Annotated in this window: 49 protein-coding genes and 1 pseudogene; 22 read left to right on the top strand and 28 right to left on the bottom strand. The window is 62.3% G+C overall.

Annotated elements, in window-relative coordinates:
* Positions 1-32 precede the first annotated feature (32 nt).
* The 3 genes from G522_RS0105740 to amaB are packed head-to-tail and all read right to left on the bottom strand — an operon-like array spanning position 33 to position 4,079.
* Entirely contained in the window at positions 33-1,700 is a 1,668-nt protein-coding gene (locus tag G522_RS0105740) for a thiamine pyrophosphate-binding protein (RefSeq protein ID WP_026790221.1), read from the bottom strand.
* A 57-nt stretch (positions 1,701-1,757) separates the two neighbouring features.
* Positions 1,758-2,555: a 4-hydroxy-tetrahydrodipicolinate reductase gene (dapB, locus tag G522_RS0105735; RefSeq protein ID WP_026790220.1), complete on the bottom strand. Its 798-nt coding sequence runs from the start codon at positions 2,553-2,555 to the stop codon at positions 1,758-1,760.
* Between the two features lie 3 nt (positions 2,556-2,558).
* The gene (gene amaB, locus G522_RS0105730) at positions 2,559-4,079 is read right to left on the bottom strand and encodes an L-piperidine-6-carboxylate dehydrogenase (protein ID WP_026790219.1); all 1,521 of its coding nucleotides are present in this window, start codon (positions 4,077-4,079) and stop codon (positions 2,559-2,561) included.
* A 142-nt stretch (positions 4,080-4,221) separates the two neighbouring features.
* Between amaB and G522_RS0105725 the strand changes: the two genes are divergently transcribed.
* The 3 genes from G522_RS0105725 (at position 4,222) to G522_RS0105715 (ending at position 7,087) form a co-directional block, all read left to right on the top strand.
* Positions 4,222-5,124, top strand: a complete 903-nt coding sequence (locus G522_RS0105725) for a LysR family transcriptional regulator (RefSeq protein ID WP_026790218.1) — start codon at positions 4,222-4,224, stop codon at positions 5,122-5,124.
* A 241-nt stretch (positions 5,125-5,365) separates the two neighbouring features.
* The gene (locus G522_RS0105720; RefSeq protein WP_026790217.1) at positions 5,366-6,265 is read left to right on the top strand and encodes a hypothetical protein; all 900 of its coding nucleotides are present in this window, start codon (positions 5,366-5,368) and stop codon (positions 6,263-6,265) included.
* 120 nt (positions 6,266-6,385) lie between these two features.
* The gene (locus G522_RS0105715) at positions 6,386-7,087 is read left to right on the top strand and encodes a glutathione S-transferase (RefSeq protein ID WP_026790216.1); all 702 of its coding nucleotides are present in this window, start codon (positions 6,386-6,388) and stop codon (positions 7,085-7,087) included.
* 224 nt (positions 7,088-7,311) lie between these two features.
* Here G522_RS0105715 and G522_RS0105710 read toward each other — a convergent pair whose 3' ends face one another.
* Positions 7,312-7,629, bottom strand: coding sequence for an antibiotic biosynthesis monooxygenase family protein (locus tag G522_RS0105710; protein WP_026790215.1), 318 nt, complete (start codon positions 7,627-7,629; stop codon positions 7,312-7,314).
* Between the two features lie 341 nt (positions 7,630-7,970).
* On the bottom strand, positions 7,971-8,864 hold the full coding sequence (locus tag G522_RS0105705) for a LysR family transcriptional regulator (RefSeq protein ID WP_026790214.1): 894 nt from the start codon (positions 8,862-8,864) through the stop codon (positions 7,971-7,973).
* 92 nt (positions 8,865-8,956) lie between these two features.
* Between G522_RS0105705 and G522_RS0105700 the strand changes: the two genes are divergently transcribed.
* From G522_RS0105700 to G522_RS0105690, 3 genes are read left to right on the top strand one after another with little or no spacing between them, the layout of a single operon-like run.
* The gene (locus G522_RS0105700) at positions 8,957-9,697 is read left to right on the top strand and encodes an SDR family oxidoreductase (protein ID WP_026790213.1); all 741 of its coding nucleotides are present in this window, start codon (positions 8,957-8,959) and stop codon (positions 9,695-9,697) included.
* Between the two features lie 11 nt (positions 9,698-9,708).
* On the top strand, positions 9,709-10,602 hold the full coding sequence (locus tag G522_RS0105695) for an SDR family oxidoreductase (protein ID WP_026790212.1): 894 nt from the start codon (positions 9,709-9,711) through the stop codon (positions 10,600-10,602).
* 28 nt (positions 10,603-10,630) lie between these two features.
* Positions 10,631-10,843: a tautomerase family protein gene (locus G522_RS0105690; protein ID WP_026790211.1), complete on the top strand. Its 213-nt coding sequence runs from the start codon at positions 10,631-10,633 to the stop codon at positions 10,841-10,843.
* Between the two features lie 196 nt (positions 10,844-11,039).
* On the opposite strand, the gene G522_RS0105685 is transcribed toward G522_RS0105690, so the two are convergent.
* From G522_RS0105685 to G522_RS0105675, 3 genes are all read right to left on the bottom strand, one after another.
* A complete protein-coding gene (locus tag G522_RS0105685) occupies positions 11,040-11,951 on the bottom strand; it encodes a LysR family transcriptional regulator (protein ID WP_026790210.1) in 912 nt (303 codons plus the stop codon).
* A gap of 141 nt (positions 11,952-12,092) precedes the next feature.
* Positions 12,093-13,076: an MBL fold metallo-hydrolase gene (locus tag G522_RS0105680; protein WP_084632872.1), complete on the bottom strand. Its 984-nt coding sequence runs from the start codon at positions 13,074-13,076 to the stop codon at positions 12,093-12,095.
* Positions 13,077-13,265: 189 nt separating this feature from the next.
* Positions 13,266-14,165: a LysR substrate-binding domain-containing protein gene (locus G522_RS0105675; RefSeq protein WP_026790208.1), complete on the bottom strand. Its 900-nt coding sequence runs from the start codon at positions 14,163-14,165 to the stop codon at positions 13,266-13,268.
* A gap of 108 nt (positions 14,166-14,273) precedes the next feature.
* Here G522_RS0105675 and G522_RS0105670 point away from each other — a divergent pair, with 108 nt between their 5' ends.
* On the top strand, positions 14,274-15,143 hold the full coding sequence (locus G522_RS0105670) for an oxidoreductase (protein WP_026790207.1): 870 nt from the start codon (positions 14,274-14,276) through the stop codon (positions 15,141-15,143).
* A 66-nt stretch (positions 15,144-15,209) separates the two neighbouring features.
* Here the strand turns inward: G522_RS0105670 and G522_RS0105665 are convergent, their stop codons facing one another.
* Both G522_RS0105665 and G522_RS0105660 read right to left on the bottom strand, forming a co-directional pair.
* Positions 15,210-15,632: a hypothetical protein gene (locus G522_RS0105665; protein ID WP_026790206.1), complete on the bottom strand. Its 423-nt coding sequence runs from the start codon at positions 15,630-15,632 to the stop codon at positions 15,210-15,212.
* 15 nt (positions 15,633-15,647) lie between these two features.
* On the bottom strand, positions 15,648-16,664 hold the full coding sequence (locus G522_RS0105660; RefSeq protein WP_026790205.1) for an NADP-dependent oxidoreductase: 1,017 nt from the start codon (positions 16,662-16,664) through the stop codon (positions 15,648-15,650).
* An 85-nt stretch (positions 16,665-16,749) separates the two neighbouring features.
* Between G522_RS0105660 and G522_RS0105655 the strand changes: the two genes are divergently transcribed.
* On the top strand, positions 16,750-17,670 hold the full coding sequence (locus G522_RS0105655) for a LysR family transcriptional regulator (RefSeq protein ID WP_026790204.1): 921 nt from the start codon (positions 16,750-16,752) through the stop codon (positions 17,668-17,670).
* A gap of 88 nt (positions 17,671-17,758) precedes the next feature.
* Complete coding sequence (recQ, locus tag G522_RS0105650) at positions 17,759-19,561, top strand: DNA helicase RecQ (RefSeq protein ID WP_026790203.1); 1,803 nt, start codon at positions 17,759-17,761, stop codon at positions 19,559-19,561.
* Between the two features lie 40 nt (positions 19,562-19,601).
* Here the strand turns inward: recQ and G522_RS0105645 are convergent, their stop codons facing one another.
* Positions 19,602-19,901, bottom strand: coding sequence for a UBP-type zinc finger domain-containing protein (locus tag G522_RS0105645; protein WP_026790202.1), 300 nt, complete (start codon positions 19,899-19,901; stop codon positions 19,602-19,604).
* Entirely contained in the window at positions 19,901-21,559 is a 1,659-nt protein-coding gene (locus G522_RS0105640) for an FAD-dependent oxidoreductase (RefSeq protein ID WP_026790201.1), read from the bottom strand. Before G522_RS0105640 ends, G522_RS0105645 begins: the two co-directional genes overlap by 1 nt.
* A gap of 263 nt (positions 21,560-21,822) precedes the next feature.
* Between G522_RS0105640 and G522_RS0105635 the strand changes: the two genes are divergently transcribed.
* Complete coding sequence (locus tag G522_RS0105635) at positions 21,823-22,473, top strand: FABP family protein (protein ID WP_026790200.1); 651 nt, start codon at positions 21,823-21,825, stop codon at positions 22,471-22,473.
* Between the two features lie 60 nt (positions 22,474-22,533).
* On the opposite strand, the gene G522_RS0105630 is transcribed toward G522_RS0105635, so the two are convergent.
* The 6 genes and pseudogenes from G522_RS0105630 to G522_RS30680 form a co-directional block, all read right to left on the bottom strand.
* A complete protein-coding gene (locus tag G522_RS0105630; RefSeq protein ID WP_026790199.1) occupies positions 22,534-24,162 on the bottom strand; it encodes an ABC-F family ATP-binding cassette domain-containing protein in 1,629 nt (542 codons plus the stop codon).
* 416 nt (positions 24,163-24,578) lie between these two features.
* Positions 24,579-25,181: a hypothetical protein gene (locus G522_RS25750; RefSeq protein ID WP_051228365.1), complete on the bottom strand. Its 603-nt coding sequence runs from the start codon at positions 25,179-25,181 to the stop codon at positions 24,579-24,581.
* 3 nt (positions 25,182-25,184) lie between these two features.
* Positions 25,185-26,759 carry a glutamine-hydrolyzing GMP synthase gene (guaA, locus tag G522_RS0105620; RefSeq protein ID WP_026790198.1) on the bottom strand — a complete coding sequence of 525 codons (1,575 nt, stop codon included), beginning with the start codon at positions 26,757-26,759 and terminating at the stop codon, positions 25,185-25,187.
* 307 nt (positions 26,760-27,066) lie between these two features.
* The gene (locus tag G522_RS0105615; protein WP_036838295.1) at positions 27,067-28,326 is read right to left on the bottom strand and encodes a TIGR03808 family TAT-translocated repetitive protein; all 1,260 of its coding nucleotides are present in this window, start codon (positions 28,324-28,326) and stop codon (positions 27,067-27,069) included.
* A 67-nt stretch (positions 28,327-28,393) separates the two neighbouring features.
* Positions 28,394-30,220 (bottom strand): heavy metal translocating P-type ATPase, encoded by a 1,827-nt coding sequence (locus G522_RS0105610; RefSeq protein ID WP_342663878.1) that lies wholly within the window; start codon positions 30,218-30,220, stop codon positions 28,394-28,396.
* 339 nt (positions 30,221-30,559) lie between these two features.
* Positions 30,560-30,661 (bottom strand): annotated as a pseudogene (locus G522_RS30680) (cation transporter); the annotation flags it as partial.
* 123 nt (positions 30,662-30,784) lie between these two features.
* On the opposite strand from G522_RS30680, the gene G522_RS0105605 reads away from it, so the two are divergent.
* The 3 genes from G522_RS0105605 (at position 30,785) to fba (ending at position 33,543) form a co-directional block, all read left to right on the top strand.
* The gene (locus G522_RS0105605) at positions 30,785-31,207 is read left to right on the top strand and encodes a MerR family transcriptional regulator (RefSeq protein WP_026790195.1); all 423 of its coding nucleotides are present in this window, start codon (positions 30,785-30,787) and stop codon (positions 31,205-31,207) included.
* Between the two features lie 97 nt (positions 31,208-31,304).
* Entirely contained in the window at positions 31,305-32,261 is a 957-nt protein-coding gene (gene pfkB, locus G522_RS0105600) for a 1-phosphofructokinase (RefSeq protein WP_026790194.1), read from the top strand.
* A gap of 217 nt (positions 32,262-32,478) precedes the next feature.
* On the top strand, positions 32,479-33,543 hold the full coding sequence (gene fba / locus G522_RS0105595; protein WP_026790193.1) for a class II fructose-bisphosphate aldolase: 1,065 nt from the start codon (positions 32,479-32,481) through the stop codon (positions 33,541-33,543).
* Between the two features lie 94 nt (positions 33,544-33,637).
* On the opposite strand, the gene G522_RS0105590 is transcribed toward fba, so the two are convergent.
* Complete coding sequence (locus G522_RS0105590) at positions 33,638-33,931, bottom strand: hypothetical protein (protein ID WP_156886840.1); 294 nt, start codon at positions 33,929-33,931, stop codon at positions 33,638-33,640.
* A gap of 442 nt (positions 33,932-34,373) precedes the next feature.
* Here G522_RS0105590 and bcp point away from each other — a divergent pair, with 442 nt between their 5' ends.
* Complete coding sequence (gene bcp, locus G522_RS0105580; protein ID WP_026790190.1) at positions 34,374-34,838, top strand: thioredoxin-dependent thiol peroxidase; 465 nt, start codon at positions 34,374-34,376, stop codon at positions 34,836-34,838.
* Positions 34,839-34,962: 124 nt separating this feature from the next.
* Complete coding sequence (locus tag G522_RS25745) at positions 34,963-36,267, top strand: peptidoglycan DD-metalloendopeptidase family protein (protein WP_051228364.1); 1,305 nt, start codon at positions 34,963-34,965, stop codon at positions 36,265-36,267.
* A gap of 96 nt (positions 36,268-36,363) precedes the next feature.
* Here G522_RS25745 and prfB read toward each other — a convergent pair.
* The 3 genes from prfB to G522_RS0105560 all read right to left on the bottom strand — a co-directional run bounded on the left by prfB (position 36,364) and on the right by G522_RS0105560 (position 41,612).
* A protein-coding gene (gene prfB / locus G522_RS0105570; protein WP_156886839.1) for a peptide chain release factor 2 occupies positions 36,364-37,495 on the bottom strand; the annotation gives its coding sequence in 2 pieces (ribosomal slippage) (positions 36,364-37,425 and positions 37,427-37,495; 1,131 coding nt in all).
* Positions 37,496-37,672: 177 nt separating this feature from the next.
* Positions 37,673-40,150, bottom strand: a complete 2,478-nt coding sequence (locus G522_RS0105565) for a penicillin-binding protein 1A (protein WP_036838293.1) — start codon at positions 40,148-40,150, stop codon at positions 37,673-37,675.
* A gap of 226 nt (positions 40,151-40,376) precedes the next feature.
* The gene (locus tag G522_RS0105560) at positions 40,377-41,612 is read right to left on the bottom strand and encodes an N-acetylmuramoyl-L-alanine amidase (RefSeq protein WP_245586599.1); all 1,236 of its coding nucleotides are present in this window, start codon (positions 41,610-41,612) and stop codon (positions 40,377-40,379) included.
* An 829-nt stretch (positions 41,613-42,441) separates the two neighbouring features.
* Between G522_RS0105560 and G522_RS0105555 the strand changes: the two genes are divergently transcribed.
* Both G522_RS0105555 and G522_RS0105550 read left to right on the top strand, forming a co-directional pair.
* Positions 42,442-45,087 (top strand): Rne/Rng family ribonuclease, encoded by a 2,646-nt coding sequence (locus G522_RS0105555; protein WP_026790186.1) that lies wholly within the window; start codon positions 42,442-42,444, stop codon positions 45,085-45,087.
* 88 nt (positions 45,088-45,175) lie between these two features.
* Complete coding sequence (locus tag G522_RS0105550) at positions 45,176-45,517, top strand: gamma-glutamylcyclotransferase family protein (RefSeq protein ID WP_026790185.1); 342 nt, start codon at positions 45,176-45,178, stop codon at positions 45,515-45,517.
* 4 nt (positions 45,518-45,521) lie between these two features.
* Here G522_RS0105550 and G522_RS0105545 read toward each other — a convergent pair whose 3' ends face one another.
* Complete coding sequence (locus tag G522_RS0105545; protein WP_210162895.1) at positions 45,522-46,670, bottom strand: pyridoxal phosphate-dependent aminotransferase; 1,149 nt, start codon at positions 46,668-46,670, stop codon at positions 45,522-45,524.
* A gap of 132 nt (positions 46,671-46,802) precedes the next feature.
* Here G522_RS0105545 and G522_RS0105540 point away from each other — a divergent pair, with 132 nt between their 5' ends.
* From G522_RS0105540 to accC, 5 genes are all read left to right on the top strand, one after another.
* Complete coding sequence (locus G522_RS0105540) at positions 46,803-48,176, top strand: M48 family metalloprotease (RefSeq protein ID WP_084632866.1); 1,374 nt, start codon at positions 46,803-46,805, stop codon at positions 48,174-48,176.
* A 32-nt stretch (positions 48,177-48,208) separates the two neighbouring features.
* Positions 48,209-48,973: a DsbA family protein gene (locus G522_RS0105535; RefSeq protein WP_036838291.1), complete on the top strand. Its 765-nt coding sequence runs from the start codon at positions 48,209-48,211 to the stop codon at positions 48,971-48,973.
* Between the two features lie 158 nt (positions 48,974-49,131).
* Complete coding sequence (gene aroQ / locus G522_RS0105530; RefSeq protein ID WP_026790181.1) at positions 49,132-49,575, top strand: type II 3-dehydroquinate dehydratase; 444 nt, start codon at positions 49,132-49,134, stop codon at positions 49,573-49,575.
* A gap of 26 nt (positions 49,576-49,601) precedes the next feature.
* Complete coding sequence (gene accB, locus G522_RS0105525; protein ID WP_026790180.1) at positions 49,602-50,081, top strand: acetyl-CoA carboxylase biotin carboxyl carrier protein; 480 nt, start codon at positions 49,602-49,604, stop codon at positions 50,079-50,081.
* 8 nt (positions 50,082-50,089) lie between these two features.
* Positions 50,090-51,442, top strand: a complete 1,353-nt coding sequence (accC, locus tag G522_RS0105520) for an acetyl-CoA carboxylase biotin carboxylase subunit (protein WP_026790179.1) — start codon at positions 50,090-50,092, stop codon at positions 51,440-51,442.
* Positions 51,443-51,511: 69 nt separating this feature from the next.
* Here the strand turns inward: accC and pncB are convergent, their stop codons facing one another.
* The 5 genes from pncB to G522_RS30620 form a co-directional block, all read right to left on the bottom strand.
* Complete coding sequence (gene pncB / locus G522_RS0105515; RefSeq protein WP_026790178.1) at positions 51,512-52,816, bottom strand: nicotinate phosphoribosyltransferase; 1,305 nt, start codon at positions 52,814-52,816, stop codon at positions 51,512-51,514.
* A gap of 229 nt (positions 52,817-53,045) precedes the next feature.
* A complete protein-coding gene (locus G522_RS0105510) occupies positions 53,046-53,777 on the bottom strand; it encodes a TerC family protein (protein ID WP_026790177.1) in 732 nt (243 codons plus the stop codon).
* 74 nt (positions 53,778-53,851) lie between these two features.
* Complete coding sequence (locus G522_RS0105505) at positions 53,852-54,586, bottom strand: CDP-alcohol phosphatidyltransferase family protein (protein WP_084632863.1); 735 nt, start codon at positions 54,584-54,586, stop codon at positions 53,852-53,854.
* 140 nt (positions 54,587-54,726) lie between these two features.
* Positions 54,727-55,347: a DUF2182 domain-containing protein gene (locus G522_RS25740; RefSeq protein ID WP_169453487.1), complete on the bottom strand. Its 621-nt coding sequence runs from the start codon at positions 55,345-55,347 to the stop codon at positions 54,727-54,729.
* A gap of 224 nt (positions 55,348-55,571) precedes the next feature.
* Positions 55,572-57,545: an OmpA family protein gene (locus G522_RS30620; protein WP_084632860.1), complete on the bottom strand. Its 1,974-nt coding sequence runs from the start codon at positions 57,543-57,545 to the stop codon at positions 55,572-55,574.
* Positions 57,546-57,553 lie beyond the last annotated feature (8 nt).

Here is a 57,553-nt window from a genome sequence, read left to right as displayed (position 1 = left end):
CCAATATCAAGGCCGGGCCTTTTTTGCTGGGGTCAGACGCGGCCGGCGAATTGATCCAGCGTCTTCGCCGGGGTCACAGCCTGCGGATCAAGGAAACAATGGATGATAGCCGGCTTACCGGATGCCATTGCCCTCTCAAAGGCCGGCGCGAACTCCGCCGTGGTCCGCACGGTTTCACCATGGCCGCCATAGGCGCGGGCCAAGGCTGCGAAGTCTGGATTCTTCAGCGATGTCGCCGAGACGCGGCCGGGATACTCGCGCTCCTGATGCATGCGGATGGTGCCGTACATGGCATTGTCGATGACGATCACCACGACCGGAATATCGTACTGGACCGCGGTGGCAAACTCCTGGCCGTTCATCAGGAAACAGCCGTCCCCGGCAAAGACCACCACGGGCCGCTCAGGAAACTGTCGCTTGGCCATGACGCCGGCCGGCACCGAATAGCCGACCGACCCCGACGTCGGCGCCAGCTGGCCGGTAAAGCTGCGATACCGCCAATAGCGGTGCACCCAGATGGCATAATTGCCGGCGCCATTGGCAATGATCGTCTCGGGCGGCAGATGTTCGCGCAGCCAGACCACAGCATCGCCATATTGAAAATCACCCGGCAGCACCGTGGGCTTGTCGGTCCAGGCGAGAAAATCGGCACGGGCCGTCTTCGTCTCATTCGACCAGGGAATCTCGACCGGCGGATGCACTGTGGAGAGCGCCGAAGCGAAGGCATGCGGACTGGCAACAATGCCGAGCGTCGGCTGATAGACGCGTCCGATCTCCTCCGGATCGGGATAGACGTGGATCAGCGTCTGCTTGGGCTGCGGTATGTCGAGAAGCGTGTAGGACGACGACGGCGATTCCGACAGGCGGCCGCCGATGACAAGCAGTACGTCCGCGTCGCGAACGCGGGTCGCGAGCTTCGGATTGGCGCCGAGGCCGAGATCGCCGGCATAATTCGGGTGGTCGGCCGGAAACAACGAGGCGCGGCGGAAGCTTGTCGCCACTGGCAGGTCGAAGCGCTCGGCAAAGCGGATCACCTCGCGCCGAGCCCGCTCGCTCCAGCGCGATCCACCGACGATGACCAGCGGCCGCTTCGCCTCCCAGATGAGCTTCTGCAACCGTGCGAGATCGGCCAGTCCCGGCCAGATTTCTGCTGGTTCGACGAGCGGCGCATCGGCCACCTCCGCCGTTTCGGTCAACATATCTTCCGGCAACGACACGACCACCACGCCGGGCCGTCCCTGCATGGCGACGCGGAAGGCGCGGGCGACCAGTTCGGGGATTCGGGCGGGATCGTCGATTTCCACCACCCATTTGGCGATGGAGCCAAACACCGCCTTATAGTCCATTTCCTGGAAGCAGCCACGCTCCAGCATGCCCCGCTCGGCCTGACCGACGAACAGGATCAGCGGCGTCGAGTCATGCTCGGCAATGTGCAGGCCCGGCGCGGCATTGGTAGCGCCGGGTGCCCGCGTCACGAAGCAGATGCCCGGCTTACCGGTGAGCTTGCCATAGGCGTCGGCCATCATGGTGGCGCCGGCCTCGTTGCGGCACACCAGTACATCGATCGAGCTGTCGTGCAGTGCGTCGAGAACAGCAAGATAGGATTCACCGGGCACGCAGGTGAGCCGCTCGACCCCTTGCCGAATGAGCTGATCGATCAGGATCTGGCCGCCGGTGCGGGACGGAATGGACGAGGACAAGGTGGGCAACTCCCAGAACAATGAGGCCGGTCATCGACCGGAACGTAGAGAAATCGGTCAATCGATCAACAGGTCCAGCCCTCGCCTGAGGCCTGCCTGTTCCCGCACGTGCCGCACGGCAAGCAGCGTGCCTGCAACGTAGGGCGCGGCGTCGGAGCCGGCATCGTGACGGAGGAGAAGCCGCTCGCCCGGTGCGCCGAACTGCGCCTCGCAGGACAGGACATAACCCGGCATGCGCAGCGAGTGCACCTGCACGGCGCCAATGGCACCGCCGCGTGTCTCCCTGACGCCGCCGAGCTCGTTCAATGGCTTTGAAGTGGCCGGCTGGCGCACTTCGGAAAGACGTTCGGCCAACTCGCGCGCCGTGCCGGAGGGCGTATCGGGCTTGCTGGCCGAGGCGTAATCGATCACTTCGACGTCGGCGACGTATTTTGCCGCCATCAGCGCGAACTTGGTCATCAGCGTGGCGGTGATCGAGTAGTTACCGGCGGCGAATACGCCGACACTCTTCTCCCGTGCTACCTTGTCGATCTCCGCATAGTCGTCGGCCGACAGCCCCGACGTGCCGATCACCACGGCAACACCGGCGGAAATCGCCTTGAGGGCATTGGCCTTCACCGCCCCCGGCTTGGTGTAGTCGACAAGAACATCGGCACCGGCTTTCAGCGCTTCCTCGACCGTAGCAACGACCGTCACGCCGACAGCCGCGCTGCCGAGCGCCTCGCCGAGATCGCGACCAGCCGACGAGCGAGCAACGGCGCCGACCAGCATCAGATCGTTGGCGGCGAGCACCGCCTTGGCCACAGCGCTACCGGTCCAGCCGGTCGCTCCGGCGACAATTACGCGGATCGTCATGGCTTACTCCACGTCGAAGCTGACGCCCTGCGCCAACGGCAGATCGCGTCCATAATTGATGGTGTTGGTCGCCCTGCGCATGTAGGCCTTCCAGGCGTCCGAACCGGCCTCACGACCGCCGCCGGTTTCCTTCTCTCCACCGAAGGCCCCGCCGATCTCCGCGCCGGACGGGCCGATGTTGACGTTGACGATGCCGCAATCCGAGCCCTTGGCGGACAGGAAAGTCTCGGCTTCACGCAAATCGTTGGTGAAGATCGACGAGGATAGACCCTGCGGCACGGCATTATGCGCTTCGAGCGCTGCGTCGAAGTCGGTGTAGCGCATGACATAGAGGATCGGCGCAAAGGTCTCGGTCCTGACCACCTCGGTCTGGGCCGGCATCTCGACCAAAGCCGGCCGGACATAGAAGGCATTGCCGCCGAGTTCTTCGCGGGCGCGTTCGCCGCCATGGACGGTCGCGCCATCGGCCCGCGCCTTCTGAAGCGCCCCTTGCATGCGATCATAGGCGGCCTTGTCGATTAGCGGCCCGACTAACGTTCCGGCCTCTCGCGGATCGCCGATGGTCACCGAGGCATAGGCTTTCCTGAGACGCGGCAGCAGGCTGTCATAAGCGCTGTCATGAACGAAAAGACGCCGGAGCGTGGTACAGCGTTGGCCGGCCGTTCCCATCGCCGCGAAAGCAACGCCACGCACCACGAGATCGAGATCGGCGCTAGGGGCAATGATGGCACCGTTGTTACCACCGAGCTCCAAAATGGCGCGGGCGAAGCGGGCGGCAAGGCGCGGCGCGACAGAACGGCCCATGGCGGTCGAGCCGGTGGCCGACACGGCAGCAATCCTGACATCGTCCACCAATGCTTCGCCGATTGTCCTGCCGCCGATGATCACTGCGGAGAGGCCAGTCGGTGCTCCCGCCTTGGCCGCAGCCTTCTCGAACAAGGCCTGTGTAGCCAGCGCGGTGAGCGGCGTCTTCTCAGAAGGTTTCCAGACGACGGTGTCGCCGCAGACCAGAGCGATGGCCGCGTTCCAGGACCAGACAGCGACGGGAAAGTTGAAAGCGGAGATGACGCCGACGACACCTAGGGGATGCCAGGTCTCCATCATGCGATGGCTCGGCCGTTCGGTGGCGACGGTAAGACCATAGAGCTGCCGGGAGAGACCGACCGCGAAATCGCAGATATCGATCATTTCCTGCACCTCGCCGAGGCCCTCGGAGACGATCTTGCCGGCCTCGATGGTCACGAGGCGCCCGAGATCTGCCTTGGCGGCTCTCAGTTCGAGCCCGAACAGGCGGATCAGTTCGCCGCGCTTGGGTGCCGGCACGAGACGCCAGGTCCGAAACGCAGCGTCAGCGGCGGCGATGGCGATGTCGCACTCGGCCGTGTTGGTCTCCCGCACGTCCGCGATCCGCTCTCCGGTGATCGGCGATGTGACCACAAGGCTACCGCCCGTATAGGCGCTTTCGACCACGCCAAGACGAGCGAGAAGATCGGCGGTTTCGGTAACTAGGCTGGAAGCGGGCATCTGGCACTCTCGTCGGCGACGCCGGCCGGAGGCACAGCGGCGAATGGGGCTGAGGTCCATTACGTTATTGTCCCTAGCCCCCTACCCTGCAAACGATGATTTCTGGTAAGGTCATGAGAAAATCTCATAACCGGACGTTGCCATGGCCCGCGATCTTCTGCCGTCGATCGGCGCACTCGTCGCGTTCGAGAGTGCCGCGCGCCATCTGAGTTTTTCGCGAGCCGCCGCCGAGCTGCATCTGACGCAGGGCGCCATCAGTCGACAGGTGCGGGAACTGGAAATACGGCTCGGTCTGCCGCTGTTCGAGCGGATCAATCAACGCGTCTTTCTCACCGACGCCGGCGAAACCTACCGGCTGGAGGTGGCGCGGATTCTGGCCGGTCTTGCCACCGCAACCGAGCGCACCATGGCAAGCGCCAGCGGTGCCGAAGTGCTGAACCTTGCGGTTTTGCCAACATTCGCGGCGCGCTGGTTGGTGCCGCGCCTGCCGAAGTTTCTTGCCGATCATCCACAGGCGACGGTCAATTTTGTGGTTCGCAACGAACCCTTCTCCTTTGCCGATACACCGCTCGATGCCGCCATTCATTTCGGCGAACCAACCTGGCCGGGTGCGATGTGCGACTTTCTCTGCATCGAAGAGGTCTATCCCATAGCGGCCCCCAGCCTGCGGGATCGTTTCGGCCTTCAGAACGCTATGGCGATCTCGCAGGCGCCGCTCCTCCACCAATCGAGCCGCCCCACCGCCTGGGCCGACTGGTTGGCCGCCGAGGGATTGCCGACCGCCGGCGCCTATCGTGGCTCCCGCTTCGACCAGTTTTCGATGATCGCCGAGGCTGCAGTCGCCGGCCTGGGCGTGGCACTGATGCCCCGTTTCATGATCGAGGCGGAATTGGCGTCCGGCCGGCTTGCGTTGCTGACGGAGAGACCAATCGACGCCGGAAAGGCCTATTGGTTCGTCTATCCTGAAGCCAAGGTCCGCTCGCGGCTCGTCCGCTCGTTTGGCGACTGGCTGAAGGTGGAGACCGCCGCGCCCTCCTCCGTGTGAAACTCTCAGGTCTGTAGCGAACCGCCATCGTGCTCTCAGGCCAAGCCGGCAACGGAATCTAAGTTGCCGCGAAGTGGAACCTTTTTCGCTCCCGGACGCTTAATGCCGTAGTCCTCCGCTGCCGCAGAGTTCGCTCGATACGACGCGTGACACGCCGTAATCCAGATCGCAGCAACCGAACTTGCGGCAGGAGGCCTTTCTGGATCTGGGCATTCTGCCACTCGTGCGACAGGAGAACATCATGGCTTCCTCCCTTCCTGCTTTCGACGACGCGCCGTCCGTCGAATCCGTGTCATCGGCCGTCAGTTGGAGCGCCATCATTGCCGGCGCCGTTTCAGCGGCCGCCCTTACGGTCGTGCTGATGTTCCTGGGTTCGGGACTCGGGCTGACGATGGTGTCTCCGTGGGGCAATCAAGGCGCAGGCGTCACCACGTTTGCCGTCTCCGCCGCCATCTGGATGATCGTCATTCAGTGGCTTTCGTCCGCCCTCGGCGGCTATATGACCGGCCGGTTACGCACCAAGTGGGTCGGCGTCCATACCGACGAGACTTTCTTTCGCGATACGGCGCATGGTCTTCTCGCCTGGGCTCTGGCAACGCTTATTGTCGTCTGCATGGCGACCTCCAGTCTGACCTCAGTGGTCGGCACCGGCGTCAAGGCGGCGTCCACCGTTGCCTCCGGCGCCGCCATGGGGGCCTCGGCGGGAGCTGCTTCCAGCGCTTCCAGCACCGGTGAGACGACTGGCAACAACGGCATGTCTTGCTTCGTCGACAGCCTGTTTCGGCCGACCGACCCGACTCGCCTTGCCGCCCCCGGCGCAGAAGGTGATGCGGCCGCCGCCGCCCAGGCTTCGCGCATCCTGATTGCCAGCGCAGCCGCCGGCGAGATGTCGCCTGCCGACCGAACCTATCTCGGACAACTGGTAGCTGCGCGAACTGGCTTGTCGGAGGCCGACGCCACGGCTCGGGTCAATACGGTGCTGGCGCAGGTCAACGAGGCCAAAACGAAGGCCCAGGAGGCAGCAGACACGGCCCGCAAAGCCGGCATCGCCTTCGCTCTGATGGCCGCGCTGTCGCTGGTCATCGGCGCCTTCATCGCCAGCGCTGCCGCCGCGCTTGGCGGCCGACTGCGCGACGAATAAGCGTCGCTTTATAACCGAGACGAAAGCCTTGCGCTCGACGGCGATCCTTGGGTCGCCGTCGAGTTGTTTAGGGACTAGAGTAACTGCTGCATATCCCAAGTCTCCAAGGGGAGCTCTGCGATGTCGGACTACGATTTCTACTACTGGTCGGTCCCCTTCCGCGGGCAGTTTGTCCGGGCCGTTCTGGCTTATGCAGGGAAAACGTGGACCGAGGGCGGCGATGTCGCAATTTCCAATTTCATGGGTGGACCGGTGAAACGGATGCCGGTTCCCTTTATGGGACCGCCCTTGCTCGTTGACAAAAAGGACAACTTCGCCATCGCCGAAATGCCAGCCATTATTCTTTATCTCGGCGAAACACTTGATCTATTCCCCAAAACGGCAGCGCTCCGGGCCATGACCATGAAAGTGGTCAATGATGCCAACGATGTGCTGGATGAAATCACCCTGGACGGTGGTCGAGAAATGTGGACCGAAAGGCGCTGGGAAGCTTTCGTTCCGCGCCTCGGCAAATGGATGTCGCTTTGGGAGGAGACCGGCACGCGCCACAGCCTGAAAGCCGATTCAGGCTTCTTGCTTGGTGGTGAGCAGGCGGGCATCGCCGACGTTGTAACGGCCACACTCTGGTCGACGATGGTCGATCGTTTCCCGGTGATCGGTGCGATCTTCGAGGAAAGCGCGCCCAAGGTCGCCGCCCTGACGCGGCGTGTCGCCAGTTTGCCGTCGCTCGCCAAGTTGGCCGCCAAGGCTCGCGAGGATTACGGCGATGCCTATTGCGGCGGGCAGATTGAAGCTTCGCTTCGCAAGGTTCTGGGTGCCTAGAGCACCCGCCGATCAGGTTGGATCAACCTGATCGAAAAGCGGTTGCTCCAGCAAATGAATCTGGAGCATTCGCTCGCCGACCAGATGTTTCAATCTGGTCGGCGAATGCTCTAGGCGGATGGCAAGCAAGCCGGTCGAGCGCGAGATCGGATAGACACCGACCCGCGCTCGAGGCTGGATGAGCGTTCGCTTTGCGAAAAGCTCTGCTCCCTCACGCTTCAGGTCTATCGCTCAAGCGTGAAGACGACCTCGTAAAGTCCAGGATGCGCCTCGCCATAAGCCTTGTTTCCCTGAATCAGGCCACGATCCATCAGACGCTTGATGACGCGGCGCGCGGCATCTTCATCGGCGCTTTGCGCATAGTTGACGACGCGGGTCCCATCCAGACTGCGATGCAGGCTGGCCGATATCCACCCATCCACCTCACGAGCGGCTTCGGCAGCTTTGGACAGGTAATCGATCAGCGCCGCCTGCCCACCGTCGGGAACGGTGAACACATTGATCTGGGTTATCAGCGGAGAATTGGCACGAATAGTTGGCATGATGCACTCCATGATGAGCGCGAGCCGCCGTGCTTGTTGCGTACCGATAGACCTGCCAGCGCGCGCCAAGCCGCGGCGAAACTCGCCGTTGCTTGTCGCGGGTTCGCCTCTTGGCGACGCGGAGCCTCTCATTGCAAGAGGGAGCGGGCTTACCGATGCCGCTCAGGTCCTTTTCGACGATGCAAGTGTACGCGGGAATCCGGACCAGTCAATCGCGCCGGATAGATCATCGTGCCGGCAACTCAATCAGTGGCTCTTCGGTTGCCGAGTCAGTCGGTCCGGGGCGATTGGCCGCCCAGGTGAGAAGAGCGTCGAGAGCCGGGCAAAGCTCCTGCCCCTCCCTAGAGATTTGCGCTTCGGAACACCTCTGCCACGAAATCCAGAAATACCCGCAGGCGAGGCGCCGACTGGCGGCTATCGGGATAAAGGGCCGAGAGCAACATTGGCGACGGCGGATAATCGGCAAGCACTTCGACCAGGCGTCCCCCGGCGAGATCATCGGCAAAGCGATAGCGGGGGGCCTGCACCAATCCGAAGCCACGCCGAGCCAGATCGGCCGTCGTGTCCGAATGGTTGGCGCTCACCCGCATCGGCAATCGGATTTCACGCAGTCTGCCCTCGACATTGAACTCAAGAGGCAGAACCTCGCCGGTGCGTGATGAAAGAAACCCCACCATCTGATGGCCAGCGAGATCATCGATCGATGTCGGCATGCCATATCGCTTCAGATACTCGGGGCTTGCCACCGTCACCTCCTTGATCGTGCCGAGGCGCCGCAGCATCAGGCTGCTGTCAGCCGGTTCGCCAACCCGGATGGCACAGTCGACGCCTTCCCGCACCAGGTCGACAAGCCGGTCGCTTTGGCCGAACTGTACCTCGATGCGGGGATGGCGCTCGATGAAGGATGGTAGCGCGGGCAGAATGAACGTACGCGTCAGCAATCCCGGCGCATCGATCCGCAAAAGACCATGCGGCTCACTGTCGCGAAGCATCGCCTCCGCGTCGTCGAGATCGGCAAGGATCGCGAGGCAGCGCCGATAATACTGGTCGCCGTCGGGCGTTGCCGCCACGTGCCGCGTGGTGCGATCGAGCAGCCGCACGCCCAGCCGCCCTTCCAGCTGTCGGATTGCTTCTGTCGCCGTCGAGCGTGGAATGCTGTGATCCGCGGCCGCGGCGGTGAAGCTTCCGCGTTCCACGACACGAATGAACAGGCGAAGGCTATCGAGGTAGTCCATGGCCATTGTTCGCTCGTTCCGAATAGATTTGTCAATTCACGACGGATTATCCGGAAGCGGCGGCGGCCTATGTTTCAGCTCGGAGGTGCACTATGACACAGCACACAGAGCAAAGCGCCATCATCACAGGCGCATCCAAGGGTATCGGTGCGGCGATCGCCAAGCGGCTGGCGGCCAATGGTGTCGCGGTTATCGTCAACTACGCCCACTGCCGGGAAGCGGCCGAAAGCGTCGTCGAAGAAATCCAGCAAACCGGCGGCAGAGCTATCGCGGTTCAGGCCGACATTGGCGACCGCGCCGGAATGCCAAAACTGTTCGACGCGGCGGAAAAAGCGTTCGGCGGCGTCGACATCCTCGTCAATAACGCGGGCATCATGAAGCTCGCTCCGCTCGCAGAGTTCGACGACGCGACATTCGACAGCCAAGTCGCCATCAATTTGGGCGGCGTGTTCCGGGGTATGCGCGAAGCCGCCAAGCGGCTGCGTTCCGGTGGGCGGATCATCAACTTCTCGTCCAGTGTGGTCGGCCTCTACCAGCCGGGCTATGGAATTTATGCCGCAACCAAGGCGGCCGTCGAAGCGATGACCCACGTTCTTGCCAAGGAACTTGGACCGCGCGGCATCACCGTCAATGCGGTGGCGCCTGGGCCGGTGGCAACCGAACTCTTCCTCGACGGCAAGACCGATACGCAGGTGGCCGCCATCGAGAAGATGAATCCGTTCGGCCGGCTCGGCCAGCCGGAGGATATTGCCGGCGTGGTCGCCTTCCTCGCAAGCCCCGACTCCGGTTGGGTCAATGGCCAGGTGATCCGCGCCAATGGCGGCGTGATCTGAGGAGAAAATCCATGCGTAAAACCATACTGATCACCGGAGCCTCCAGCGGCTTCGGCGCCATGGCGGCGCGCGAATTGGCGCGCGCCGGCCACCAGGTGTTTGCTTCGATGCGCGATCTTGCCGCCCATGACGGCAAGCCGGCGGCGGAGATGGAACAGCTCGCCCGCGACGAGGGATTGGCGCTGATCCCCATTGCCCTCGACGTCACTTCGCAACCATCGGCGGATGATGCCATCGCGCGCATCCTCGCCGACGCGGGGCGGCTCGACGTGGTGATACACAACGCCGGCCACATGACCTTCGGACCGACCGAAGCCTTCACACCGGAACAACTGGCGCGGGTTTACGACGTGAACGTGCTTGGCACGCAACGCGTCAATCGCGCGGCCCTGCCCCACCTGCGCGCAAACGGCCAAGCGCTGATGCTGTGGGTCGGATCGAGCAGCACGCGCGGCGGCACACCGCCGTTCCTGGCGCCCTATTTCGCCGCCAAGGCGGGAATGGACGCGCTGGCCCAAAGCTACGCCCTTGAGCTGGCACGTTTCGGCATCGAGACGACAATCCTGGTGCCCGGCGCCTTCACCAAGGGCACCATGCATTTCGAGCACGCAACGCCGCCGGAAGACGAAGAACGGGCCAACGCCTATTGGTCCGGCCCCTATGCCGGCGTTGAAAAGCAGGCGCTCAAGGGGCTGGCGGCTCTGGAGCCGGCGGACGCCGACGTGCAGTCGGTGGCCCGCGCCATCCGCGAGATAGTCGACATGCCGCACGGCAAACGTCCGTTCCGGGTGCATGTCGACCCCTCCAGTGACGGCTCCGAAATCGTCAATGCGGTGGCCGATCGCATGCGGGCGCAACTGCTCGAGCGTATCGGCCTTGCCGACCTGCTTCACCCCGCACGCTGAACTCGTGCCGACACCAAGGAGACCCGATATGCCTTTCGCCAATTTCAAGGTGCCCGAAGCCGCTCTCACCACCACGCAAAAGGAAGAAATCGTCCACCGCACCACCGCCATGCTGGTGGAATATTTCTCCGAAGCGGCGCGTCCCCACACCATGGTGCTGATCGAAGAGATCAAGGACGGCGGTTATGCCCGCGCCGACGAGGTGTTCGTCATTCCCGAGGCTTATCGCGCCAAGGATTAGTGTCACTGTCCTTGGATCGAACCGTCTGCGGCGGCGTCACGCCGCAGACGGTTTGTCTCGTTCCAATATAGCCCTGCGCGTCAAGCGATTTGGTCGCGGTGCGATCGATATGTTCGCCAAGCAGGCTGGCTTCGCGCATGATATTTGTCGCGAACGCGGGCATGATTTTTACCGCGTAGCTAGGCCGGCCACGCCTTTATTCAACAGTGCCGGCAACGGCAAAGAGTTGCTTGCGAAGCCATTGATGCCCCGGATCCTCCTGTTGGCGTGGATGCCAATAGGCGCCAACGCCGATCGGTTTCAGCGAGACCGGCGGTTCGAAAAGATCCAGCGACGCATCGAAATGACGAAGCATCCGCGCCGGCAGGGTGCAGAGCAGATCGCTTCCCGCGATGATGGTCGGTGCCACCGCATAGCTCTGCACCGACATCGCGATCTGGCGAGTACGGTTGATCGCCCTGAGGGCCTTATCGATGAAGCCGGAGAACGGATCTCCTTCAGATGAAACAAGGAGATGTGGGAGGCTACAAAATGTTTCCAAATCGAGAGGCGCGATTCCTCGCGGGTGGCCCTTGCGCTGAGCCGTGGCAAAATCGTCGTGGAATAGCGTCCGTCCGATCCATGTGGCATCCGTGCCCGCTGCGACCCCGATGAAGACATCAATGTCCCCGCTTTCAAGCAGGGCGGGAATTTGCCTTCGATCGGGCAAGGCAAGTCGCAGTCGGAGGTTGGGGGCAACGGCTCGAACCCGCTGCACCAGACCAGGCCCAAGCATGATGGCCGGATTTTCCTGCAAGGCCAGCGTAAACACTCGGCCGCTGGTTTCCGGATCGAACGTCGCGGGCTCCATGATCGCAGCGATATGACGAAGCGCCCCAGCAACCAAAGGCGCCAGGGCTTCGGCACGTGGTGTTGGAATTATGCCGCGGCCATTAGGTGCAGGGACGAACAGCCGATCGTCGAGCAGTGCGCGTAGGCGGGTCAACCGAGCCGAAAGCGCCGGTTGGCCGACTCCCAACCGAACCGCCGCATGAGTGACGTTACGATCCTGCAGCAGCGCGTCGAGCGCGAGCAAAAGATCAATATCCATGCCTGCGATTGGGTTCATGCTTGCCCTGCTCGACGATCCGACCAACGCGCCATCCGATAGAGACCACGCACAGTAAAACAGTATAACGCTTCGTCGACGACGAGGTCACCGGAAGACAGCGCAGCCGGTAACCTCGTCTGCCAGATACTGGGTGATCAGTTAGTCCGCGGCGCGATTTGTGTAGGTCACCGGCACCCAGTCATACCCGCCCCTGCCATCGGCACGGATATGACCGATGCCGGGGAAAGGGAGGTGAGGAACCGCGATCAGGTCGCCTTGCGCGGCAAATTGCGCGAAAGCCTGCTTACGCACCTTCGCTGCGAGCTTGCTGTCCTCGTCATAGGCGATGGTCACATCCGGAGCGGGAAACTGTACAGCCGCAACGTGAATCGTATCGCCGATGAAGACGATGTGCTCGCCTTTGCTACTCAGCGTATAGAAGGCGGCTCCAGGAGTATGGCCGGGATGCACCGTGGCGCTAATGCCGGGCAGAATTTCCTCGGTTCCGGAGAAAGTCTTCAGCTTGCCGGCGTCGAGATAGGGCTTCAACGTCGTTTGCGCGATGTCGAAGTAGCTCTTGTCGTAACCAGTGCGGATCTGGTTTGCCCGATCGAAGAAGAAATCGACGTCGGGCTTGCCGACATAAACAGTCGCGTTCACGAACACGCGTTGCCCGCCTTTCACCAGACCACCCGCGTGATCCGAGTGGGCGTGGGTGATCAAGACATCGGTGATCTGCTCCGGATGAAACCCCCGGCTGGCCAGACTGTCGATTAGCTTGCCGCCGTTGCCCGGTCCGAACAACTCGCCTGAGCCTGTATCGACCAGAATGAGGTGGCCCGGCATCTCTATCAAGAAGGCGTTGATCGAGGCTTCGACGGGATTGGCCTGGAAGTTACGGGTAAGGAGCTTGTCGATATTCTGCCGCGTCGTCCCGCGAAGAAGCGCATGGAGATCTTGCGGAACGGTCCCATCCGTAAAGGAGGTAACGCGAATATCTCCGACACGGATGCTGTAGCCTTCCGGCTGTTGCAGAACGACATGCTGAGGACCGGGAATTTGGGCGATAGAAGGAATTGCGGTTAGCAGCGCCGTCACAAACAGAAGGCCGGCAGCCGCTCGGCGCAAAAAGATGTGTTTCATCGGACAGTCCTTTCTGTTGGAATGCCGACAATATGTGCGCCGTCATGCCATCATTGGAGAGCATGACGGTTGATAGCAGTCATTGATGCGGTTGATGACACAGCGATCTTCTGTAAGTACCCGTCGCCGGAAAAGCCTGCCTTCCTAGGCAGGCCACTAAAGCCCTGGCAGGCTTGGACATTTCCACGATCACCCGGCGTTCGTCTCGCGCACAACATCGAGAAAAGCCCGTATTTTTGCAGCTCTCGACGCGGCCTTGGGGAAATATAGAAACAGCCCCGGCTCCCAGATGGCGGCCTCGGCAAGTATTTCTGTGAGCTGCCCACTCATGAGATGAGAGCGAACCAAAGGCTCCATCACGTAGGCGATCCCCAGGCCGGTCACCGCCAATTCCCGCGCGTAGACAGGATCCGACACGCGAACGGTTCCCGAGACGTCAAGCTGCAACTCCTTGCCGGCTTCCTGCAGGTCCCATTGATAGATGGCGCCGCTGCCAAGGAGACGGAACCCGATGCAGTTGTGTTGCCCCAGCTCGCCAATGGAGCGCGGCACGCCGAAACGCGCCAAATAGGCGGGCGCAGCCACCATGATCGCCCGCATGGGCGGGGTCAGACGAACGGCGACCAGGTCCTGGTCGATCATATTGCCCAACCGCACGCCGATATCGAAGCCCTCGGCGATCACGTTGGACAGGGCATCGTCAGCTACGATTTCGATCGTCAGCTTTGGGTGGCGTCGTGTCATCTCGGCCAGGATCGGAGTGAAGCCAATGTGCAGGGCAACATGTGGCGCATTGATCCGCAGAAGCCCCGAGACGTCCGATTGCGCCGAGCGAACGCTTTCAGCCGCTCCTTCCAGTGCCTCGATCGCTCGTCGAGCGCCCTCCAGGAAGGTGGCTCCGGCTTCCGTCAAAGCCACGCTGCGCGTCGTTCGGGCAAAAAGCGGCACGCCGAGCCGTTCTTCGACCACTCGAATGGCATGACTCACTGCGGAGGCACTCAGGCTCAGCTCGGCCGCCGCGCGAACGAAACTACGGGTTCTGGCAACAGTCACCACGACGGGCAAGTGCGTGAGAAGGATCCGATCCATTGCTGAACCATATCGCATAACCCATCCAAAATCGTCTCGATTATAATCTCATTCAGCAAGGTCCATGTTCCGGTCATGGGCTGGTGCCCACAATCGGAGACGAGACAAATGGAAAAGCACAATCGCGTGTGGCTCATCACCGGTGCGTCTTCTGGCTTTGGACTGGCCCTTGCGAAAGCGGTGCTTGCCCGCGGGGAGCGCGTCGCTGCCGTGGCGCGCCGACATGAGGCGCTTATCGAGCTGACGAAGCTCGCACCAGACCGCAGCCTGGCCCTGACGGCAGACCTCAATGACCCTCAGGCGCGTTCGGTAGCGGTCGATCAGGCGCTATCGCATTTCGGCAGGATAGATGTTCTCGCCAACATCGCCGGCCGGGGATCGCTCGGCGCCGTCGAGGAGTTTTCTCCTGATCAACTGCGCTCCCAGATGGAGATCAACTTCTTTGCCGCCGCCGAACTGACCCGCCTGCTTCTGCCGCACATGCGCGCCAACAGGTCGGGACACGTGCTCAACCTCACGAGCATAGGCGGACTTATCTCGATCGGGGGTTTTGGCGCCTATTGCGCTTCGAAATTCGCGCTGGAGGCGTGGAGCGAAGCCTTCGCCGACGAAGTGGCGGGGTTCGGGATCAGGGTCACCCTCGTCGAACCGGGAAATTTCCGGACGGAATTTGCCGGCGGAGCCAACATGCGCCCTGCTCAGTCGATCGACGACTATCGACCATTGATCGCGCCGATCGAAGATTTTCTATACGGCCAGGATGGTCGGCAACCCGGCGATCCCGCCAAGGCGGCTGAGGCAATGATGATGGTGGTCGAGGACAAGGCTCCACCCCGCCGGCTGGTCCTGGGAAGCGACGCCTTCGCCGCGCTGGACCGCATCTACGATGCGCGGCTCGCCGACATTGCCCGCTACCGCTCAGTCGGAGAGGCGACCGCCTATCCCGACGCGGAGATTCGACCCATTGGTGGTGCATGATTGAGAGGGGCGAAGCCCGCGCCGGGAACGCGAGCTTCGCCAGCGTTCCAACTCCGAGACATCCGATCAGCCGGTCCGATCCACGATGGGGTCGTGCACCATTGCCAGCCAATCGCCCAGGCGCGAGATGTCGCCGTGCATCCGCATCTCACCGGTGCCGAGAAAGCGATCGAGTACCTTTCTATAGCGCGGATCGGTGCTGCGGAGCGCGTTGAGTTCTCGTGCTACAGCCGCGGTCACCTCGATCGTAACGTCCGCCTGCTCATCTGCTCTTGCGCCCACCCTGTAGGATGGCTTGCCTCCGACAAGGTCAAAGCGGATGCCCTGAACCAATCCATCGGCCAGGACAACCCCATCGGTATAGCGCTCGACAAGGGAAACGGTCAGATCAGCCGGAAGCTCAGCGCGCCGTGCGGCCTCCGCCATGACCGTCCCGACCATCTCGAACCAGGCCGTTGTGCCGTGGGGTATCTTCGTATGAACGGTCATTGGCCTACCCCCTCGTCAGTCGACCGTGAGCACGATCTTGCCCTGGACATGGCCCTTGGCCGCGCGCTGATGGGCTTGGCGTGCCTCGGCCAACGGGAAGCGGCTGTCGATGACCACGCGTACCGTGCCATCTTCGAGGAGCCGACCAACTTCTTCGAGCTGCGCGCCGTTCGAGCGGACCTGCGTTGCCGAGACCGTGACGCCAAGTCGCCTTGCGTCATCGGTCCCTTCGAAGCCGAGCGGAAAAATCGGGAACAAGGCGCCACCACGCTTCAGAACCTTCAGGAAACGGCCGGAGGTCGGACCGCCCACCGCGTCAACCACGAGATTTATGTCACGCGCGACATCCTCGGGATTGGTCTTGGTATAGTCGATGAACTCATCGACCCCGAGGTCGCGCAAGAGCGCCTCGTGCTCGCCGGATGCCACGGCAATGACGTGCGCGCCTTTCCATTTGGCGAGTTGCACCACGAAATGCCCCACGCCGCCGGCCGCCCCGTTTACGAGAACGGTTCTGCCTTCAAGCGGTACCGGTTCATGCCGGCGCGGCTGAAGCGGGTTGGGCTCGTCATGCCCTAGATCCACAAGGAACTGCCAAGCCGTGAGTAATGACATCGGCGCTCCGGCAGCATGGTGGTGATCGATACTAGCCGGCTTGCGCGCCAGTTCCGTCGCCGGCACGCTGACATATTCGGCGTAGGCCCTGCTGTCTCCGGCAAGACCGCTCGGAAAGCGAACCATTGCATAGACTTCGTCACCGACGGAGAAGTCCAGGACATCGTCGGCCACCGCCTCGATCACGCCCGAAATGTCGGTTCCCAGAATGACGGGAAACGACACCTGCGGCTGCCACTCGGGCGGAAGCATCTTGTAACCCTCACGCAGATACCAGTCGGGCGGGTTCAAACCCACGGCGCGTACCCGGACGAGCACTTCGCCATTTCCGATCTCTGGCTTCGGTGCGTCTTCATAAATAAGAACTTCGGGACCACCGAAGGCATGCAAGCGAACCGCTTTCATCAGATCGTTCATTTGGATCTCCATGGCTGTGTTCCATGAAGAACTAGTCAGCGGAATTCGAATTGAAAATGATGGCCTGTTTCGCTTTAATAATGCCATGCAGGAACAAATCGGCCTGGAATGGCTCTCCAACCTTGTGGCGTTTGCGCGTGCCGGATCGATGGGCAGCTACACGGCTGCAGCCCGTTCTCTTTCGGTCTCGCCATCGGCGGTGAGCAAAAGCGTTCAGCGGCTCGAACGGCATCTCGGCGTTTCGCTCTTCACCCGTACGACGCGGTCGCTGACATTCACGCCGGAAGGGCGCGAGCTGCACGAGCGCGCATTGCGCTTGCTGCGCGCGGCGGAAGACATCGAGCAGGTGGCGACGGCGGCGCGTTCCGAGCCGTCGGGCACCTTGCGGGTGGCCGCACCACTGCCGATCGGGCTCCATGTGATAGCACCGGCCCTGCCGGCATTTCGCGCTCGCTACCCAAAGGTGACGGTAGACCTTAGACTGAACGACCGGATCGTCGACATCGTCGAGGAAGGAATCGACGTTGCCATACGCATCGGCGAGCTCCCGGACTCGGGACTGTTGTCCCGCAAACTGGCGCCACACCGTCTCTGTTGTTTTGCGTCGCCAGCCTATTTGGCGGCGCATGGTACGCCGAAGCATCCGGACGAGATCGACGGGCATGACACGGTCAACCTCCGCTATCAGAGCAGCGGCCAACCGCTGCGATGGCCCTTCCGGATGGGCGACCGGGAAATAGAGATCGTACCGCCGTCCGGCATTGTCGTGGATGTCAGCGAGGCGGTGATGACAACTCTCGCCGCCGGCGGTGGCATCGGGATCGGCGCGACATTTATTGCCGCTCCCTATGTAGTTCGCGGCGAACTGCTGCCGGTCCTTTCGGAATTTGCCGTGGAGCGGCACAACATCACGGCCCTATGGCCGGAGAGTCGCCGGACCAATCCGGCCGTACGAGCCTTTCTCAACCTGTTGCAAACAGCCTTTCGCGAACGAATGATCTCCTAGAATACTGGCCGTGTCGCGTTTCCTCTGGGGCGGCGGGGCGATGAACCTGTTATGAGGTCCCATTCCCTTCGCGTTTCTCCGAGTCGCCGTGACCGCCCACGCCCTGCAAATTCTGAAAACGGTTTACGGTTACGAGGCCTTTCGCGGGCGTCAGGCGGAAATCGTCGACCACGTGATGGCCGGCAACAACGCCTTCGTGCTCATGCCGACAGGCGGCGGCAAATCGCTTTGTTACCAGATACCGGCGATGGCCCGACCTGGCATGGGGCTTATCGTCTCACCGTTGATCGCGCTGATGGCCGATCAGGTAACCGCGTTGCGGCAGGCGGGCGTCAAGGCCGCGGCGCTGAATTCCGATCTCCAGGGCGACGAGCGATACAGTCTGTGGCGGGACATATCGAACGGCGCGCTGGATCTCCTCTACGTGGCGCCCGAAACGCTGCTTCGGCCCGACGTCCTGGACCTGTTGCACCGTGCGCGGCTATCGCTGATCGCCATCGACGAGGCGCACTGCCTGTCGCAATGGGGGCACGATTTCCGTCCGTCCTATCGCCAACTCGACGCGCTCGTCACGCAATTCCCCGACACGCCGCGCATGGCGCTGACGGCGACAGCCGACGCACCGACGCGCGCCGAGATCCTGTCGCACCTTCAAATCGCCGAAAGCGACGCCTTCATTGCCGGCTTCGATCGTCCCAACATCCGCTACGCCATGGCGGAGAAGGACAATCCGCGCGCCCAATTGAAGCGCTTCCTGAGGGAGCATGAGGGCGAAAGCGGCATCGTCTACTGCCTGTCGAAGCGAAAGACGGAGGAGACGGCAGCTTGGCTCTGCGATCAGGGCTATACGGCCCTGGCCTACCACGGCGGCATGGACAAGGCCGAGCGCGAGACGAACCAGACGCGCTTTCAGCGCGAGGAAGCCGTCATCATGGTGGCGACCATCGCCTTCGGCATGGGCATCGACAAGCCCGACGTGCGCTTCGTTGCGCATCTCGACCTGCCCGGCAGCATCGAGGCCTATTACCAGGAGACCGGACGCGCCGGCCGTGACGGTCTGCCGGCAGATACATTGATGCTCTATGGCCACGAAGACATCGCGCTACGCAGCCGGTTTATCGAGGACTCCGACGCACCGGAACAACGCAAGCGCATGGAGAGGCAGAAGCTCGACGCGCTGCTGGGCCTGGCCGAGACGGCCGGTTGCCGCCGCCAAGTGCTGCTCTCCTATTTCGGCGACCATTCCGAACCCTGCGGCAACTGCGATACCTGCGCGGAGCCGCCAGAGCTGTTCGACGGGACGGTCGCGACGCTGAAGGCCCTCTCCTGCATCCATAGAACCGGCGAGCGCTTCGGCCAGGCCTATATCGTCGAGGTACTGCTGGGCGGATCGGACGAACGCATAGGCCGGGCCGGCCATGACCGCATCTCGACCTACGGCATCGGCAAGGAGCACGACAGCCGCACCTGGCGTGCCATCCTTCGCCAGTTGATCGCGCTTCGCCTTGTCGATGTCGACCTGACCGGCCATGGCGGGCTATCGATCTCGGAAGCGGGCCGGCAGTTCCTGCGCGAAAAGCCGGTGCTGATGCTGCGCGTACCGGCAAAACCGCAGGTTTCGAGAAGCAAGAAGGCAGGCAGGCAAGCGTCCACTGTCCTGCCGGAGGCCGATCAAGCGCTGTTCCAGGCGTTGCGCGAGAAACGCACTGAACTCGCCCGCGCGCAGAACGTGCCGCCCTATGTGATCTTCCATGACAAGACGCTGATCGAACTGGCTGCCGAGCGCCCCGGCTCACGGTCTGAGATGGCGAAGATTCCGGGCGTCGGCGAGGCCAAACTGGATCGCTACGGGGAAGCGTTTCTCGCTGTGATTGCCGAGCACTGTGAATAATCCGGCGCGAAGACGCTACTGCCGACCCGCTTGCCCAAACTCAATAGAAGCGCGGAATCGGCCCGTCCTGCGGCGTCTGATCCTCCAACTCCACTTCGACGTCGTCGACATAGCACCATCCCCACCCCTCGGGCGGATCGTAGCCCTCAATGATCGGATGAGCCGTTGCCCGGAAATGAGCGCGGGCATGGCGGTTGGGAGACTGATCGCAACAACCGACGTGGCCGCAGGTTCGACAGATCCGGAGATGCAGCCACTGGCCGCCGATCTTCAGGCACTCCTCACAGCCACGGGCGCTGGGCGTCACCTGGCGGATGGTGCTCGTATGACTGCAGGACATTACGCGTTCTCCTTCGCGGGCTGGCCGATCATGGCCTGTTCGGCGAACTTGGCGTGAATTTGCGAGACGACGGCGGCGCCCTCACCGACGGCCGCAGCAACGCGCTTGGTGGAACCGGCCCGAACGTCGCCGATCGCGAAAACCCCAGGCATGGTCGTCTCGAGCGGAAGCGATCCCTGGCCCGTGATGACGAAGCCACGGCCGTCGGTGTCGACACAGTCTCGCACCCAGTCGGAGTTGGGATCAGCGCCAATGAACAGGAACAAATGCCGCAGTGGCAGGCGACAATGAGCGCCGCCACGTGCCGCTTTGAAGGTCGCGGCCACAAGGCCGCTCGTTCGATCCCCTTCAAGGGCGACCAGTTCCTCTCCGACATGAATCTCGACGTTCGAAAGGGCGGCGATACGATCGATCAGATATTGCGACATCGTCTCCCGCAGGTCGCGGCGGACTATCAGATGCAGCTTCTTCACCTGCGGTGCCAGGAAGACGACCGCCTGCCCCGCCGAATTGCCGCCGCCGATCAAGGCAACCTCCTCGCCAGCGCACAAGCGGGCCTCAATGGCCGAAACCCAGTAGGAAACGCCCGCCCCCTCCAGCTCTTTCAGCTTCGGCACATCCGGCCGCCGGTACCGAGCGCCTGATGCGATCACAACGGAGCGCGCCGTCACGCTGCGTTCGCCGGCGCATACCAGAACCGGATGAGGGCCGTCGCACGTCAATCGCTCGACCTCCATGGGGATCGCGATCTCCGCGCCGAACTTCAGCGCCTGATTGAACGCTCGTCCGGCGAGCGCCTGACCGGAGATGCCAGTGGGAAAGCCTAGATAATTCTCGATCCGGGCCGAAGCCCCAGCCTGTCCGCCCATTGCGCGGGCGTCGACGACGATCACCGAGAGGCCCTCCGAAGCAGCATAAACAGCCGTTGCGAGGCCCGCAGGCCCAGCGCCAACCACCGCAACGTCGAACAGTTTGTCAGGATCAAGGTCGGGTATGACACCGAGGCAGGCCGCGAGTTCCTCATCGCTGGGGCGGCGCAATACCGGTCCTCCAGGACAAACGACCAGTGGCAGATCCTCGGCTGAAACACCGGTACGTTCAATAAGTTCGCGGCCCTCTTCATCGACATTGGCATCAAGCACGAGGTTCGGCAGGCCGCTTCGGCTGAGGAAGTTCTGCAGCCGCACGACGTCGGGGCTGCTCGGATTGCCAATCAGGATGGTGCCCCCACCCCCTTCTTCGATCAGGCTGACTCGGCGAAGGATAAGGGCACGCATGATAATCTCGCCCAGTTCGGCGGATCCGATCATGAGCGCCCTGAGATGGGCTGCGTCGAAGGGCAGTGCAAGGCAGCCATCGGAACCAGCCCGCCCAGCCGCGATCGAGGAGCGGCCGGAAAGTTGGTTCACTTCCCCAGAGAACTGCCCCGCGCCATGCGTGGTAATCGGCACCTCGCCACTGAGCCCGTCGCGTCGAACGATGTCGATAGCGCCCTCGAGCACGAACCACGCCGGCGCACCGTGGCTGCCAATTTCATAGATCGTTGCGCCTGGCTCGAAGCGCGTCGCCGGACCACTGGCAAACCTGCGCGCCGCATCCATTTGCGACACGCTCAGCACCGGGAACATCTGGCTCGCACGGGTCTCGATGATGCTCATCTGGTCCTCCTGTCCGCCGAGCCAATCGCCTGGATGGCGAGACGCGGGAGTCTGTCAGTTGATCTTGCGCGCACCGTGGTCGGCTGCCTAACATACGGAGGTGTCGGTCGCCCCGATAACCTTAGTATGAGGGTCATCTTATCCAGTGGTCAAGCACACGTCGATCCTGGCGCCACTCGGTATGAGTGTGATGCTCCCGGCCTGTTTGGGGCGAGCGAAGCGCGTGTGCTTATGGCGCTGTTTCAACCAAGGGAGTGTAGGTCATGATGCTAGCCGCCCGCGACATCTTCACCGAGCAGAGCGACGTCGATCCTGACACCCTCGCCAATCTTGGGCCGTTGCGGCGGCTGGCGGGCCGCTGGCGCGCGCGCAAGGGGGTGGACATCAACCCAAAAGCCGATGGGCCGGAACAGCGTGTGTTCATCGAGACCATCGATTTTCAGGCCATCGATCCGCAGGCCAACGGCCCGCAGCTCCTTTACGGCTTGCGCTACCACATTCACATCACAACCGAGGAAGAGGATATCACCTTCCACGATCAGGTCGGCTACTGGCTCTGGGAGCCGGCGACCGGGATGGTTCTCCAGACGGTCGCTATTCCACGCGGTCAGGTTGCCCTCGCATCGGGCCAGGCGGCGCCGGACGCGAACGAGATTGTGGTATCCGCCAAGCGAGGCGAAACCGAATACGGCATCTGTTCGACGGCGTTCCTCAATGAGGCCTTCCGCACCGACAGCTACCGCATCACGATCAGCTTCCACGCGGATGGCTCTTGGAGCTACCTCACGGACACCGAACTCATGGTCGAAGGACGCGACGTGCCGTTCGCCCATCAGGATAAGAACACCCTGCATCGGGTGGGGGAGGCGCGGCCTAACCCCTTGGCGGTCATCATGGCGAAGCGGAACGGCTGATACCCGCCGGCTGGGATAGAAATCCCGCCCCTATCGCCATCGCCCCTCTTCGCGAGCCCGCTAGCCGCCTGGGTGAAGACCTGGCGCTTCTTGGCCCGTGCTCACCACATATTCGGTGTAGCCGCCGCCGAACTGGTGGATGCCCTCGGGCGTCAGTTCCAGCACGCGGTTGGAAAGGGCCGCCAAGAAGTGGCGATCATGCGACACGAACAGCATGGTACCCTCGAATGCCGAGAGTGCCGCAACCAGCATTTCCTTCGTCGCCATGTCCAGATGGTTGGTCGGTTCGTCGAGCACCAGAAAGTTCGGCGGGTCGAAAAGCATCTTGGCCATGACCAGACGCGCCTTCTCGCCGCCGGAGAGCACGCGGCAAGGCTTCTCGACGTCGTCGCCGGAAAAGCCGAAGCAACCGGCGAGAGTGCGCAGGGCACCCTGCCCCGCCTGTGGGAAGGACCCGTCCAGCGAGGCGAAAACCGTCTCGTCACCGTCCAGCAGGTCCATGGAGTGCTGCGCAAAATAGCCCATCTTGACGCTGCTGCCGATGGTCACCGTGCCTTCGTCCGGCTCGGTCGCTCCGGCCACCAGTTTCAGCAGCGTGGATTTTCCGGCGCCGTTGGCACCCAACACGCACCAGCGCTCCTTGCGCCGCAGCTTGAAATCAAACCCCGCATAGATCGGCTTGCCACCATAGCCCTTATACACATTGCTGAAGCTCGCCACGTCCTCACCGGAGCGTGGCGGGGTGCGGAAGTCGAACTGGATCGACTGGCGTCGCCGGGGCGGCTCCACCCGTTCGATCTTGTCCAGCTTCTTCACGCGGCTCTGCACCTGTGCGGCGTGCGAGGCGCGCGCCTTGAAGCGCTCGATGAACTTGATCTCCTTGGCGAGCATCGCCTGCTGGCGCTCGAACTGCGCCTCGCGCTGCTTCTCGCCAAGCGCCCGCTGCTGTTCGTAGAAATCGAAATTGCCTGAGTAGGTCGTGAGCGACCCGCCGTCGATCTCCACGACCTTGCCGACGATGCGGTTCATGAAGGCGCGGTCGTGCGAGGTCATGAGCAAGGCGCCGTCATAGCTCTTGAGGAAATCCTCCAGCCAGATAAGGCTCTCGAGATCGAGATGATTGCTGGGCTCGTCCAGCAGCATGCCGTCTGGCCGCATCAGCAGGATCCGGGCGAGTGCCACGCGCATCTTCCAGCCACCGGACAGCAGGCTGACGTCGCCATCCATGCGCTCCTGGCTGAAGCTCAAGCCGGCGAGCACCTCGCGCGCGCGCGCATCCAGCGCGTAGCCATCCAGTTCCTCGAAGCGCCCCTGCACATCGCCGTAGCGCTCGATGATGGCATCCATGTCGTCGGCCTGATCCGGGTCGACCATGGCGGCCTCGAGCTTGGCCATTTCGGCGGCGAGCGCACTCACCGGCCCGACACCATCCATCACCGCCGCGACGGCGCTCTGGCCGGACATTTCGCCGACATCCTGGCTGAAATAGCCGATCGTCATGCCGGCATCGATCGACACCAGGCCGTCATCGGGCCGATCCTCACCGGTGATCATCCGGAACAGCGTCGTCTTGCCGGCGCCATTCGGCCCGACCAGTCCCACCTTCTCGCCTTTTAGGACGCCCATCGACGCGTCGATGAACAGGATCTGATGGCCATTCTGCTTGCTGATGTTATCGAGACGAATCATGAGGCCCGTGTTGACTGGAAGAAAGCGTAAGAAGAGGAAGTGGCCGCGATGGTGACCTGCCACTGAATTTCACCCAGCGGCGTTTATAGAGCGGCAGTGTTTACGCCATGCGACGCAGTGCGCGCAACATGCGACGGGGCTGTGGCGCCTCGAGATCGGCAAGCATCACCGACGTAAGTCAGGTGGGCATCGGCGCCCGCAGATAGGCATAGAGGTCGGCAGCGTCATCGGGTCGAAAGTTCCCAGGGTCAGTCGGTCTGTAACAATCAGGGCGACGTGCATTTTCTCTCGGCTCGTCTCACGGCGATGCATCGGAGAGGAGAATGGCAAGAGGAAGGCGGGCAACGTCAAAGAAGCTCGCTCCACACCTCACAATGCTACTCAAGAAAAGCTAGACAGACGATGGAAATAACAGGTCAGCCAACATCTTCATCAAGGATCGTTCTTCCACTTAAGCTAAAAGCTGGGAGAGACAGTAACCTGACCGTCATGCCAATTGAAAAGCTGGCATCTCGAAAAAGGTGTTCATCGGCGGAGATCTGCGTTTCCAGTACACGCCTTGAGAGGTTGGCTGGATCACTTAAGTCGCGATAATGCGACAATGGATTTCTCAGGCTCATCAGTTTCCGCAAGCCGACCGCATCATCTACGGTGACGACTCCATCGGCAACACACCTATCCAGAGTAGCTCGGAAAGCAGGACGGTTGGGCGGCGGTTCGTCTAGATGCAGAAAAGTAGCCAAGTGCGCAGCGAGTATGTTCTCTGCTATAGATTGACAAAGCATCACGGTTGCAATGTAGTTCCCGTGCACGAAACTTGCCCGAGCTTCACTCCAAGCCTTAAAAACAACCTCCCCACCCGGCATAAGTGTTCCACCACGCCCCAACGCGGAACACAAATCCTCTAGCTGCTTGAATCGAGAAACCTTCCCAGCAAGGTCATCATGCATATCAGCCAACAACCACCGCACTAGGCTGATCTCATCGACCGAGCTGAAGATGTCCTCCTGCTCGTTCATGCCTCACTCCCACTCGATGGTTCCCGGCGGCTTGCTGGTGACGTCGTAGACGACGCGGTTGACACCCTTCACCTCGTTGATGATGCGGGTGGCGGCGCGGCCGAGGAAGTTCATATCGAAGGGGAAGAAATCGGCGGTCATGCCATCGACTGACGTGACGGCGCGTAGCGCCAGCACGCGATCGTAGGTACGGCCGTCGCCCATCACGCCCACTGTCTGCACCGGCAGCAATACCGAGAAGGCCTGCCAGATCTTGTCGTAGAGGCCGGCCTTGCGGATCTCGTCGAGATAGATGGCGTCGGCCTTCCTCAGGATGTCGAGCTTCTCGCGCGTCACGCCGCCCGGCAGGCGGATGGCAAGGCCCGGCCCCGGGAACGGATGGCGGCCGATGAAGCTGTCCGGCAGGCCGAGTTCGCGGCCGAGGACCCTGACTTCGTCCTTGAACAGTTCGCGCAGCGGCTCCACCAGCTTCATGTTCATGCGCGCCGGCAGGCCGCCGACATTGTGATGGCTCTTGATGGTAACGCTGGGACCGCCTGAGAAGCTGACACTCTCGATCACGTCCGGATAAAGCGTGCCCTGGGCAAGGAAGGTCGGCGCGCCCCGTCCGTCGGCGGCGATCTTCTTCGCCTCGGCCTCGAACACTTCAATGAAAAGCCGGCCGATGGTCTTGCGCTTTTTTTCAGGGTCAGCCTCGCCTTCCAGCTGACCGATGAAAAGATCCGATGCATCAACATGTACGAGCGGGATGTTATAGTGATCCCTGAACATACCGACCACCTGCTCGCTTTCGCCCTGACGCATCAGGCCATGGTCGACGTAGACGCAGGTCAATTGATCACCGATGGCCTCGTGGATCAGCACGGCGGCCACGGAACTGTCGACACCACCGGACAGCGCGCACAGCACGCGCTCCTTACCGACCTGTTCGCGGATCTTGGCGATCATTTCGGCGCGATAGGCGGACATGCTCCAATCGGACTTCAGACCGACGATCCGATGCACGAAATTGGCTAGAAGCTTGGCGCCGTCCGGCGTGTGCACCACCTCAGGGTGGAACATGGTGGTGTAATAACGCCGCGTCTCATTGACGGCGATGGCAAAGGGGGCGTTCTCGGAGATGCCGATCACCTCGAAGCCTTCCGGCGCCCTCGTCACACGGTCGCCATGGCTCATCCACACGGGATAGCGCTTGCCGACTTCCCACAGCCCCTCGAACAGCGGCGACGCTTTCAGGATCTCGACGTCCGCACGGCCAAACTCGGCGGCGTGCCCACCTTCGACGCTGCCACCGAGCTGCACGGCCATGGTCTGCTGACCATAGCAGATGGCAAGGATCGGTACGCCACTGTCGAACACCGTCTGCGGCGCGCGCGGGCTACCGTCACGGGTGACCGAGTCCGGACCACCTGAGAAGATCACGCCCTTGGGCTGCAACTTTTCGAAGGCAGCCGCCGCCGACTGATAGGGGTGGATTTCGCAGTAAACGCCTGCTTCTCGAACCCGGCGGGCGATGAGCTGCGTTACCTGGCTGCCAAAATCGATGATCAGCAGGCTGTCGTGGGCGGGCTTTTCCATGGGGAGGAACTCTTTCCGGTAAGGGGCCAGAAGGATCAAGCGGTTCCGCTAAGCTGAATCCGCCCGCCGGGCAAGGGGAAAGTCGCGGATATCGGCGGCTTCTGCTCAATATCGGACGCAAGGAGGGTTGACGGCCGGACCTGAAGATCCCGCGTCTGGCAGACCAATCGGATCGATGAGCTCCTCTTTCCCACAACTTACCCACAGGATACCCCCGTTCGGCGCATGGGTTTCCCACGGGGATGGGCACAGTTTTTCCGACGGGAGTTCACAAGTCTTCCACAACCCGTCCCCAGCCGTTCCACATTCAAGCCACGCGGTTTTCCCCAACGGTGAGGCCTGGGAGGCTGGCGGCTCCGACCCTTGTAAGATCCCCGGTCGCAAACTCGGCAAAGCGCATACCGCGCACGGCGCCACCCGGCACGTCGACCAGAAGATTGCCGGTGATGACGGTTGCCTGCTCAGGTGCCAGCACCGACACGCCGATGCCGGTTCCAGCCCGTCGCACGACATTGCCAGAAGCGACGACACTGCCAAGCGTCGCACCCCAGCCAAGCGACAGCCCGAGATGGGGAACGGTTTCAATGACATTGCCGGTCACCGAGCCGGGCGTCTCGACGTGAATGCCAACACCACCCGCTCGGCCGCCAGCCGCCGCGACCGGCATGTCGCCCATGATGTTGCGGACGGTATTGCCTTCGACGAGAGACAGGCGATCGCCGTCGCTGCCGAGCAGCGCAATGCCCAGCCCGGCTCCCTCAATCGTATTGCCGCTGACAGATGCTCCAACCGAACCTGCATCAGCAATGATGGCCGGTCCCTCGACGGTATGGAGGTCGTTGTCCGCGATGCGGACGCTGCTGGCCGACGACAGGCGGATGCCGGCGCCGCCCACGCGGTCGATGCGATTGTCGTGCAATGTCGAGCCATCATCGCCAGCGGTCCAGCGCCGCAGATGGATGCCCCCGCCTTTGCAGTCGCTCACGGCGTTGCCGGCGATGGCAAGCGCTCTGCCCTCGGTTGACAGGATGCCGACGCCGACGGCGCCGGAAACATGGCAGTCGCGGAGACTTCCGGCCGCGCGTGTCAGCGCGATGCCGTGGCCAACGCTGCCCTGCACGACGAGGCGGGAAGCGTCGAGATCCTCGACGAAGGCCAGCGAGAGAAGGCCGTCGTCATCGTCGGACAAAGCCCGGTTGGCGCCGTCGAGCAACAACCCGTCGAGCGACAGCGTACGCGCGTCTTCCGAATAGAGAAATCGACCGCCACCGGAATAGATCAGTTGCGTTTCGCCGGGAACTCCCACGAGACGAGCGCGATCCGGCAGCCGAATATTGGAGACATCATAGCGGCCGGCGCGGATATAGAGCGGTCGGCCTGTTCTGGCGGCGTTGTTGATCGCCGCTTGCAGCTCGGCGCTGCGATCACCCGACCGCCGGGCAACGGGCCGGACTTCAGGCGCCGTGAGGCTGCCGCGCAGTTCCGGCAGGCCAAGTGTGCCGGAACGGGCCAACGCCGGCAGGGCAAGGCTGGTGATCGTCCCGAACAGGAACGCGCGGCGGTTCATGAACGCCTCCGGCGGACAGACATGCCGTCCGCCGAGCAAGCTTCGTTCCAACCAGCCGAACCGCTGGTTATCGGCCGGCGCCCAACAGGCGTAGCGCATTGGCGGTCACCAGCACCGTGGCGCCGGTGTCGGCGAGAATGGCCGGCCAAAGTCCGGTAATACCCAGCACCGTCGTCACCAGGAAGACAGCTTTCAGCCCCAAGGCGATAGTGATGTTCTGGCGAATGTTGGCCATCGTCCGGCGGGAAAGATCGACCAACGCGGCAACATCACCCACTCGCCCGTAGAGCAAGGCGGCATCGGCGGCCTCCAACGCCACATCGGTGCCGCCGCCCATGGCGATGCCGATGTCGGCGGTGGCGAGCGCCGGCGCATCATTGATGCCGTCACCGATCTTGGCGACGACGAGACCTTTGCCCTGCAGAGCTTTGATGGCGGCCTGCTTATCGGCCGGCAGAAGACCGGCACGCACGTCATCGATGCCAAGCTCGCGACCCACCGTGGTGGCCGCGCGCGGGTTATCACCGGTCAGCATGACGGTGACAATGCCTCGACGCCGCAGATCAGCGACAGCGGCGACCGCATCCGGACGCGGCGCGTCACGAAGGGCGATCAGACCGAGAACCGCGTCGTCGCCCAGCAGCAGACAGATGGTCTTGCCTTCGGCGGCGAGGCGCTCTACGGCAACGAGCACTTCGGCCGGCGGCTGCCGACGCTCGGCGGCCGCATCGGCCGAACCGAAGAACAGGATTCGTCCGTCGACCCGGCCGGTAACGCCCTTGCCGGGAACGGCTTTGCCGTCTTCGACCAGCGACAAGGTAGCTCCGCCAGCGGCGGCCAGCACGGCTTTGGCCAGCGGATGGCTGGATGAGGCTTCGAGCGAGGCGGAAAGCCGCAACACTGTATCGCGGTCCGCACCAAAGCTTTCGACATCCGTGACCCTCGGCATGCCTTCGGTCAGGGTGCCGGTCTTGTCGAACGCGACAGCGGTGACGTCGCGCAGGCGCTCGAGGACGGACCCGCCCTTGATCAACAGTCCGGTGCGGGCACCCGCCGCCAGCGAGGCGGCAATGGCGGCTGGCGTCGAGATGACCAGCGCACAGGGACAACCGATCAGCAGAATGGCGAGCCCTTTGTAGACCCAGCCGCGCCAATCGCCATCCAAAAGGGGTGGCAACAGCGCGATGGCGGCAGCTACGGCGACGACAGCTGGCGTGTAATATCTGGCGAAACGGTTGACGAAGCGCTCAACCGGCGCCCGCGTTTCCTGGGCCTCGCTGACCAGCCTGATGATGCGGGCAATCGTATTGTCGGCAGCCGGCGCAGTGACGCGTAGGGTGAGCACGCCGTCGCCGTTGATGGTGCCGGCATAGACGGAAGCGCCCTCGCCGCGTGTTACCGGCACGCTTTCGCCGGTGACCACGGACTCGTCGATGGAACTGGTGCCAGCAACGACCACGCCATCACACGGGACACGATCGCCGGGCCGAACCTGCACTTCGTTGCCAACGGCGAGCGAGGAAGCGGGAACCTCACGCGTCGCCCCATCGACAACAAGTCGGGCGGTCTCCGGCACGAGGCCGGCCAGCGCCTTGATCGACGACCGCGCCCTCCGGGCGGCGAGCCCTTCCAGCAATTCGCCAACCAGGAAGAAGAACACCACAGCCGCCGCTTCCTCGCCGGCGTTCAAAAATACGGCGCCGACGGCCGCGATGGTCATCAGGCTTTCGATGCTGAACAGCTCTCCGACCTGCACCAGCCGGAAAGCACGCAGGGCGATCGGCGCCAAGCCGACCAGCATTACCGCAAGGAAAAGCCAGCGCTCCGCCCCGGGAAAAACTCGGCCAAGCGCATAGGCGGCAACAATGCCGACGCCGACACCGATCGTCTGCAAGCCTGCCGCCGATTTCCACCAGGAGCCGTCGCTCTCGGCATGGACATAGCCGGCATGACTGTGGCTCGCCGGCTCTGCGTGATCGTGTTGGGTGTGGTCGTGTCCAGCGTGATCATGGCCAGCATGATCATATTCAGCGTGGCCACCTGCACCATGCGTGGCGTGATCATGGTGCTCATGCCCTGCGTGTTCCGCTTCGCCATGCTCGCAGCAACCGCAGGTATGGCTCTCTTCCTTGTGTTGCCCGCCATGGGGCTCGGAGCGCTCGACACTGACGCCATAGCCGAGACGGCTTACCGTGCTTTCCAATGCCTGGAGATCGGCTGTATCGTCGTGATGGACCACCATCGAACCGGTCATCACGGAAACGGACACGTCCTCGACGCCGTCAAGCCTGGAAACAGCGCCTTCGACGCGAGCGGCGCAGGCGGCGCAATCCATGCCATCGACCTTGAAGCGGGTTTTCAAAGCTGCATCAGTCATCGCGAATCCTTGAGCGCGCTCTTCTTGATTTTGATGCATCAGGGTTGCATCCTCTAGTCGCTAGAGGAGCAAGTACGTAAAATGACTGATATGCCGATCGGCGAGATTTCCCGCCGCAGCCAAGTGAAGGTGCCGACCATTCGCTATTATGAGCAGATCGGGCTGTTGCCGGCGCCGCCGCGGAGCGAGGGAAACCGACGTCTTTACGGCGCGCGCGACCTGAAGCGTCTCTCTTTCATTCGCCACGCTCGCGACCTCGGCTTCGAAATCGACGCCATCCGAACGCTGCTGACGCTGCAGGATAATCCGGCCATGCCGTGCGCGGAAGCCGACGGCATTGCCCGCGACAAGCTCGCGGAAGTCAATGATCGCATCGAAAGCCTGATGGCACTCAAGGAAGAGCTGGAAGCCATGGTCGGCGGCTGTGGACATAACTGCGTCGGCGACTGCCGGGTGATCGAGGTACTGGCCAACCATCACAAGTGCCTGCACACCGAACACTGAACCGGCCTTTCCTGGCGGAGGGGCTTGCCGAAACGTCACCATCCTGCGAAACCGCTATAAACGCCATATAAGAGACGTTTCCGCTCTGGAGCCGACAATGACCTCGCCCATCATCACCGTTACGCTCAATCCGGCGATCGACCTTACCGTCACGCTCGATGACTTAACGCCCGGCAAGGTCCACCGCGCCCGTGCGGCACAGTCGAATGTCGGCGGCAAGGGTATCAACGTTGCCGGCTGTATCGCCGACTGGGGCATCCCCGTCGTGGCGACCGGCGTACTGGGCCGCGGCAACGACGCAACCTTTACCGACTTCTTCAAGGACAAAGGTATCCAGGATCGTTTCGTCCGCACAGCCGGCGATACCCGCACGAACATCAAGATCGCCGATGTGGTGACCGGCACCACGACGGATATCAACCTGCCCGGCTTGACCTTCGACGACGAGACCTACGACATGGTGCTCGATGTATTGCGGAGCGAGGTGGTCGAGGGTGCGTTGGTGGTTCTGGCCGGCTCCTTACCGCTCGGCCAGCCCGCCAGCGTTTGGGCGAGGCTCACAGCGGACCTGCGACTTCTCCGTTGCCGTGTGGTGCTCGATACCTCCGGGGCACCGCTTGCCGCCTCTCTGGCCGCGCCTCGCGAAGACCTGCCGTTTGCCGTCAAACCCAACCGGTTGGAATTGGAAGCCTGGGCCGGCCGATCGCTGAAGGAAGTGGCGGATATCGTCGCCGCCGCCCGCGACATTCAGGCGCTCGGCATCGAATTGGTGGTCGTGTCGCGTGGCGAACAGGGCGCCATCTTCCTGCGCGGTTCCACCGCGCTGTCGGCCCGGCTGCCGGTGGTCAACGCGCTGTCGACGGTGGGTGCGGGTGATGCCATGGTCGCCGGCATTGCCTCGTCACTGGCCGACAATCTCGGTCTTGAGGCACTGGCCCGCCGGGCGGTGGCATTTGCGACGGCCAAGCTCGGCCGAATCGGACCACACCTCCCCTCGCCCGATGACGTGCGCCAGCTGGCCCGTCGGGTCGATCTGGCCGTGCTTGCCAGCTGACCTTCAGGGCAGTAATTTGCCCATGGAGGAAAACACGAAGATTCAGACGAACTATCAATTGCGTTCACGTTTTTTTGGCGCAACTGACGGCCTAGAGCGAACTCGGCTCTGGTAAATCGTGCTAAAGTCGTAGATATGAGCCAGTCTGTTTCGCCGGTCGCGTGCGATAGGCGGGAAGGGCTCGGGATCACATAAGAATTCGCGAAGGAGTTCCCCTATGGCGCTGGTTTCACTGCGGCAGTTGCTCGATCATGCCGCCGAACACGGCTACGGCATGCCGGCCTTCAATATCAACAACATGGAGCAGATGCTGTCCGTCATGGCCGCGGCCAAGGAGACCGACAGCCCGGTGATCATGCAGGCCAGCCGCGGTGCCCGCGCGTTCGCCAATGACATCGTGCTCAGCCACCTGATCAAGGCTGCCATCGAGCTCTATCCCGACGTTCCGGTCTGCATGCATCAGGACCACGGCAACTCGGAGGGCACCTGCCTTTCCGCCATCACCAACGGCTTCTCGTCGGTCATGATGGACGGCTCGCTCAAGGCCGACGGCAAGACCCCCGCCGACTTCGACTACAATGCCAACGTCACCGGCCGCGTGGCTGAGCTGGCCCACCTCGTTGGCGCCTCGACCGAAGGCGAGCTCGGCGTGCTCGGCTCGCTCGAGACTGGCAAGGGCGACAAGGAAGACGGCCACGGCGCCGAAGGCGTGCTCAGCAAGGAACAGCTGCTGACTGATCCGGACGAAGCCGTGAAGTTCGTCAAGCGCACCAAGGTCGACGCTCTGGCCATCGCCATGGGCACCAGCCACGGCGCCTACAAGTTCTCCCGCAAGCCGGACGGCGACGTGCTCGCCATCTATCGCATCAAGGAGATCCACGAGCGCATGCCGAACGTGCATCTCGTCATGCACGGCTCGTCGTCGGTTCCGCAGGACCTTCTCGACATCATCAACGCCTACGGCGGCAAGATGCCGCAGACCTTCGGCGTACCGGTCGAAGAGATCGTCAACGGCATCAAGCACGGCGTTCGCAAGGTCAACATCGACACCGACTGCCGCATGGCGATCACCGGTGCCATCCGCAAGTTCTTCGCGGAAAAGCCGGCCGAGTTCGACCCGCGCTCGTTCATGAAGCCCGCCATGGCCGCCATGCAGAAGGTCTGCAAGCAGCGCTATGAGGAATTCGGTGCTGCCGGCCACGGCTCCAAGATCAAGGTGATCCCGCTTGCCGACATGGCCAAGCGCTACGCCTCCGGGGAGCTCGACCCCAAGATCGCCTGATCGACTCGATCTCGTCTCTGAATAATGAGAACGGGGCGCTTCGGCGCCCCGTTTGCTTAGGAGGAGTGGCTTCCGATCCGGATCGGGATGCGGTCTAGGCGACCGCACCAAGATCGAGCATGGGGTCTCTGATCAGGAAGCGAACGACGCCCCGTTCGGTATCCGCCGCGGCAATCCGCACACCGATCTTGCGCCGCCCGGCGCCGATGCTGATGCGTCCGCACACGCCGATCAGACAGGTAAAATCCTCGTCGACATCAGCCTCGCCCTCGACAGACAGACTGCCATCGCTTCGGAAACCAGCCTTGACGCGACAAACCACTGGAATGGGGGGCCTGCCCTCGAATTCCAACTGGGTCGTAAACCCTTGTTTGGACTCTACAATCACAACTCAATCCTCCGTCAAAAGCGTGGAGGGGCACGAGCAGCAATGCCCGTGCGATTGGTTCAAAATTGATACTTGTTCTTAAAACAGCGGTATAATTGCCTATATCCTATCATTTGAGAAGTACAATTTTTGGTGGGAATATCCTGCCGAGGAAAGCCCCTTTGTATTGGATGGGTTAGGTATGGGTAGCGAGTTTGTGCTGGCTTCCAAGGCTGTCGAGAAACACAGGCCCACTGCGATTTCGACCGTTAATGATTTCGCCTCGGATCTCATTGCGCTTGTGAGTGGGGTTGCCTATCTGGCGGCTCTGGATATGGCGCCCGCTTTCCTGAGCAGCCAGTCAGGCCGGGCCGGTGCAATCCGGCCGTGGCGGGCATGACACCCTCTTGTTCCGGCGTTCCGGCGAGAGGATAAAGGCAAAGACAAAAGCCGGAGACCGCAGATGACCACCGCAGCCATTGGATCCCCCGCCCCCGACTTCACCCTGCCAACCGATGAGGGTGAGATCACGCTGTCCGCGCTGAAGGGCCGGCCGGTGGTCGTTTACTTCTATCCCAAGGACGACACGTCCGGCTGTACCCGTGAGGCAATTGGCTTCTCATGCCTGGCCGACGAATTCGAAAAGGCCGGGGCGACGGTGATTGGCATTTCTCCCGACACGGTGGAGAAGCACGGCAAGTTCCGCGTCAAGCATAAACTGACGGTGGCGCTCGGCTCCGACCCTGAGCACCAGGTTGCGGAAAGCTACGGGGCCTGGGGAGAGAAGTCGCTTTACGGCAAGAAGTATTTTGGCATCATCCGCTCCACCTTCCTGATTGCGCGCGACGGAAAGGTCGCAAAAGTCTGGCCAAAAGTGAAGGTTGAAGGCCACGCCGAAGAAGTGTTGGCCGCGATCAAGGCTCTCTGAGGAAACGTCCCTCCCGCTTGCGTCATTGGATTTCAAGCCTTCATTAACCCTAACGGTTTCTAATCGCTCTCAACAGGGCGCCGCGTGTCGGTGTGCGGCAGTGCCCTCTTGGAGCGTCGCGTTGATGGTGAGACCGCAATCCGCAGATCGATATCGCAGCCAAAATTCGGCGAGACGTATCGTCATCATCAGCCGGGACAATACCCGCACCTACACCTTCAGTCCGCTGGCCCTATTCGGCGGGCTCACCCTATTCCTGACGGTATCGCTCGGTTTTCTCGCGGCAACCACCTATCTGGTTTTCCGCGACGATCTGTTCGACCTGGTTCGCGAACGAAACGCCGATATGCAGCAGGCCTATGAGGATCGCATTGCCCGGCTGCGTTCGGAGATCGACCGTATTTCCAGCCGGCAGATTCTGGACAGTGTGGCGATGGACGAAAAGGTCGAGAAGATCATGTCCGTCCAGCAAGGTATTGCCGACCGGCAGCGGGCCGTTGGCGAACTGATCGACAAGGCGCGCAGCATCGGCCTCATCGACGGCCGCAATGCAGCGATCCCGGCTGAAAAACACGCCGCTCTCGACCAGACCGACGTGACCGGCTCCGTCAACGCCTATGCCGATGCCAGCGGCGCCAACCTGATCGACCGCCAGTTCGACGCGCTGACGTCAATCGCACCCAAGGCCGACGCCCCCAAAGTGGACATACGCACCGCGGACGGCAAACCGGATTTCAAGGCCATCGCCAGCCATCTTGCCGCCATTGACACCGAGCAGGCCAAGGCCGTGGAAGCGATCGCGGATGCCGCCAACTCCCGCGTCGATGCAGCCGTCGAAGTCATTGCCGACGCCGGTCTCCGTGTGAACGTGCCGGATGCTCAAACGGATTCGCAGGACGCCATGGGTGGTCCCTATATTCCCATCGGAGGCGCACAGGCCCTAACGGCCGCCATGCAGGAGGCCGATCAGGCTTTCGGCCGCATTGAGCTGGTCAAGGCCGAGGCGGCCCGCCTGCCGCTGATCCGCCCCATGCCCGGTGGCGACATGACCTCGAATTTCGGCTCGCGTCGCGACCCGTTTCTCGGCTCGCTGGCGTTCCACGCCGGGATCGATTTCCGCTCCCCGACCGGTACGGACATCCGGCCGACGGCGCCGGGCGTCGTCACGGTCGCCGGTTGGTCGGGCGGTTACGGCAACATGGTGGAGATCGATCACGGCAATGGCGTCACAACGCGCTACGGCCACATGTCTCGCATCATTGCCAGCGTCGGTGACCGGGTGACCAGAGATACCGTTATCGGCGAGGTTGGCTCCACCGGTCGCTCCACCGGGCCCCATCTCCACTACGAGACCCGCATCAACGGCGTCGCCCTTAACCCGGTCAACTACATCAACGCCGGAAACCGCTTGGCAAGCCTGCTGCCCTAAGGTCCCGTCGAAACGCATTCGGCAATAGCATTTTGCAATATAGAAAGGCGGAGAGCATCAGCACCCCGCCCTTTTCATTTTCCGATCGAAGACCGTTCAGTCGATATCCGATATCTCAGCCGGCTGTTTGCCGAAAGCGCGCTGGGCCAGCGCCGCCTCCATGAAACTGTCGAGATCCCCGTTGAGCACGTCGGATGGCGACGTGCTTTCCACGCCTGTCCGGAGATCCTTGACGAGTTGATAGGGCTGCAGAACGTAGGAGCGGATCTGATGGCCCCAGCCGATGTCGGTCTTGCCCGCATTCTCGGCGTTGGCCTTCTCCTCGCGCTTTTTCAGCTCCGCCTCATAGAGGCGGGCGCGCAGCATGTTCCACGCCGTGGCGCGGTTCTTGTGCTGCGAACGTTCGGCCTGGCAGGACACAACGATGCCTGAGGGACGGTGGGTAATGCGCACCGCCGAATCGGTGGTGTTGATGTGCTGTCCACCGGCGCCCTGGGCGCGATAGGTATCGATGCGACAGTCGCTCTCGTTGATCTCGATCTCGATCTTGTCGTCGATGACCGGGTAGACCCAAACCGACGAAAACGACGTATGCCGCCTCGCCTGGCTATCGAAGGGCGAGATGCGAACCAGCCGATGAACGCCCGATTCGGTCTTCAGCCAGCCATAGGCGTTGTGCCCCTTGATGAGCACCGTGGCGCTCTTGATGCCGGCTTCTTCGCCGTCGTGAACCTCGAGCAACTCAACCTTGTGACCATGCTGCTCGGCCCAGCGCGTATACATGCGCAGGAGCATATTGGTCCAATCCTGGCTCTCGGTACCGCCGGCGCCGGAGTTCACCTCGATATAGGTGTCGTTGGCATCGGCCTCGCCGGACAGCATCGATTCCACCTGCTGGCGGGCGATATCGTCCTTGAGGCCGCGCAAGGTGTTCTCGGCATCGGTGACAACGGTCGCGTCGCCTTCCATCTCGCCGAGTTCGATCAGCTCGATGCTATCCTTGAGATCGCGCTCGAGCTTGAGATAACCGTTGATTCGGCTCTCGAGATCGGTCCGCTCGCGCATGATCTTCTGCGCGCGCTCGGGATCGTTCCAGAGGGTCGGGTCTTCGACGAAACCGTTCAGCTCGGCCATCCGTTGCTGGGAGGCATCCCAGTCAAAGATGCCTCCTCAGCAGGGCCATACCCTGCTTGATCTCGTCGACGATGGCCTCGATTTCGGCTCGCATAGGCGTGAGCTCCCGTCATGAGGTTGAATTGTCCACCGCAGCGGTCGCTGACAGCGGGTGCCCGTCGTCGATCACGAGCGGGCGGACCATATGAATGGATGCCGCGGATGTAAACCCGTCGGCACTCTATTCCAATTTAGTGGCTGCACCCGCAGATGAGGTTTCCCGCGACGCTCGTCAATAGAGCCCGCCGGTGCCACTCACCGCCGCCTTGTCGGCTTCGGGATTGACTTGCGTCGGCACACCCCAGGCCACACCGTCGCCGCCAATGACCGAGTAGACGTCGGACGGCCCGGTGCCGGGCTTGAACGCCTCGATGATGGCGGTCTCGCCCTCATAGGCGCGCATGCCGGTCTTGCGATTGATCGGGATGAGGGTCATGCCCTCCGGCACCTTGAATTCCTGCGGCGGCTGGCCGACCAGAGCCTGGGCCATAAAGTCTCGGAAGACAGGCGCGGCGATCAAGCCGCCGGTCATGCCATGCCCCATCGGCTTCGGCGTATCGAAGCCCAGGAAGATGCCGACGGTCAGCTCCGGGGTGAACCCAACGAACCAGGCATCCTTTTCGTCATTGGTGGTACCGGTCTTGCCAGCGATCGGACGATTAAGGCTTTTGACCACCGTGGCGGTGCCGCGCTGGACCACGCCTTCCATCATCGAGGTGATCTGGTAGGCAGTCATCGGATCAAGCACCTGCTCGCGCTCGTCGACCAACTGTGGCTCGTCCTGGCCCTTCCAATCATCGGCGTTGCAGCCGTCGCAAACGCGCTGGTCATGCTTATAGATGGTACGGCCGAAACGGTCCTGAACACGATCGATCAGCGTCGGCTGCACGCGGCGCCCGCCATTGGCGATGATGGCGTAGGCGTTGACGAGGCGCATGACCGTCGTTTCGCCAGCGCCCAGCGACATGGAGAGCACCGGCTGCATATTGTCGTAGATGCCGAAGCGGCGCGCATATTCAGCGACGAGCGGCATGCCCATGTCTTGGGCGAGGCGAACGGTCATCAGGTTGCGCGACTGCTCGATGCCGGTCCGGAGCGTCGCCGGACCGATGTAGCCGCCGCCATAGTTCTGCGGCCGCCAAATACCGAGCCCAGCGCCCTGATCGATCTCGATCGGCGCATCCATGATCACCGACGCCGGCGTGTAGCCGTTGTCGAGGGCGGCCGAGTAGACGAAGGGTTTGAAGGACGAACCCGGCTGACGCATCGCCTGCGTCGCCCGGTTGAATTCGCTTTCGGCGAAGGAGAAGCCACCGACCATGGCGCGCACGCGGCCGGTGTTGGAGTCCATGGCGACCAAGGCGCCGGAAATGGCCGGAAACTGCCGGAGTCGATAGGCCTCGAGCGTGCCGGCAGTCGTGCCCGTCTTCTCGACATAGATGACGTCACCGACCGAAAGCACGTCCGAAGCGGCCTTTACAGGCGCCCCGCGCTTTGGCCCACTGTCCCACTTTGCCCATTTCAACTGGTCGAGCGGAATGATGCCTTCGATGCGCTCGTCATTGACGTTGCCGGTCGGGCCCTTAGAAGGCTGCAGGCCGATACGGGCCGCATCGCCATCAAAGCCAAGCACGACGGCGAGGTTCCACTCCGGCACGTCGGACAGCGCCGATTCGGCGGCAAGCGGCACACCCCAATCGCCAGACACATCGATCTGCTTCTTGGCGCCGCGCCAGCCGTGCGCCTCGTCATAGCGCAGCAGCGCCCGCTGAAGGACACCACGGGCAATCACCTGCATTTTGGGATCTAGCGTCGTACGAACCGATAGGCCACCCTCATAAAGCCCCTTCTCGCCATACATGGTGAGCAAGGTGCGGCGGACCTCCTCAATGAAATAATCGGAGGCGAAAACCTTGGCAGACTGATTGCGCTCGGCGATGACGAGGGGCGCCTTCATGGCCGCATCGCCCTCCTCGCGCGTCGCATAGCCATTCAGCACCATCTGCTGGATGACGTAATTGCGGCGTTCGATAGCCGCCGGACGGCTACGATAGGGATTGTAGTTCTCCGGCCCCTTGGGAAGCGCCGCCAGAAATGCTACCTCCTCGAGCTTCAGGTCGGACAGCGGCTTGTCGAAATAGGCAAGCGAGGCGGCAGCGACGCCATAAGACCGGAAACCGAGATAGATCTCGTTGAGATAGAGTTCGAGGATCTGATCCTTGGTATAGGTCTGTTCGATCTTCAGCGTCAGCAGAGCTTCACGAAGCTTGCGGTCGATGGTGCGCTCGTTGGTGAGCAGGAAGACCTTGGCAACCTGCTGCGTAATGGTCGAGGCGCCGACCATGCGCTTTTTCGAACCGGACACCAGGGTATCGAGGTTCTTGACCGCCGCACCGGCGAGACTGATGAGATCAATGCCCGGATGGGTATAGAAATCCTTGTCCTCGGCGGAAATGAAGGCCTGCTTGACCCGATCGGGAATCATCTGGATCGGCAGGAACAGACGGCGCTCGTGGGCATATTCGGAGGCGAGCTCGCCGTCGGCCGCGTGGACGCGCGTCACCACCGGCGGCTGATAGTTCCGCAGCTGATTGGTATCGGGCAAGTCGTCGCTGAGAGAGTGGATGTAGACGGCGACGCCGCCGGCCACCACCAGGAGCAACAACGCCGCGATCGAAAAGACCCAGCCGAAGAATCTTACGAAAATCATTTCCCGTCCATCGTTCCCGTCGACACCGGTCGCGCCGAGGTGCCTATCCGCTGTGGCGGCGTGGCGCCCATGGGCACATCCGAATGCTCGCGCGTCGGCTTTGGGCCTGCCGATATCTCAAAACGCCGCAGAATGCGACTATTTCCGTTAAGCTGGACGTTCGCCGCTCTTTGTGGCGAAGGCGGGGCCGTGGCGTTGCCGGCCCGCAACAGTCGGTCTGCTGCCGCTATTTTCCGAGATAAGCGTATTTCTGGCCGAAGAAGCGCAGCACGGCCTGTGTGACGGCGTCCGCGACACGGGAGCGCCACTCATCTGAGGTGAGCAGCTTCTCGTCCTGGTCGTTGGAAAGATAGCCGATTTCCACAAGAACCGATGGCACGTCGTGGGCTCGCAACACCTGGAACCCGGCCGACCGCCGCGGATTCTTGATCATTCGCGTGGTGGAGGCGAGGTCGCCGACCAGTCCGTTGGCAAAGGAGGCGGAAAAGTTGCGCGTCTCCCGCCGCGTCAGATCGACCAGAATGTCAGTTACGCCGTCGGCCTCTTTTTGCAGATCGAGGCCGGCGATCAGGTCAGAGGCGTTTTCCTTGGCGGCAAGTTCCGCCGCCTCGCGGTCGGAAGCCTTGTCGGACAGAGTATAGACGGTGGCGCCGCGCACCGACCCTTCATGCTCGGAATCGGCGTGGATCGACAAAAACAGATCGGCGGCGTGGTCGCGCCCGAATTGCACGCGGGCCCCGAGCGGCAGGAAAGTGTCGTCGGTGCGGGTGAGCAGCACAGCCACCTTGCCGGTCTGTTCGAGGCGCTCCTGCAGCTTCTTGGCAAAAGCCAGCACGATGTCCTTTTCAAGAACCCCGGACGCCGAAATGGTGCCGGAATCGACGCCGCCGTGACCGGCATCGATCACGATCAGCGGCTTCTCCCGCTTGCTGCGGTCGGGTGGCGGCAACTGGTCGGCTTTCTGCACCGGCTCATTGGCGGTGTCGCGCGCCAGCTGGCTTTTTCTGAGGTCCTCCTCGAAGGCGGCGGTCGTCGTCTTCAGAAGGTCGAGCACCAGACGGGCCGGTTGGTTCTCGACGGCCGGCAGCACGAAGGCCTTGTCGATCTTCACCGGCCCCGTCACGTCCAGCACGATACGCGATCGCCCAGCCGCGAACTGACCGTAGCGCCAATCGCTGACAAGCCCCCTGCCAGTGGAACCAATGCCCGACGGCAGGCGGAAGTCGATGTCAGGCAGATCGATGACGACGCGGTAGGGCTCGCCGAGCGTGAAGGCGCTGAGGTCAACCTCGCCGGAAAGGTCGAGCACGAAGCGGGTGCGGCTGTCATCGCCGACGACGCGGCCATCGGTTGCCACAGGCGGACCTTCGGCAAGCGCGCCAGCCGCAAGGCAGACGAGCGTCATCGTCGCCAGGAGGGCGATGCGGAGAAAGGCTGCGAAGCGGTTTACAACGGTCGTCAATGATCGCTCCCACGATCCTATGATCGGCCCAAACTGCCACAGTCCAACAGGATGGCAACTCCCCCATTGCAAGCGAGGACAGTCCCGCAGATTGGCGGCCATTCACTTATCAGTAACTAAGCCAATTTGGTTAAGCATTTCTGTGTTCCGCTGATCGGAACGCAAGACGCTTCACATTGCGAGGAATTGATCATCGGCCTATTTGATCGCCTTGCATATGGGACTTCACGCAAGTAATAAGGGATCGGAGCCCGAATCCTTGCTCTCGGTACTTGAGAGCGTCCAGCCGGTTCGCCTCCTGCTTGAAAAGCAGGAGGACGTGACTGGCAGTCGGGGGTCCGAGAGGTCAGCGCGACCGCCGGTGTGGTTTTCCGGACGAAGCGCGGAACCTGGACCTTCGCTCGTTGCGTCTCGCCCGGCCACGTGCCGTGTTGCGGGATGCATATGAGGACGCCCGTAGATCCACCGAAAAGATCGGTGCTTCGGCGCGCGGCCATTGAGGCCGCCCGACAGGCATTCGTCGTCGTTCCCCCGTATTGGCTTTGCCGAGCGGGCTTTTCAGGAACGGCGGTGTTGAAAAGAAAGAACGTGCCGGACGTGAAAGTCGTGGGGCCACAGCAAATTGTCGAAGGGGCAGGATGGCGTAATGCATCGGCCTTTTCCCGATTTGCGGCTTCGGTCGGTCCGGCACCATTCCCAATTCCCTTCCCCCTTATCGACGGTCCATGCCGATCCTTCCAGCGCGCGGCGATCCTAGGGAGGGCTCTCCGGAGCCTCCCATTGGGATCGCGGCGGTGCCGAGATCGCATGCGGCCGGGAGTTAGTCTTTATGGCCAACAAAATGCTGATCGACGCCACCCACCCGGAGGAGACCCGGGTGGTTGTGGTGCGTGGACACCGCGTTGAGGAATTCGATTTCGAGTCGGCGACAAGGAAACAGCTCAGAGGCAATATTTATCTCGCCAAGGTGACGCGCGTTGAGCCGTCGCTGCAGGCAGCTTTCGTCGAGTATGGCGGTAACCGCCATGGCTTTCTTGCCTTTTCGGAAATCCATCCCGACTACTATCAAATCCCCCAGGCCGATCGTCAGGCCCTGATCGAGGCCGAAGAGGCGGAAGAACGCGAAGAGTACGAGCGGCGGGCTCGTATCCATCGTGAGCGGCAGTCGCGCGCTCAGGCGGCCAAGGCCGCCACCCGGCCCACGGAAACGGTCAGCGAAGCGCCGACCGAGGATGCTGAGTCGCGGCCGACCGATGAAGTCGCTTCGATGGAAGCAACGCCCATCATCGAATCCGGCGATGACGAAGTTCCGGTGCCCGAGATCGGCGGCGTCATCGACATCCACGATGACCAGTCGGTCGAGACCATCAATGACGATGGCGAAGAGCGGTCCGGCGACGAGGAAGAAGAGCACGTCGAGAACGTCGGCGCTGAAGATGCGCTCGAAGAAGTTCCCGAGCGGCGCAGTCGCCGGGCGCGCCAGTATCGCATCCAGGAAGTGATCAAGCGGCGGCAGGTGCTGCTGGTCCAGGTCGTCAAGGAAGAGCGCGGCACCAAGGGCGCCGCCCTGACCACCTATCTGTCACTGGCCGGCCGTTATTCGGTGTTGATGCCCAACTCCGGCAGGGGTGGCGGCATTTCCCGCAAGATCACCAACGTTCAGGACCGCAAGCGCCTCAAGGAGATCGCTCACGAGCTCGACGTGCCGGAAGGCATGGGTGTCATTCTGCGGACGGCCGGCGCTGCCCGCACCAAGACCGAGATCAAGCGCGACTTCGAGTATCTGCTGCGCCTGTGGGAAAACGTGCGCGAACTGACGCTGCGCTCAAGCGCGCCGAGCCTCGTCTACGAGGAAGGCTCGCTGGTCAAACGCTCGATTCGCGACCTCTACAACAAGGACATCGACGAAGTCCTGGTGGCCGGCGAAGACTCCTACCGCGAGGCCAAGGACTTCATGCGCATGCTCATGCCGAGCCATGCCAAGAATGTTCAGCCCTATCGCGATCCTATCCCAGTGTTCGGACGTTTCGGTGTCGAGCCACAGCTCGATGCGATGTTCTCGCCGCAGGTGACGCTGAAGTCCGGCGGCTACCTCGTCATCAACCAGACGGAAGCGCTCGTCGCCATCGACGTCAACTCTGGCAGGTCGACGCGCGAGCACAACATCGAGGATACGGCGCTCGCGACCAACCTCGAAGCCGCTGAAGAAGTGGCCCGCCAACTCCGCCTGCGCGATCTCGCCGGCCTCATCGTGATCGACTTCATCGACATGGAGGAGGCCAAGAACAACAAGGCGGTGGAACGCAAGCTCAAGGATTGCCTGAAGAACGACCGCGCCCGCATCCAGGTGGGCCGCATCTCGCACTTCGGCCTGATGGAGATGAGCCGCCAGCGCATCCGCACTGGCGTGCTGGAAGGCTCTACCGAGCTCTGCCCGCACTGCCTGGGCGCCGGCATCGTCCGTTCTACCGAAAGCGTGGCGTTGCACGTGCTGCGCTCACTCGAAGATCTGCTGATCAAGGGCGTGACGCATCACCTCACCGTGCGGACCCGCTCGGCAGTGGCACTCTACATCCTCAACCAGAAGCGCAAGCATCTGTCCGATCTTGAGGCGCGCTTCGGCCTGACCATCACCATTGCCGCCGACGAGCATCTGGGTTCCCAGCATTTTGCCGTCGAGCGCGGCGAAATCATCCTCAACCCTGCCCCGCCGCTGCCCGCGCCGACGCTGACGCCCGAAAGCGTGCAGCCCTATGACGAGGAAATCGACGAGGAGGTCGAGGAAGAAGAAGACGAAGAGGGCGAGGCCGAGAAGGCGCAGTCGTCTCGCGAGGATCGCGGCGACGGGGATGCTCGTCGCAAGCGTCGTCGTCGTCGGCGGCGGCGGGTCGAGGGCGGCGAGGCCGCCAACGGCGATAGCCAGGACGCGGCTGCCGAAGGCGACGACCAGACGGCAATTGAAGGCGCCGAAGGTGTCGAAAGCGATGACGAGGGGTCCGACGAGGAGGGCGAAGCTCGTCTGGAAGGCGAAACCGAAAGCGAGCAGCGCCGTCGGTCGCGTCGGCGTGGCCGTCGCGGCGGGCGTCGCCGGCATCAGCTTGAGGACGAATCGGCTGCCGCAGCGCAGGATGGCGAACCTGTTTCGGAAGGTGCAGAAGCCACCGGCGAGGAAGCCGCTGCAACCGACGAAGGGCCTGCTGCTGACGCCGGCGATGCTGAAGCGGCGATCGCTGCCCCGAGCGTGCTGAACGACGAGCCGGTGGAAACGCTGGCGGATCAGGACGAAGAAGCGCCGGAAGAGTCTTCGGAAGCGGCGGCTCCTGCCCATCCTCCGCTGGAAAGTGTCGCCGAGCTGGTTGAAAAGTCGGTTGAAGCAAACGAACCGGCACCTCGACCGGAGCCAGAACCGGAACCGGAACCTGACTCCAACCATCCCAAGAAGACCGGATGGTGGCAGCGCCGCTCGTTCTTCTGAGAATGGACTGAAGCGAACTGACGGTGGGCCGCCCCGGTTGAACCTGGGCGGCCTTGTCATATGTCAGCACAAACAGAAGGAATCCGACATGGCAGAAGACGTGCTTTTGTTTTCTTACGGAACCCTGCAGCTGAAGTCGGTACAGCTCGCCAACTTCGGACGCGAACTCAAGGGTCGTCCGGACGCCATGGTCGGCTGGCATCGCGCGATGGTCGAGATCACCGACCCAGACGTGCTGCGGCAGTCTGGGGAGACGCACCACCCAATCGTCTCGCCAAGCGACAACCCAGACGACGAAGTGCCTGGCGTCGTCTTCGAGATCACGCCGGACGAATTGATCGCGGCCGATGGGTATGAGGTCGCCGACTACAAGCGGATCCTGGTCGCACTGAAGTCCGGCGCTAAGGCCTGGGTCTACGTGAAGGCGTAGGGATCTACCTCAACCAGCCACCCAGCCGCTCACAGGCCTCGGCGATGGCATCCGTGCGGCCGGCGAAGGAGAAGCGCACGTAGGATGAGCCGCGCCCGGTATCGAAATCGAGGCCCGGCGTTGCGGCTACGCCCGCTTCGTGCAGCATGCGGCGGCAGAAATCGAGACTGTCGTTGGTGTAGCGGCTGACGTCGGCATAGAAATAGAAGGCGCCGTCGACCGGCAGAAAACGGTCGAGCCCGATCTTGGGCATGCGCTCCAAAAGCAGCCGACGGCTCGCTGCATAGCCGGCCTTCACCGCTTCCAATTCCTGTTCCGCTTCGAAAGCACCGAGAGCGGCACGCTGCGATAGTTCCGATGGCGAGATGAAGAGATTTTGAGCGAGGCGTTCGACTGGCCGCACAAGCTCTTCGGGAAGCACCATCCAACCAACACGCCAGCCGGTCATGCAGAAGTATTTGGAGAAGGAGTTGACGACGACCACATCGTCGGAAAACTCTAGCGCCGTCACCTGGTCGCCGTCATAGACAAGGCCATGATAGATCTCGTCCATGACGAGAGCGATCTTCAGATCGCGACAGGCGGCGACCAGAGATTTGAGACCATCGCGGGTCATCATGGTGCCCGAAGGATTATTGGGGCTTGCCACGATGACGCCGGCGAGCGGCCGTTCTGCGTGTACCTTTTCAATGGCAGCGGCACTTGCCTGCCAACGCGCTTCGACGGTGGTCGGAATCTCCACCACCTCCAGGCCGAGCGCGGTCAGAATATTTCGATAAGCAGGATAACCGGGTGTCGGCAGACCGACGCGGTCGCCGACATCGAACATGGCAAGAAAGGCCAAGTTGAAGGCGCCGGAGGATCCTCCCGTCACGGCGACCCGTTCGGATGGCACATCAACACCGTAACGATCGGCATAGAGACGAGCAATGCGCGCGCGCAACTCCGGAATACCAAGGGCTTCCGTATAGCCGACGCGGCCACGGGAGAGTGCCGTCTCGGCAGCCTGACGCACGGCGGCGGGAACAGGTGCGCCAGGTTCGCCAAGTTCCATGTGAATGATGTCCCGACCCTCGCGGGCGAGGCGGTTGGCATCCGACAGCACGTCCATGGCCAGGAAGGGCGCTACATCACTCCGCCGCGAAACCAGCATATCCCTCTCCACGATTTTGCCCGAGATAACCGGCAGTCTTCCGCCACGTCAGTGGCGCTTCAGGATTTTTCCATTGCGCCGGGCGCGCGTTCTGCCCTTTATCAGGCGCCAGACACACTGACGAGACTTTCGATGGTGAATCGCGTCATGATGACCAACTTCTTCCGCACCTCCGTCGCCGTCATGACGGCAGCGGCTATCGCCGTCTCGTCGTCGCTGCCGTCCTTTGCCGCCGAGCGAAGCCGTGGGATTTCGTTGTTGCGTGACGCCGAGGCGGAAGCGCTAATCGCCGACTATACCCGCCCCCTCTTGAAGGCTGCCGGTCTCGGCGCAGCCACCGTCCAGGTCAAGCTGGTCAATGATGACACCTTCAACGCCTTCGTGGCCGACAGCCGGCATATTTTCGTCAACGCAGGCGCTATCATCGATTCCACGACACCCAATCAGCTCATCGGCGTTCTGGCCCATGAAATCGGCCATCTCGCGGCCAACCACCTGGCGCAGCTCCGCTCCGAAATCCGCAGGATGCAGATCCTGACGGCGATTGCCTTGCTTGGCGGTGTGGCAGCCGGGGCAGCCGGCGGCGGCGGAGCTGCGGCCGGCGCTGTGGCGACAGGCGGCATGCAGATCGGTCAGCGGGGTCTTCTGATGTATGCCCGCGAGAATGAAACGGCCGCCGATCAGCTTGCGCTGAAATATCTCGCCGAGACTGGCCAGTCCGCGAAGGGCATGCTGGAAACCTTCAAGCGGTTCGCCGATCAGCAGATGTTCATGTCGGCGCACATCGACCCCTATGTTCAGACCCATCCCATGGCTGCCGACCGCATCACCATGATCGATGAGATGGCCCGCAAATCGAAGTTTTTCGACAAGCCGGACGATCCCGCGCTCAAAGAGCGACACGACCTGGTGCGCGCCAAATTCGCCGCCTTCACCCGAAACGGCCAAAGCGTGCTGCGGCTTTATCCGCAGTCCGACACCAGTCTCGCGGCCGATTACGCCCGTGCGATCGTCGCCTATCGGTTCTCCGACCCCCAATCCGCCCTCACCCGGATGGATGCGCTGATCAAGCGCTCGCCGAACAATCCTTATTTCTGGGAACTCAAAGGGCAGATCCTGCTGGAAACCGGCAAGCCAAGGGATGCCCTGCCCCCCCTTCGCAAGGCGGTCGCGCTGGCTCCGAACGCCGGCCTTATCCGCGTCTTGCTTGGACAGGCTCTGGTGGGTACCGGCGACAATCAACTCACGGACGAGGCCATCGCGGCTCTGACCAAGGGGATCGGCGATGACCCAGACCAGCCCGACGGTTACCGGCAGCTTGCCATCGCCTACGCCCGCAAGAACAACATTCCCTTGGCCGACCTCGCCTCTGCCCAGGGAAGCTTCGCCTCCGGCGACATCCAAACGGCCAAGAAATACGCCATTCGTGCGCAGGAAAGCCTGAAGGCAGGCTCACCGGCCTGGCTGCGCGCCGACGACATCATCACCTACAAGGCACCGAATTGACCGGTTCCTCGCCTGGGACAAGGAGCAGTCGCATGTTTGCCCGTTTCCGAAAAATACTGTCGGCCACACTCGTCGCCGCGGCTCTCCTCCCCTCCATGGCTTCCGCCGAGGAGTTCACCAGCAGCCAGAAGGCGGCGATCGGCGATGTCGTCAAAGCGTATCTGATGGACCATCCCGAGGTGATTACTGAGGCACTGCAGGCGCTCGACGCGCGCAACAAAGCCGCCGAGGAGCAGGGACGGACCGACGCCATCCAAACGAACCGAGAAGCCATCTTCTCCTCGCCCTACCAGGCGGTTCTCGGCGATCCCAAAGCCAAGATCGCCCTCGTCGAGTTCTTCGATTACAACTGCGGCTACTGCAAGAAGGCGCTGGGCGACACCCGCGCCATTCTCGACAAGGAGAAGGACGTCAAGATCATCCTCAAGGAGTTCCCCATCCTGAGCGAAGGATCTGTCGAAGCGGCCAAGGTGGCGGCTGCGGTCAATATCATCGATCCCAAGGCCTATGAGGCGTTTCATTTCGATTTGCTGGGCGGCCGCGGCCAGGCCGACGGCGACCGCGCCCTGGCATCGGCGGTGAAAGCCGGTCTCGACGAGGCGAAGGTGAAAGAGCTGGCCGCCAAGCCGGAAGTGGCCGAGGCGATCACCCACTCCTATGATCTCGCTCGCAAGCTCAACATCAACGGCACGCCGGCCTATATCATCGGCGATGAGCTGGTCTACGGCGCCGTCGGCTTTTCCGAGCTCAATCGCCGGATCGAAGCGATGCGGGCTTGCGGCAAGACGGCCTGCTGATTGCCGATCGGAAGGCATAAGCGAGGTGAGTCCCACAGACGGGGATGAATTGGCGCTGCCTCTTTTTTTCGGCGCGGCATATGCCTATAAGGAAGCCGGCCGCTGCCCATGCCAGGGTTGCGGCTGCCCCCGCCCCGACTTGAAAGGGAACCGACCGATTGCCCATTGAAGCGTTCATCCTCAACGGACCGAACCTCAATCTTCTCGGAACACGGGAACCGGGCATCTACGGATCGCTGACCCTTGCCGACATCGAGGCAAATTGCCGCGACAAAGCTGCCGCGCTGGGGTTTTCTACCGTCGAGTTTCGCCAGTCCAACCACGAAGGCGTGCTCGTCGACTGGATCCAGGAGGCCGGGCGGCGCGGTGCCGGCGTGGTGATGAACCCCGGCGCCTATACCCACACGTCGATTGCCCTCCACGACGCGATCAAGGGAACCGGTGTTCCTGTGATCGAGGTCCACATCTCTAACGTTCATGCCCGCGAGAGTTTTCGGCATCGGTCCTTCGTGTCGCCCGTGGCGGCTGGAGTGATCGTTGGCCTAGGCCCCCTCGGCTACACCCTCGCGCTCGAAGCCCTCGCCGGTCTCCTGAAAGGGTGACCGCCGTCCCAATCCGGTGAGAACCGATGCCCCAGACCTTTGACTACGAACTGATCCGCCAGCTTGCCAACATTCTCGACGAGACCAACCTCACCGAGATCGAGGTGGAGCAGGAGAAGCTGAAGATACGGGTGGCTCGGACGGCGGCGCCGGTGACCATCACCCAGGGTGGCGGCTGGGCCGCGCCGTCGGCGATGCCGGCAATGGCCGCGCCTGCTCCGGTGGCGGCATCTGCCGCCGAGGCACCGAAGGCTGCAGATCCCGCCTCCAACCCCGGCGCCGTGCCCTCCCCCATGGTCGGTACCGCCTATACCGCCCCGGAGCCGGGTGCGCGGGCCTTTGTGGAGGTTGGCGACGTGGTGAAGGAAGGCCAGACGGTGATGATCATCGAGGCCATGAAGCACCTCAACCACATTCCGGCGCCGCGCGCCGGCCGTGTCACCGCGGTACTCGTCGAGAACGGCCAGCCGGTCGAGTTTGGCGAACCGCTGCTGATCATCGAGTGACCGGCCCCATGTTTGAAAAGATCCTCATCGCCAACCGCGGCGAAATAGCTCTTCGGGTGCTGCGCGCCTGCAAGGAGCTCGGCATCGGCACAGTTGCCGTTCATTCGACGGCGGACGCCAATGCCATGCATGTCCGCCTCGCCGACGAGAGCGTGTGCATCGGCCCGGCCCCGGTACGCGACAGCTACCTCAACATTCCCAACATCGTCGCGGCCTGCGAAATCACCGGCGCCGAGGCGGTACATCCGGGATACGGATTCCTCAGCGAGAACGCGCGCTTCGCCGATATTCTTGCGGCCCACAATATCGCCTTTATCGGCCCGTCGGCCGACCATATCCGGATCATGGGCGACAAGATCGAAGCCAAGGCGACCGCAAAGCGCCTCGGCATCCCCGTGGTGCCGGGCTCGGACGGAGCAGTCGAGACCGAGGAAGATGCACTGCGGATCGCCGCCGAGATCGGCTATCCGGTGCTGGTCAAGGCCTCGGCCGGTGGTGGCGGTCGCGGCATGCGCGTTGCCATGACCGAGGCGGAACTGCCCTCCGCCATGTCGGCCGCCAAGACCGAGGCCAAGAACGCCTTTGGTGACGACGCCGTCTATATCGAGAAATACCTCCTGAAGCCGCGTCACATCGAGCTGCAGGTGCTGGGCGATGGCCAAGGCAACGCCGTGCATCTCGGCGAGCGCGACTGCTCGCTGCAACGCCGCCATCAGAAGGTCATGGAAGAGGCCCGTTCGCCGGCCCTCAATGATGACGAACGCGCCCGGATCGGCGATATCGTCGCCAACGCCATGTCCGAACTCAACTATTCGGGCGCCGGCACCATTGAGTTTCTCTATGAGAACGGCGAGTTCTATTTCATCGAGATGAACACCCGCCTGCAGGTGGAACATCCGGTGACCGAGATGATCACCGGCATCGACCTCGTCAACGAACAGATCAAGGTGGCTTCGGGTCAGGCGCTGAGCTTCCGTCAGTCGGACGTCCACTTCAATGGCCATGCCATCGAATGCCGCATCAACGCCGAGAACGCCGCCACCTTCGCGCCGTCGCCCGGCAAGATCACCTATTGGCATCCGCCGGGAGGCCTGGGCGTCCGTGTCGATAGCGGTGTCTATCAGGGCTATACGATTCCGCCCTATTACGACAGCATGATCGGCAAGCTGATCGTCCATGGCCGCAACCGCGTCGAATGCCTGATGCGGCTGCGCCGCTGCCTGGACGAGTTCGTGGTCGACGGTATCGATTCGACGATCCCGCTGTTCAACAACATGCTGAAGAATTCCGACATCATCGACGGCGCCTACGACATCCACTGGCTGGAAAAGTGGCTCGCCACCAAGCCGTTCGAGGCCTAAGCGACCCGACAGACAAGCAAGACAAAAACGCCGCCCTCTCGGGCGGCGTTGACGTTTCAGGTCTATCTCTTATACGAACACTGGCCTTTTGACGCGCCCTGCCTCGCCGAAGACGCGCAGGTAGCGAGCGATCTCCGCCGGATCGCCCGTCGCCTTCTCCGGGTTGTCGGAGAGTTTCACCGCCGGCCGGCCATTGACCTGCGTTACCTTGCAGACCAGCGATATCGCGTCGAAGTCGTCGGTGGGTTTTGGCGCGCAATCCTGGAAATCGTTGGTCAGGTTGGTGCCCCAGCCGAAGCTCATGTGCACACGGCCTCGGAAGTGGGTGTAGACCCGCTCGATCTCCTCGACGTCGAGGCCGTCGGAAAAAACGATCAGCTTGTCGCGCGGATCCTCGCCCTTCGACTTCCACCAGGCGATGATCTCTTCGCCGCCGTCGACCGGATCGGCGCTATCGGGGCGAAAACCCTTCCAATCCGCCACCCAGTCTGGCGCCTCGCGCAGGAAAGAGGCGGTACCGAAGGCGTCCGGCAGAACGACGAGCAGGTTACCGTCGTAGAGTTCCTGCCAGTCGCGCAGCACGCGATAGGGGGATTGGCGCATTTCATCCTCGGTATTGGCGAGGGCTGCCATGGCCATTGGCAGTTCGTGGGCATTGGTGCCGATCGCTTCGAGATCGCTCTTCATGGCCATCAGCACGTTGGACGTACCGATGAAGGCTGGGCCTAGCCCTTCCTTCAGTGCGTTGACGCACCAATCCTGCCAGAGGTGTGAATGGCGTCGGCGTGTGCCGAAATCGGCGATCTTGATGTCGGGAAAGGCGCGCAGTCGCTCGACCTTGCTCCACAGCTTGGCCTTGGCGCGCGCGTAGAGCACATCCAGTTCGAAGCGGCGCATGGTCTTCATCACCGAGCGCGACCGCAGTTCGTTGATGATGGCGAGCGCCGGAATCTCCCACATCGTCGTGTGAGTCCAAGGGCCATGGAATTCAAGCTGGTATTGCCCGTCGGCCTTGCTCAGCTTGTAGGGCGGCAGCTGGAAATCACGCAGGAACTCCAGATACTCGGGCGCAAAGATCTGTCGCTTGCCGTAGAAGGTGTTACCAGCGAGCCAAATCCATTCCTTCTTGCCGAGCCGCAACGAGCGGGCGTAATCGAGCTGCGCTCGAAGCTCCCCCTCGTCGATATCGTCGGCAAGGCGGATGCTGCTTGTGCGGTTGATCAGCGAGAAGGTAACGTCGACGTCGCGGTAACGTTTCCAGATCAGCTGCTGCATCAGGAACTTATAAATGTCCGTATCGAGCAGGCTGCGGACGATCGGGTCGAGCTTCCAGTTATGGTCGTGAACCCGTTTGGCGAGATCGGTGGTGCTCATCGGTCCGTATACCCGTGATGAAGCGAGGCGACCCATGAACGTCGAAAAAACGCCGACGAGGCGCCACCTGACAGAGGGGTAGCCTGAAACGATCTAGAACCCAAGCAAAATCCGTATAAACGCCGAGTGGAAAGGTCACGAATGCGGGACTGCCTCGGTGTTGTTGCAAATGGTGAAAAGGGCGACGGATTGCTCCGCCGCCCTCTGAGCTTGACCAGTTCAGCTGCGTTCAGTTCGAGCCTGCCTTAAGCTTCCGCCGTCTGCGGCGCGCCAGAATGTTCATCATTTCGACGCCGGCCGAGAAGGCCATGGCGAAGTAGATGTAGGCACGCGGCACATGGAAGCCGACACCGTCTGCCACCAGCGATACGCCGATCAGCAACAGGAAGGAAAGTGCCAGCATCTTGGTCGTCGGATGCTTTTGAATGAAGTGCGAAATCGGCTCCGACGCCGCGAACATGATGATCATCGCGATGATGACGGCGAGAATCATCACGGGCACGTGCTCGGCCATGCCGATTGCGGTGATGATACTGTCGATCGAGAAGACAATATCGATCACGATGATCTGCGCCACGGTGGCGCCGAAGGCGGCCTGAACGATGTTGCCGCCCTCGTCCTCCTCGCCCTCGATACCGGCGTGAATTTCGTGCGTTGCCTTGTAAATCAGGAACAGGCCACCAGCGAGCAAGATCAGGTCGCGCCAGGAGAAGCCATGTTCGAACAGGGTGAACACGGGCGCAGTCAGGCCGATCAGCCAGGATAGGGTAATCAACAGCAGAATACGGAAGACCAACGCCATTGAGAGGCCGAGGGCGCGGGCCTTGCGGGCCGAGTCGGTCGGCAGGCGACTGGTCAAAACTGAAATGAAGACAAGATTATCGATACCAAGGACGATCTCCATCACCGTCAAGGTGAGAAGACTGGCCCAGGCGTTGGCATTAAAAAGAAGATCAAGCATGAGTGCGGTCATTCCCCAGATATGGCCGTCGGATCAGGACCTTATCTGGAGAGCGCCCTCAACATTTCAAGAAGTCAGGCAGCCTTTGCACCGAAGAATTTCTCGATGAGCTGCTGTACTGCCGCGACGAGAGACAAATATGCGGTGGAAAGTGCCAGGCCGATCTCAACGCCGATGGGCGGATTAAGCCTCCAGGCGAGCGCCGCGCCGGCGAACAGGAACCAGGCCAGCGTCACGGCCAGCGTCACCGGCCGCCACTTCTCGACGCGCACTGGATGCACGAAGGCAATGGGAGCGAAGGTCAGGACCGACAGCGCGAGGGTGATGCCGATGACCGCGAATTGGTTGAGGTCGAATACGAAATAAAGAAAGACCACGCCGTTCCAGACCACGGGAAAGCCGCGGAAGGCGTTGTTCTTCATCTTCATGCGCGTGTCGCCGTAGTACATCGCCGACGTGAAGACGATGACGCCGGCGAGCGCCAGTGCAATGGGAATCGAGGTGAAGCCGGCCGTCGCCACCGCGAGTGCCGGAAGAAAGACGTAAGTCACGTAATCGACCACAAAGTCCAGCGCGGCGCCGGAAAAGGTCGGCAGGCGGCTTTCCACGGAAACCTTGCGAGCGATCGGCCCGTCGACACCATCGACGACCAGCGCAAGACCCAACCACATGAAGAAGGCCGGCCAATCGAGGTTATAGGCGGCGAAGGCTGCGAGCATGGCGAGAACAATCCCGCTCGCCGTGAAGGCATGCACCGCAAGAGCGATCAACGCATTCTGATGTCTGCCCACAAGCGTCAGTTCCGTCATCACGCGCCGTTCCTCTCGTCCGAACCGATGGCCGGGCTGCGAGCCATCATGAACGGACGAAGCGCGTCGTCCGACGGAGCCCAAAAGATCATCGCCCAAAACCTTACCGATCCCAGCGGATGGTTACATCTGGCGACAATCTACCTGATGACGAGGCCGCTCGCCAAGATGACACCGGCAAGAATGAGCAAAACCCCGAGGAAATACGTGGTTTTGACGCCACTCAGGAGCTTTTCGAGCCCCATCAGCACGCCAAGCAGGGCCATGGCGGCAAGATTCATCAGACCGGCGGCGAACATCACGGCCATCATCGCCCAACAACAGCCGAGACAGGCAAGCCCTTCTTCGACACCAATCCGGAAAGCGGGGCCTGCCCCACCCTCGATATAGGCGACGCGAGGATTGCGGCAGCGAACGAGGCAGGCCCATTTGAGCGGGGTGAACTGATAGATGCCCGCGGCGATCAGAATCGAAGCCGAGAGCGCCACACCGGCCGGCGCCATATGAGGAGCAAGCGCACCGAGGTGAACCAGCCAGACCTGGACTGCGCTGGCCAGTAGAGAGATGACCAACCAGACTGTCGTGTAACCGGCGATCAGCGCAATGGATCCCATTCCCACGTTGTCGGCATAAGCGCGAAAGGTCGGCGCCGCCGTTGGCACCATCATGGCAAATACCATGGCGACCCACATGGCCAGGACGAGCGCGCCACTCCCAAAACTTAGCCCGCCTTCCATCGCCGGCATCAGCGTTTTGGACAACTCGCCATCCCACGCAGCCGCGGCCAGCCAAAGCCAGCCAATCGCGGCCATCGCAACGACAGCGAAGCCTGTCAGACGGCGCGGGTTGTTGCCCAGAAAAGCAGCGAGGCGATTTAGCAAAACGCGAACCCGAACGGAGGAGTCTATGCGACCTAAAGTAAAAGCCCCGTCCCAGAGGAACGGGGCCTTCTTTTAGCGGAGAAACACGCAGTGGGGCAATCGCCTCACTGTTGCTGATTCTTGGTAGCGAGCAGCGGCGTGATGCGTCGCACCGTGACCCGGCGGTTCTCCCGCTCGGGACCTTCGGTCTGTATCTTCAAGTAGCTCTCACCATAGCCCTGTGTGACGAGGTTTTCCGGCGGGATGCCGTAATGGTCCGTCAGAACGTTGGCCACGGCTTCGGCACGGCGGTCGGACAACGAGAGATTGTCCACGACCGAACCAACCGCGTCGGTATAGCCCTCGACGAGGAACACCTCGTTGGGGTTTCGCCGAAGCGCGGCCTCGATGCCACGCGCGACTGCCTCGATGCCCGGGATCTGGCTTCCTTCGACGGTCCACGCTCCGCTCGAGAAGGTGATGTTGTCGAGATCGACCGACCTGACGCGGTCGCGCAGATCCGGGCTGTAGATCACCTGATTGAGCGTGTACTGCGGTTGCACCTCAACGAGAGGCGGGGCAGTCAGAGCCTCTTCCACGTAGCGCGGCGGTGCCGAGCGCATTTCAACACGATACTGGTCGCGCGGCACATCATACATTGGCGGCGGTGGCAGGCGGACAACGGGCTGCCATGCTGGCTCGTCGACCGGGCCGGGACCAAAGCTCCGGTTGTCAAACAGCACGTAGACGCGGCCGTCGCGATCTCGACGTTCGCGCTGAATCATCGTGCCGTTTTCATCGTAAACGGTCCGCACCTCGCCGCCATCGCGGGTCGCAACCGTCACTTCACGGCCACCGTCGCGCGTTTGGCGTTCACGATAATCGCGACCGCCGCGATCAAAACGTCCGCGGTCATCATGACGGATTACAGCGTCATCGCCGCTTTGCACGATGATGCGGCCACCCGGTTCCACAGTGACGCGGACGCCGTTCTCATCGCTGATTACCCGGCGATCGCGCTGGACATCGCGAATGTTGCGGGCCTTCTGGTCGACGCTCTGGTCGATCGCCTCAGTTGCCGCAGCCCCGGAATTACCCAACTTCTCAATGAGCGACGGCGGCGGCGCCTGCTTTCCAGCGGCATCCGGAGCTGGAGGCTGTTGATCGCCCGGTTGTGCCGGCGATGGAGGCGGAGTGCCTGGAGCGGCAGTCGGCGCAGCCGCATTCGGTGCAGGCGGCTGCGGTGCAGACGGCTGAGGCGTGGCGCTACCGGGCGCACCCGGTGCAGGAATGGGAGGCTTTGGCTGGGCCGTCGGCTCCGGAGCGGGGGCCGCCGGCTTGGAGTCTGGCTTGGGAGCAGTCGTTTCGGCCGGCGGCGTGGGGCGATCAGGCTGCGCATCGGGCTTGGGCGCCGGGCGCTCCGGACGCGCTTTCTGTTCGGGGACCGGCGCCTTGGGTTCCGATTCGGATTTCGGGGCCGCGGGCTCGGGGAGGACCTCGGGCTGAGCCGCTGGGCGTTCGGGCTTGGCCCCCTGCTTGGGAGCTGCGGGCTCAGGTTGAACCTCCGGGCGGGCAGCTGGCGCCTCGGGGCGAACTTCTGGCTCGGCTGCGGGACGCTCGGGCTTGGCCTTCTTCTTGGGTGGGAACGGTTCCGGCTGAGCATCCTGGTTCGCAGCCGGCGCCTCGGGGCGGACCTCGGGTTGGGGCGCGGGAGTTTCAGGCTTTGCCTCGGGCTTGGGAGCCGATGGCTCAGGTTGAGCTTCCGGACGGGGAGCCGGCGCCTCAGGACGAACCTCGGGTTGAGGCGCAGGACGCGGTGGCTCTGCCTCCTGCTTAGGAGCAGGCGGCTCGGGCTGAACCTCTGGCTTTTTCTTCTCCTGCGGCGGCGCCACTTTCTCGGGTGGAACGCAGTTGGCATCGCCCGGTTGGCAAGCCGGCGGGTCGGCTTGAGCAACAACAAAGCCGCCCTCTTCGGCCCTGGCAGCGGCCTGTACCGCGATCTGCGACAAGGGCACGATCGCGCAAGCCAGCAACAGCTTTCTGAGTCGCTTCATAAAATCCTCCAGCCTTCCTTTGTGCTCCGAGACAACAATCGTCATGATCGGTA

The sequence above is a fragment of the Pleomorphomonas oryzae DSM 16300 genome (assembly GCF_000422965.1).
Classification (GTDB): Bacteria; Pseudomonadota; Alphaproteobacteria; order Rhizobiales; family Pleomorphomonadaceae; genus Pleomorphomonas; species Pleomorphomonas oryzae.
The sequence above is the reverse complement of the archived record's forward strand: the minus strand, read 5'-3'. Positions and strand labels throughout refer to the sequence as shown.

What these genes read in the sequence shown, in the direction of transcription:
- dapB (WP_026790220.1), bottom strand. Translation starts at nt 2,555, where the DNA reads ATGACGATCCGCGTAATTGTCGCCGGAGCGACCGGCTGGACCGGTAGC.
- amaB (WP_026790219.1), bottom strand. Translation starts at nt 4,079, where the DNA reads ATGCCCGCTTCCAGCCTAGTTACCGAAACCGCCGATCTTCTCGCTCGT.
- G522_RS0105725 (WP_026790218.1), top strand. Translation starts at nt 4,222, where the DNA reads ATGGCCCGCGATCTTCTGCCGTCGATCGGCGCACTCGTCGCGTTCGAG.
- G522_RS0105720 (WP_026790217.1), top strand. Translation starts at nt 5,366, where the DNA reads ATGGCTTCCTCCCTTCCTGCTTTCGACGACGCGCCGTCCGTCGAATCC.
- G522_RS0105715 (WP_026790216.1), top strand. Translation starts at nt 6,386, where the DNA reads ATGTCGGACTACGATTTCTACTACTGGTCGGTCCCCTTCCGCGGGCAG.
- G522_RS0105710 (WP_026790215.1), bottom strand. Translation starts at nt 7,629, where the DNA reads ATGCCAACTATTCGTGCCAATTCTCCGCTGATAACCCAGATCAATGTG.
- G522_RS0105705 (WP_026790214.1), bottom strand. Translation starts at nt 8,864, where the DNA reads ATGGACTACCTCGATAGCCTTCGCCTGTTCATTCGTGTCGTGGAACGC.
- G522_RS0105700 (WP_026790213.1), top strand. Translation starts at nt 8,957, where the DNA reads ATGACACAGCACACAGAGCAAAGCGCCATCATCACAGGCGCATCCAAG.
- G522_RS0105695 (WP_026790212.1), top strand. Translation starts at nt 9,709, where the DNA reads ATGCGTAAAACCATACTGATCACCGGAGCCTCCAGCGGCTTCGGCGCC.
- G522_RS0105690 (WP_026790211.1), top strand. Translation starts at nt 10,631, where the DNA reads ATGCCTTTCGCCAATTTCAAGGTGCCCGAAGCCGCTCTCACCACCACG.
- G522_RS0105685 (WP_026790210.1), bottom strand. Translation starts at nt 11,951, where the DNA reads ATGAACCCAATCGCAGGCATGGATATTGATCTTTTGCTCGCGCTCGAC.
- G522_RS0105680 (WP_084632872.1), bottom strand. Translation starts at nt 13,076, where the DNA reads ATGAAACACATCTTTTTGCGCCGAGCGGCTGCCGGCCTTCTGTTTGTG.
- G522_RS0105675 (WP_026790208.1), bottom strand. Translation starts at nt 14,165, where the DNA reads ATGGATCGGATCCTTCTCACGCACTTGCCCGTCGTGGTGACTGTTGCC.
- G522_RS0105670 (WP_026790207.1), top strand. Translation starts at nt 14,274, where the DNA reads ATGGAAAAGCACAATCGCGTGTGGCTCATCACCGGTGCGTCTTCTGGC.
- G522_RS0105665 (WP_026790206.1), bottom strand. Translation starts at nt 15,632, where the DNA reads ATGACCGTTCATACGAAGATACCCCACGGCACAACGGCCTGGTTCGAG.
- G522_RS0105660 (WP_026790205.1), bottom strand. Translation starts at nt 16,664, where the DNA reads ATGAACGATCTGATGAAAGCGGTTCGCTTGCATGCCTTCGGTGGTCCC.
- G522_RS0105655 (WP_026790204.1), top strand. Translation starts at nt 16,750, where the DNA reads ATGCAGGAACAAATCGGCCTGGAATGGCTCTCCAACCTTGTGGCGTTT.
- G522_RS0105645 (WP_026790202.1), bottom strand. Translation starts at nt 19,901, where the DNA reads ATGTCCTGCAGTCATACGAGCACCATCCGCCAGGTGACGCCCAGCGCC.
- G522_RS0105640 (WP_026790201.1), bottom strand. Translation starts at nt 21,559, where the DNA reads ATGAGCATCATCGAGACCCGTGCGAGCCAGATGTTCCCGGTGCTGAGC.
- G522_RS0105635 (WP_026790200.1), top strand. Translation starts at nt 21,823, where the DNA reads ATGATGCTAGCCGCCCGCGACATCTTCACCGAGCAGAGCGACGTCGAT.
- G522_RS0105630 (WP_026790199.1), bottom strand. Translation starts at nt 24,162, where the DNA reads ATGATTCGTCTCGATAACATCAGCAAGCAGAATGGCCATCAGATCCTG.
- G522_RS25750 (WP_051228365.1), bottom strand. Translation starts at nt 25,181, where the DNA reads ATGAACGAGCAGGAGGACATCTTCAGCTCGGTCGATGAGATCAGCCTA.
- guaA (WP_026790198.1), bottom strand. Translation starts at nt 26,759, where the DNA reads ATGGAAAAGCCCGCCCACGACAGCCTGCTGATCATCGATTTTGGCAGC.
- G522_RS0105615 (WP_036838295.1), bottom strand. Translation starts at nt 28,326, where the DNA reads ATGAACCGCCGCGCGTTCCTGTTCGGGACGATCACCAGCCTTGCCCTG.
- G522_RS0105605 (WP_026790195.1), top strand. Translation starts at nt 30,785, where the DNA reads ATGACTGATATGCCGATCGGCGAGATTTCCCGCCGCAGCCAAGTGAAG.
- pfkB (WP_026790194.1), top strand. Translation starts at nt 31,305, where the DNA reads ATGACCTCGCCCATCATCACCGTTACGCTCAATCCGGCGATCGACCTT.
- fba (WP_026790193.1), top strand. Translation starts at nt 32,479, where the DNA reads ATGGCGCTGGTTTCACTGCGGCAGTTGCTCGATCATGCCGCCGAACAC.
- bcp (WP_026790190.1), top strand. Translation starts at nt 34,374, where the DNA reads ATGACCACCGCAGCCATTGGATCCCCCGCCCCCGACTTCACCCTGCCA.
- G522_RS25745 (WP_051228364.1), top strand. Translation starts at nt 34,963, where the DNA reads ATGGTGAGACCGCAATCCGCAGATCGATATCGCAGCCAAAATTCGGCG.
- G522_RS0105565 (WP_036838293.1), bottom strand. Translation starts at nt 40,150, where the DNA reads ATGATTTTCGTAAGATTCTTCGGCTGGGTCTTTTCGATCGCGGCGTTG.
- G522_RS0105555 (WP_026790186.1), top strand. Translation starts at nt 42,442, where the DNA reads ATGGCCAACAAAATGCTGATCGACGCCACCCACCCGGAGGAGACCCGG.
- G522_RS0105550 (WP_026790185.1), top strand. Translation starts at nt 45,176, where the DNA reads ATGGCAGAAGACGTGCTTTTGTTTTCTTACGGAACCCTGCAGCTGAAG.
- G522_RS0105545 (WP_210162895.1), bottom strand. Translation starts at nt 46,670, where the DNA reads ATGCTGGTTTCGCGGCGGAGTGATGTAGCGCCCTTCCTGGCCATGGAC.
- G522_RS0105540 (WP_084632866.1), top strand. Translation starts at nt 46,803, where the DNA reads ATGGTGAATCGCGTCATGATGACCAACTTCTTCCGCACCTCCGTCGCC.
- G522_RS0105535 (WP_036838291.1), top strand. Translation starts at nt 48,209, where the DNA reads ATGTTTGCCCGTTTCCGAAAAATACTGTCGGCCACACTCGTCGCCGCG.
- accB (WP_026790180.1), top strand. Translation starts at nt 49,602, where the DNA reads ATGCCCCAGACCTTTGACTACGAACTGATCCGCCAGCTTGCCAACATT.
- accC (WP_026790179.1), top strand. Translation starts at nt 50,090, where the DNA reads ATGTTTGAAAAGATCCTCATCGCCAACCGCGGCGAAATAGCTCTTCGG.
- pncB (WP_026790178.1), bottom strand. Translation starts at nt 52,816, where the DNA reads ATGAGCACCACCGATCTCGCCAAACGGGTTCACGACCATAACTGGAAG.
- G522_RS0105510 (WP_026790177.1), bottom strand. Translation starts at nt 53,777, where the DNA reads ATGCTTGATCTTCTTTTTAATGCCAACGCCTGGGCCAGTCTTCTCACC.
- G522_RS0105505 (WP_084632863.1), bottom strand. Translation starts at nt 54,586, where the DNA reads ATGACGGAACTGACGCTTGTGGGCAGACATCAGAATGCGTTGATCGCT.
- G522_RS30620 (WP_084632860.1), bottom strand. Translation starts at nt 57,545, where the DNA reads ATGACGATTGTTGTCTCGGAGCACAAAGGAAGGCTGGAGGATTTTATG.